The sequence below is a fragment of the Saccharibacter sp. EH611 genome (assembly GCF_009834765.1).
GTDB lineage: Bacteria > Pseudomonadota > Alphaproteobacteria > Acetobacterales > Acetobacteraceae > Saccharibacter.
Genome location: NZ_WVHP01000001.1, coordinates 287,912 through 337,571, shown reverse-complemented (window position 1 = coordinate 337,571; position 49,660 = coordinate 287,912). Strand labels below are relative to the sequence as shown.

Here is a 49,660-nt window from a genome sequence, read left to right as displayed (position 1 = left end):
TACTGTTACGGGGGATGTGTCCAATAGCGGTCATCTCACCTTGGATGGGAATACGGTTGCCGGGACATTGTCTGCACAGAATGGTACCTTCACAGTCACGAATAATAATGTGGCTGTTGGATCCTTAGCGGGGAATGGCCAAGGCGTGCTTAACGGTCAGCTTTCTGTCACGAATGGCCATGATACGTTCGGCGGAGACCTGTCAGGCGCAGGGACTGTGCAGATTGACGGGGGAAAACAAACGTTCTCAGGTGGGAATGATTATACAGGCGCGACCACTGTAGCGCGCGGTACCCTAGCGCTTGCCCAGAATGGGTCAATCCAAAAGTCTGCTGGTGTGCATGTGGCCAGCGATGGGAGCTTTGACATTTCAGGGCTTGGCACAGGTACGACAGCGGTTCAGGCTCTTGATGGAAATGGGAGCGTTGCTCTGGGGTCGAAAACTCTGCAATTGTCCAATGCGAATGCGCCATTTGGGAATGTGTATTCCGGTGTGATATCTGGTGATGGCTCGTTTAACCTGACGGGTGGTCGGGAAATTCTGACAGGTGATAGTACTTATCGCGGAGCAACGCAGATCGCCAAAGGCGCGCAGTTGGTGTTGGGGAACAATACGACCACGGGCTCTCTGCAGAGTAACACGATTAATGTGGATGGTGATCTCACGATCAATAGAAGCAATCGTGCGGTTTTCAATCAAACGATCACAGGCTCTGGGTCGCTTATTCAAGATGGCGATGGCGTCACTCAGCTTAATGGCATGAGCAGCTATAGCGGTCCGACGATAGTTCAGCGCGGTGGATTGGATGTCGAAGGCGCACTGTCTGGTTCTGATGTTCAGGTTAATGCAGGCACTTTGTCTGGGACTGGGATGGCCAAGAGCGTTACGATGGAACGTGGTTCTACCTTTGCGCCCGCTGGTGATGGGCAGATCGGGACATTCTCTATGGGAAATGGCCAGAATAATGCGCTGGTCATGAATGATGGTTCCACTCTTTCAATTGACGTGAAAGGGAGTTCTTCTCTTTCTGCAGCAGAATTGAATGATGGGCTGTCGACACTCACGTTCCAGAAAAGACTGTATCAAGTGCTGCCAAGTGACCAGATCCATGTCACGGGGTCTGCGCAGATTGGCAATAATGTTGAGCTGAGCCTGCCAAGAGGTGGAACGATTAAACCAGGTGAAGCCTTTACTCTGGTTACGTCAACGAATGGGGTTAATGGGTCGTTTAGTGGTATCAGTGGGTTGAATGCTCTTTCGGCCTTCGTGAAGCCAGAATTTATTCATTCAGATGATAATAAAGACCTTACCCTGCTTCTAGAACGCAATAGCCTCGCCTTTGGTGATATTGGAGGGACACGGAACGAGCGTGCTACCGGAACGGCTCTGGATCATGTTTCCGTAGAGAAAAATGTGGTTCAGGCCATGTTGTCGTTGAATGAGCGTGACGCACGGCAGGCGACGAATTCACTATCTGGTGAGCTTCATGCTTCTGCGCGCACAGCCTTAATTCAAGATAGTTATTATATCCGTCAAGCTGCGTTAGACCGTCTCGATAGTGCTGATTGTGATGGAAGCAGTGGGAATGGCATTGGCACGGCTGATTTACGGACAGGCCAAAAAACGCACCAATGCTTGTCTGATCGTCCTGTGCTGTGGGGTGAGTCCTACGGGAGTTTGGGAAGCAATTCTGGAGACGGAAATGCCACCTCTCTTCATCATTCTGCAGCCGGGTTTGTGATGGGGGCGGATGCTCCCGTGGTGGCCCAGTGGCGTGTAGGTGGCATGGTTGGGTATGGCCATTCCATGTTTAACCAGAAAAGCGGGAGTAGTGGTTCTGGTCATAGTGATAATATTACGATTGGGGCATATGCTGGCCGTAATTTGGGGAATATTAGCTTCAAAATGGGGGCAAGCTATACCTGGAACCTCCTAAGCACACGTCGGACGGCTAGTGTTGGATCTTCCTATAGTTCGCGTTTGACAAGTGGTTATACAGGCGGAACGGCTCAAGCTTTTGGTGAGGTAGGATATAAAATTCATCTTAACCGAACCATTATTGAACCTTTTGCTAACGTTGCGTATGTTAATCAGAACACAGATAGTTATCACGAGCACGGGGGAGACGCGGCCTTGCGTGGACGTTCCATGGATACGGGGGTGACGTTCTCGACATTTGGTGTGCGGGCGTCATCGTCATTCATGATTGGCAAGACGCAGCTAACCCCGCATGCTACAGTCGCGTATCGCCGTGCTTATGGCGTTACAACCCCGACTGCACGTGAGCTGTTTGCATCGTCGAGTAGCTCCACCATGAATATTGCTGGTGTTCCTCTGTCAAAGGATTCAGCTGTTGTTGATACGGGCATCACTGCTCGTTTGACCGATCGGATCAACGTCGATGTGTCTTACATTGGGCAATATGGGAACCAGTCGGTCGATAGCGGTGCGCGTGCGAACATTAACGTCCAATTCTGATTGATACTAAGGAGATATGTGATGATCCGGACTTTGAAAGCGGCAATGATTGCAGGAGTGGCTTGCGTCTTGGCGGCGAATGCTCCGACAGCTCTGGCACAGGGTGGCAAAAAGCCTTCAGTTCATAAATTGCCGGGGGGTGCGTCTTCGCTGAACGAGACCTATCAGGATTGGCAGGTCATGTGCCAGCAAGGGTCAGCAGGCGCACGTTGTGCGGCTGTTCAGCAGGCTTTTAATAACCAGAATCATCAGCGTATTCTTAGTGTGCAGCTGATGCCAGAGAATGGTCGGACAACCGGTATTATCGTGGCTCCTTTGGGGGTTGCTCTTGCTAAAGGGGTAACGCTTCAGTCTGACGGGCAGAAAGTTGGAGAGCCGATGGGTTTCACAGCATGTGTGGCTGATGGTTGTCTTGCTCCAGTGTCCTTTAATGAGTCACAGTTTAGTAAGCTTCAAAATGCTAAGAAAGCAACTGTGAAACTGACGGCGCTGACGGGGCAAGATATTGTTTTGCCTTTCTCAACGAAGGGACTGAGTGACGCTGTTGCTCGTGTTAATACGCTTATGCACTAAAAAGTGTGATTGAGGATGTATAAAAAAGGCCCTCCATTTGGAGGGCCTTTTTGTAGGAACTCTCTTAAAAGCCAGCGGCAATAGCGTTAATGGAGATTGTCCCTGAGAAATATTTATTGGGGGGTAACGTCACTTGGCCGTTGCCATTATGAAGAGGAATTGTGCCGCGTGTATGAGGGAGAATACTTGACGTGTGCGAACCAATGGTATGCTCAATCGCAGCGGAAAGAGAATAAGTGAGTGTTCCGTTATCGTTACTCTGATTTTTATTGGGTTTTAGACGGACACGGAGCGTGTAAGCATTGATCTTATAGGTATTATCGCCCTGATCGACACCAATATGGGTCATATTTTTCCGATTATTAGGGGCGACTTGTGTCTGTAGGGAGGTAGCAGATACGGGGGTTTTTGTAACGAGTGGTGTCGGTGTTACCATCGCTTTCACTTGGTACACTCGGTCAAGTCCTTCCGCATGAACAGGGGTGCTCGCCAGAGGAAGGAGGCCACCAAAAGCTGTGCAGGCTACAAGAAAAGCTCGACGAGAGGATGAGCGGAGAGAAGGGGAGGTACGGAAAAACACAATGTGCTCCTGAAGAAACCTATAAAGATGACTTGCACTAAACCGAACAAGCTTTGTCAAAATGTTTCTACGTCACAACAAACTATCGGGCAAGAATAAGGCTATGAGTTAAGAGATGGTCTCCTGTGCAGAGCCGTTGACTGTCCTATGGTTGATCAAACGGACAAGGATTCTTACCTCTAGCGCTACGGAGATAGTAAGATGGAGATGACGATGGCATCCGGTATTTTTGTGATTGGTGCGGCAGGGAAAGTTGGGCGTCGCCTTGTCCCTCGGCTTATTAAGGCGGGGCACCATGTTACGGCACTTTACCGTCGCCCTGAGCAAGAGGAAGATCTGAAGAAGCTCGGGGCAACTCCCGTGTTTGGGTCTTTGACAGAATTGTCCGTTGAAGAGCTCGCTCAGAAAATGAAGGGAAGTGACGAAATTGTCTTCTCAGCAGGTGCGGGGGGAGCAAGTATTGAGCTCACAACAGCCATCGACAAGGATGGACTAGAAAAAGCTGTACAAGCAGCTCAGAAGGTAGATGTAAAACGGTTTATACTGGTTTCAGCCTATCCGAAATCCTGGCGTGAAGAACTGTATGCGCAGGTTTTTGAGCATTATATGCATGTTAAAAAGGAGGCTGATACCTATCTGGCAGAGAGCCCATTAAATTGGGTGATCCTTCGTCCTGTCGCACTAACAGATGAGCCCGGTGTGGGGCGTGTTCGTGCGGGATTGTCTGTCCCTAATGGAAGCATTCGACGTGATGATGTCGCGGACTTTATTGTTGCGGTGGTTGATAAAGCGACGCTTTCTCACCGGATTATTGAGTTAGTCGAAGGTGATACGCCGATTGATGTGGCTCTGAAACACATTCCGTGAGTGTATTGGAAAGGTAGAGCATACGAAGAGCTCTACCTTTCCGCTCCTTATCTATTTGGAAATGAAATATTCCGCTTGAATAACTAATGGGTATAGGCATGCTTTTTGTCTCAAACGTTTTGATCAATCATTTTGCTCTTTCTTTTCAGCCTCATCAATAGCGTGCTGTTGAGCGGTGATTTCACTGACCGTTTCTTGAGCTGATGCTCCATGATGAATTTTGGCTGCACTATCAATGATAATATTTGTCAAATCAGGGCCTAGCTCTTCGGCTTTGCCTTCTTCCTCTTGATGGTGATGTTCGGCGATCAGCGTGCTTAAATCTCCAAGAGTGAATTTATGATCATTTAACGCATCTACAATGGGGTGGATATTGTTAAAAAATTCGGGGTTATCCGTCTCTTTATGATGAGGGTTTGAGACTGTTTGTTCAAAGATATGGTTGAGGGAAGCGGCTGTATGTCCGTCTCTAACACCGATCCCAACCCAGCTTTTCTCATCATTGGAAGGGATTCCCGCATCTGTAAAACTCTGCGTATCTACAACAGGCGGTGCTTGGGGGGATGGCGTATTTTGGCTGCTAGCAGCAGCCGCTGCTGCGGTATGGGAGCCCTGAGCGCTCTCCTCTGAAGAGGAAGAGCTGCTCGCGTGGGCATTTTTGTCTGTGGTAGTGTCTTGTGTGGAGGTGGGGGCCTGTTGCTGAGCTGTTGGCGTTTGAGCCGTGTTTTGCGTGTTTTCTGTATGTGCGTTTTTGTCTGCGGTTAGTGCGCTCTGTGTGGAGGCGGGTGTCTTCTGCTGAGGTGCAGATGCTTGTTCAGCAGTTGGCGTGCTTTCCGTATGCACATTTTTATCTGTGGCAAGGGGAGAATTCTGCGTGGAAACGGAAGATGTAGTCTTTGACATCGCTGCATGTTCTGCATGCGAGGGGGAGGCTGCAGGAGCTGTCTGCTGTGTTGTGGATGCAGAGGTTGGGGGAGTTTGCGGGACCGTTGGGGCTGAGACGTTCGCAGCGTAAACCGGACCAGCTAAACTGGACGTTAAAAGAGCAACCGAAGCAACGCGAGTGAGCGAGGTCATACAGGCAATAGGTCCTTGAGCTGGTGGGAACGTTTCAAAACGGAAAGCGTTTGCCAGAGGGTATACGAATTCATAAAATTTTCTACGATAAAGACACTAACTTTTTGTCATCCTCAGGTAAGGAAAGAGAGGGATGATGATTGTGTTGTGCGCTAAAAAGCGTTTACCTTCCGATAAGCCTAGGATTTATGATTGTGCGCACGGTCATTATATCAGGTTGTTGCCTCCCGCTGTTGGAACGTTGCGAGATTAGGATAACGCTATATGACTAAAAGACATTATTACGCGGCAACAGCTTTGCTTGGGGCGTTATGCTTTACGCCGGCTTGGGCTGAAGCGCCTTTTTCATTTAAAGCGACGCCGGGGCAGCTTTCAAAGAATACGATCCCATCTGCTTATGCGCTCAATGTGAATCTTGATCCAGATTCTCTTATATTAAAAGGGCATGAAGCGATTACCGTTGCGGTCGTTGCGCCAACGCGGAGCGTGACATTAAATCAAGCCGGGTTGCATGTCACGCGTGCCGCCATTGATGATTATGCGGTGCGGGCGATTGTTCATGATGAGAAGAAACAAACAGTTACGCTCTTTATGCGCCGCGTGCTTAAAGCGGGGCAGCACCGTATAATGCTTGATTATGATGGGGCGATTTTAACGACCCCCAACGGACTTTATAGCAATGATTATCGTGGGGAAGATGGCCAAACGCATCGGATGCTGGTCACTCAATTTGAGGTGGCGGATGCGCGGCGGATGTTCCCTGTCTGGGATGAACCTGCTTTTAAAGCGACCTTTAGGCTGAAGGTGACGTTGCCTGCCCATTATGTGGGGGTGAGCAACATGCCTGTTGAGAAGACACGTCGCGTTGGTGCAGGTTGGAAAACACTGACCTTTCAGACAACACCGAAGATGTCGAGTTATCTCCTTGCTTTCATTGCTGGTGACATGGGCTCTTTGCAAGCGCGGTCTGGTGCGACAGATATTGGGGTTTATACCCCTAAGGGCAAACAAGAGCAGGGGCGTTATGCTCTGCAAGCGGCCCAGTCGTTGCTGCCTTACTATAATAGCTATTTTGGGACATCTTATCCGCTTCCCAAGATGGATATGATTGCCGTTCCTGGGAATTATCAGGCAGGTGCAATGGAGAATTGGGGGGCCCTGACCTACATTGATAATGATCTGCTCTTTGACCCCACAAGCAGTACGTTATCGACTAAGGAGCTGATTTACGAAGTTGTTGCCCATGAGATGGCCCATCAATGGTCAGGTGATCTTGTGACGATGGGCTGGTGGAATGATTTGTGGCTCAATGAAGGCTTTGCAAGCTGGATGGAGGTGAAAGCCACGGCGGCCTTTAACACGGATTGGGATTTCTGGACACGGCAGCACCAAACGCGAGAAGCAACGATGGCCCGTGATGCTCTGCCCAGCACACACCCCATTCAACAAGTGATCCATAATGTCGCTGAAGCGGAATCCGTCTTTGATGCGATCAGCTACGGCAAGGGAGAGCTGGTGATTCGTATGTTGGAGGGGTGGCTTGGTGAGGACACATTCCGTGATGGGATGCGTCATTATATGCAGGCCCATGCCTATTCTAACGCGACAAGCCAAGATTTATGGAATGCTCTGTCGCAAGTTTCCGGGCAAGATGTTTCTCGTGTTGCGAAAAGCTTCACAGAGCAAAAAGGTTTTCCTCAACTTAATGTTGCTCTGCGTTGTGTCGGGGGGAAGGCTTCTTATACGCTGTCTCAGCGGCGCTTCGTTGTTCATGATCCAAAAGCGAGCGCCTCTATATGGAGTATTCCCGTCGTTGTGGGCGGGCCGAATCAAGCTGTACAAAAGCTGGTGGTGGGAACGCGCCCTGTAACGGTGATGGGGGCTTCTTGCCAAACGCCTTTGGCTTTTAACTGGGGTGAGAGCGGGTATTACCGCGTTAATTATGATGCTGCCTCCCTCGTCTTGTTGGAAGACCATGCTGCAGCCTTGCCCGCTGTGGAACGTGCTACTTTATTAGGCGATCGTTACGCCTTGTTTGAAGCTGGGAGGGCTCCGCTTTCGCAGTATCTCAATGGAGTGATCCGCCTTGTTGGTGCTCAAGAACGCAATAGTACGGTGGTGGAGGAAGTTCTATCTCGCTTCACGGTGCTGAATGGTTATGAGCAGGGGCAAGCAGATCAAGAGGCTTTTCAACAGCGGGTGCGTCCTGTGTTGCAACCGCAGCTTGCTCGCTTGGGGTGGGACGCTCAGGAAGGTGAAAGCGTTTTAGACAGCTTACTTCGTCCACAGGTGATTGAAGCGTTAGGGTTGCTTAATGATCCGCAGACGCTCAAAGAGGCAAAGCTCCGCTTTACAGCGTGGCTTGCAGACGCGAATGCTCTGCGGCCTGAGCTGGTCGCGCCAGTGACGGCTGTGATGATGCGTCATGCTGACCAAAGCACGTGGAACCGCGTGGCTCAGCGTATCCAGCATGCCGATAGTACAGAGGTGAAGCTACGTCTCTTTAATGCGCTGTCTTATGTCTCTGATCCATCATTGATTGAGCAAACTGTACAGTTTGCCTATAGCGGAGCGATTCCTAATGGGCGTATTAACCGCGTTCTCGTGATGATGGCGCGTCATAGTGCTCATCCTGAGCAGGTCTGGCAGAGCGTTTTGGCGCATAAAGACGAGATCCGTGTGCATTTAACACCTGAATCACAAGATACATTTCTGGCTGATATAGCCTCTTGGCTGCTGGGTGTGCCGACGCGTGAAGCGCTGGAAGCGGATGTTAAAGCTCGTCCGACACATGGGGCAGAATTGGCTTTAAAACGTGCTTTGGAGCAAAGCGCTGCGCAAGAAGATAACCGTCATCGTGCTGTCATGCAGCTACATGATTGGTTGCATGCTCGATAAGTCATGTAGCGAAGAGCTTTCTTCACTCTCTGTTCATGGTGTCTGTGTAGAAAAGGCAGCGACTATAAATGATGCTGTGCATGGCCTCAGGAAAGAGTGTGCCCTTGATATGAGGACGTGATGAACGTTGGGATTGGGCCCCTCTTTCTTGCAGAAAGGAAGGGAGTCTCAATGCCTGATACGTTGAAAGCGCCAGGGCTTCATGTGACTAAAATCGGTGCCCGTTTGGGCGTCGTTGTGCATGGAATTAACGCGAAGGAAGAATTGACAGACACTCAATGTCAGTTCTTGCGAGAAGCACTCCGCCTTTACAAAGTTCTGTTTCTCAAACGTCAATTTCTTGATAGTGACCAACATGAGAAGCTTGCTTCTGTTTTTGGGGAGCCGATTTTGCACCCCACGATCAAGGCGCCTCATGGGCCGCGCTATCGCTTTGATGCGGTGGCGAATTATGAAGCTCCGACCGATACCGGCCATACGGATGTTACTTTTATACCGGCCTATCCGAAAGTGTCTGTGCTCCGTGCATTAGAGATACCTCCGGTAGGTGGGGCAACTGTATGGGGGAATACAGCGACGGCCTATCAGGATCTTCCGACAGCATTAAAGCATTTTGCGGAAGTCGCGTGGGGTATTCATTCCAATAATTGTGGATGTAATGAAAAACGCCTCGATGCTCACGCCCAGATTGAAGAGCAGGCGTTTGAAGGTAAACTGCCGTGTTATATTACCCGGCACCCTGTGGTACAGGTTCACCCTGAAACAAAAGAACGCAATCTCCTGTTAGGGGATTTTATTAGTGGCCTTGATGGGTTTTCAAGACGTGAATCAAATGTTCTTATAGAACTGCTTCAACGTTATGTGACTCGTATTGATAATACGGTGTCGTGGCATTGGGAGGAAGGTGATGTGGCGATTTGGGATACCCGCGCAACCCAGCATTATGCTCCTGCCAATTTTGAGAGCCACCCGCGATTACTGCGACGCATCACGGTAAAGGGTGATGTTTCAATGAGTTGTGATGGTCGTCCCGGTCAGGCGCTTGTTCAGCCTGAGTAAAGTGGGGGTAGAAAAGATTTGCTTTTTTGGTAAAGGCCCGCCATTGTTGTTTTGATAATGATAATCATTATCACACAGTCATCCGCATATAACGCTACACCGTCGGGAGGGGCCAGAGCCTTCCGGCGGTGTGGTGTATTGAGGGCGAGCGTTCTGACAGTGTTGTGTGTGCAAGGGCTGGGCGCCTAAAAAGTAACGCCTGCCTGTGCAAAGACGGATCGTCCCGCAATAAATCCGCTATAAAGAGAAGAGGCCGTGTTAAAGGCTCCGTCTGCGACAAAGGGCGGACGGCGGTTGAAAAGATTATTGATGCCAACATTTGCCTGCCATTGGCGGTTTTGATAGCTCAGGGTGATATCCTGTAAAAAAATACCAGCTGTACGCGTGCGGCCCGCAGTTGCGGCTGTGAGATCATGCGTGCCGTCATTCCAGCGAAGAGAGCCCGTGTAATTGACGAGATAGGTGAGGCTAAAATGGTTATGCCGCCATGTTACTGTTGTGTAGCTACGGTGGCGAGGCATGCCGCTGCCACTAAGATACAGCATCCGTCCGGTGAAATTATGCCATGCACCGCTTTGGCTGTAGCGTTGGCGGTAGCTTAGAAGATACTGAAAATTTTCGCTTAAAGAGAGCACATCTTGCTGGGTAAATGTGAGATGGTAGTTCAGAGTCATATCCACACCATCGGTTTTCATCCCCCCTGTATTTTGAGGAATGGCGGAGATTGCCGTCAGCTGATTACTGGCTGAACGTGGCGCAATAAGTGAGCAAAATTCAGGATTGCTTCCCGTATAGCACCCATCAAGAAGGGTTTGTGTCGCGAGGGTCGTGATCATATGGCGAAGGCTATAATGCCAATAGTCCACAGAGAGATGCAGACCCGGAGCAAAGCGCGGTGTCAGATCCATCCCGAGAGTAAAAGCACGTCCGTTTTCAGGGCGTAGAGCCTCATTCCCACCAGAAAGCGTCGGAAGTTGCCCGACAAAAGCAGAGCTAAAATTATTGGGATCAATCTGCTCTCTTCGACAGCGCGCAGTGACATTATGAGCCGCTGCGCCGTAGCTTGAAGCGCGGGTGCAGGGGTCGGAGGCGGAAGGGTATCCTAGGGTGCGCCCACTATAGAGACTGTAAAGATCAGGCTGCCGGTAAGACGTTCCCCATGTTGTGCGGAACGCAATATCGCGTGTGGGAGCCCAATGCGCACCGATTTTCCAGTTTTTGGTCAGGCCGAAGCGGTTATAGGCTGAGAGGCGTCCTTGTAGATTGAGGCTCAGATCATGCGCGAAGGGGGCCTTTTGCAATAAAGGGAGGCGGGTTTCTGCGTAGCCCTCGCTTACGGTGAAGCCTCCACCCGTATAGGCCCCTGTTGTGCCAGCGGAGTCACCACGGGCAACGACATCATCGGGTGCGTAACTTAGCTGTTCTCCGCGGTGTTCCATCCCCAAAGAAAGGCCAATGGGCCCACCATAACGGGTGGGGAGGCTGACAAGATGAGGGTTGCGGAGGCGAAAATTAACGTCACGCATTTGGTAAAGAGCATGGTCTTTTTGCGTAAAGCGGATGTAATCCGCCGCTTTTCTCTGATAGGGCGCAAAAGGGTTTTGTAAAACGCATCCAGCAGCGTTGGAGCAGAGGTTAGGATTATACTGAACAGCACTGCTGGGTGATGTAGGATCAAGCGCTTGTGTGCCCGTGCTGTCCAGAAGGTGGCGGTAATTGACCATATTGGCGGTGCGCGCGGCGAGGCGGCTTCGTCCATAGGTCATAGAGAGGTCATAGTCCCAATGCGCGCCAAGCGTCCCGTGCAGACCACCTAGAAGCGTGAGTGTGTTGGTTGAAATAGATTGGCGGCGCGGCCCGAGCTCCGCCATGCGTTTGGTGATGCTGGCCTCTTGTCCCCACGGATTATAGGGGCTCCCAGCTGGGAGAACCCACGAAGAGGGCAGCGTTGAGGGAGGCACGCTTCCTTGCACGGGGGCTGGTGACATATCGCGCGAGGCAACGGTGCGGCTAAAGCGTGTTGTTCCATAGAGGGTGATCAAGCGTGAGAATGTTTCGTGCGCATCAAGGGAGAGCGCTGCATTTTGATGCGCGTTGGCAATGGTGGAGTTCCGTCCAAAATTATACGCATCACGCGAGGTATTATAGGCTCTGAATGTACCATCGCTATTAGGGACAAGCCGTTTTCGCGTCCCTGGTTCAAACGCTACCCCTGATGGGATGATGGATGAGCCGAAACTTGGTGCTCTTTGAGCGGGATTATCGTTTTGGGGAAGGGCAGCCCAGTCGCGATTGCGAGAATAGATCGGCCCTGTTGTGTCATATTGCCCAAAGAGCGTGATATTGCCGCGTCCTTGGTCAAGGCTAAAACCTTTATAGGCAGCGATTTGCCCTGCCCGTTGGTCGCCTTCTTGGCTAAGACCGCCCTTGAGGGTGATTCCGCCTGTGGTGAGGTCATGTTTGAGATGAATGTTAATCACCCCTGCTACAGCATCAGCCCCGTAAAGGCTGGATCCGCCATCTTTGAGGAGTTCGACACGCTCAATTTGTTGCAGTGGAATGCTGTTGAGATCCACACATTCTGATCCGGCATTCAGTGTTGTGCGTTTCCCGTCAATCAGAACTAAAACGCGTTGTGAACCAAGATTACGTAGATCTGTGCAGACGGTTCCCTTCCCGCTATTGGTGGTGCTGTTCGTTGTGCCAGAAGAACCAATGGACGGAAGGCGAGAAAGATAATCCCCAAGTGAGGTTGCGGAGGTTTTTTGAATGTCTCGTGCTGTAATAGTTTGCACGGGGTTAGGAGAGCTCCCTTTGCGCCCGCCAAGAGAGGATCCTGTGACGAGTAAACGCTCAGATGAGGAAGCGAGCGCTGTATCCTCTCCATCTGCTGCGTGGGCGGGAGAGATGAAAAACGGGCTTGCAGACAAGCTCAGACTGACAAGAGCAAACTTGTAGACGGACAAGGCAGTGGCTCGCGAAGGGATTAAATAATATTTTATGATATATTATAACATAATCAACTTCTGCAAGCATTTCCGTCATGGCGGTGTAAAAACGGGCCTCATAGAAGAGGTAGAGGCCCGTTTTGTGCGTTATGGCGTAATATTAGGAGAGAGCATGGTGGTGGGATCGGCTACGCTGTCATACTCTTCGGCTGTCATAAAACCGAGGTCTAACGCGCTCTGCTTTGGAGAAAGGCCGTTTTTGACCGCATGATGCGCGACTTGTGACGCGCGATCATAGCCAATGCTGGGTGACAAGGCGGTGACAAGCACAAGCGAATGATCAAGTTTCTGCTTAATATGCTCTTCATTGGCGACAATGCCTTCAATCATAAAGCGACGGAAATTTTCCATTCCATCATGAAGAAGGGTGAGGCTTTGCATGATGTTATGAATCATGAGGGGCTTGTAAGCGTTCATATCCAGCATGCCACCAGCGCCGCCCATGCCAACAGCCACATCATTGCTCATGACTTGCGTGCAGAGCATGGTTAGGGCTTCAGCTTGCGTGGGGTTAATTTTCCCCGGCATAATTGATGAGCCCGGCTCATTGGTCGGGAGGGTGATCTCTCCAATTCCGGCACGTGGGCCACATGCGAGTAAGCGGAGATCATTGGCGATTTTGAAGAGGCTTCCTGCTAAGCCACGCAACGTGCTGGAGAGGTGAACGAGCCCATCATGCGCGCCTTGTAAGGCAAATTTATTGGTCCCGCTGCTGAAATCCAGCTGTGTAAGGCGGGCAATTTCAGCGCAAGCGCGCTCGGCAAAGCCTTGGTCTGTGTTGACGCCTGTGCCCAGTGCGGTTCCGCCTAACGCCAGCGGGAGCAGGCCATCGCGGGCTTGTTCAAGGCGGGTGATATGCTCATCCAACATCCCGACATATCCGCACCATTCTTGTCCAAGAGTGATGGGCACAGCGTCTTGCAGATGGGTGCGGCCAACCTTGACGATGTCTTTCCATTGCCGTGCTTTTTGTTCAATCGCATGGCGCAGACGCGTTAACGCAGGGAGGAGTTGCCGATCCACCGTGAGCGCGCTTGCAATATGCATGGCACTGGGGAAGGTATCATTGGTGGATTGGGCCATGTTGACATGGTCATTGGGATGGAGCGGTTCTTTGCTTCCTAATGCATAACCAGCAATCTGACTGGCACGGTTCGCGATGACCTCATTGACGTTCATGTTAAACTGCGTGCCTGATCCTGTCATCCACACATGGAGAGGGAACATGCGATTATGCATCCCGCTCATGATTTCATCACAAACGGTGAAGATAAGCTTACGCCGTTTGTCAGACAGGCGCCCGCTGGCATTATTGGCCGTGGCACAGGCGCGTTTGAGGATCGCGTAAGCCTCAATCATTTCATGGGGCATGCGCTCCTTACTAATACTGAAATAGCGGAGGGAGCGTTGGGTCTGCGCGCCCCATAACACGTCGTTAGAGACTTCGATCTCTCCAAGACCATCGGTTTCAATACGGGTACTCATGGGGGTCATTCCTTGACTAAAAAGAGAGGGAGTGGGGTTAAGCGGGTTGATAGTCTTGGTATGTCGGGGCCCAGCTAAGACGGTCTAAGGCGTCTTGGAAATCCTGATCGGTAAAGTCTGGGCATAGTTTTTCATCACGGGCATGATAGGCGACGGCACGTGCAACTGTGCGGGCAATCGACGCACTATCGTCTAATGGAGGCAGCAAATTGTTCCCGCCCTGAAGGAGTGGGGAAAGCTCTGCCACAGCTTGCGCTGATGCCATGAGCATCCCGTCACTAATGCGCTGGGCTCCGCAGGCGAGGGCGCCTAACCCAAGACCAGGGAAGATGTAGGAATTATTGGTCTGATCTATGGTAATTGTGCGCCCATTGATCGTGACAGGGGCAAAGGGGCTGCCTGTGCTGACAATCGCCTGACCATTCGTCCATGTCAGAATATCCTGTGGAGTGGCTTCCACATGACTGGTTGGGTTGGAGAGAGGGAAAATCAGTGGGCGCTGACAATGCGTGCTCATGGATGTGATGAGTGATTGCGTAAAGAGCCCCGCTTGCCCTGAAACACCGATCAAAATAGTGGGGTGCTCCGTCGTCACAACGTCTTCTAGCGTGCGGCCAACACCATCGCGTGAGGCTTCAGAACGGGCGAAACGTTGTTGCCCCTCAGTGAGGTTGGGCATATCGCTTGTGAGAAGACCGGGGCGATCCAGCATGAAGAAACGTGCGCGGGCATCGCTTTCGCTTGTGCCTTCTGCCAGCATGGCTTGGAAGAGTTGGTCAGCAATACCGCAGCCAGCCGATCCGCCGCCTACAATCGTGATGGTTTGTTGGGAGAGACGTTCTTTCTTTGCTTTAACGCCCGCTAAAATCGCAGCGGTGGCAATGGCAGCGGTGCCTTGAATATCGTCGTTAAAGCTTAGCAGTTGGTTGCGATAACGTGCAAGGAGTGGGGCGGCATTAAGGCCTGCGAAATCCTCCCAATGGAGGAGGAGATGCGGCCAGCGTGCGGTAATGGCTGTGATGAACTCATCGACAAATGCGCTATAAGCGTCTCCACGTAAGCGCGGGGTACGGCTGCCGATATAGGAGGGGTCGTTGCGCAATGTTTCGTTGTTCGTGCCGACGTCTAAGGTGATCGGCAGCATCATGTCGGGGTTGAGACCAGCACAGGCGGTGTAAAGCGAAAGTTTTCCAATGGGAATACCCATTCCGTTGGCCCCGAGGTCTCCAAGGCCTAAAATCCGCTCACCATCGGTAACAATAATCAGCTTAACTTTATCGTAATCAGACGACGCGATGAGGTCAGCGATATGGCCTTTATGCTCTGCTGCGATAAAGAGCCCACGCGGCCTTTGCCAGATATGGGAAAATTCAAGGCAAGCTTGCCCCACGCCGGGTGTATAAACGAGGGGCATCATCTCTGTTAAATGGCGCTCAAGCAGAGCGTAAAAGAGTGTTTCGTTACTGTCTTGTAGAGAGCGCACATAAATATGACGGCTGAGCGTATCTGGCTTAGCCATCACGGTTTCGTACGCTTGAGTGACTTGCTCATCTAAGCTGTGAACAGCAGCGGGGAGGCGCCCATGAAGGCCAAAGGCGGTACGTTCTTCATGAGAAAAAGCCGTGCCTTTATTGAGCAGTGGCGTATCAAGAAGGGCCTGACCTTTTAAAGAAACAGTGCGAGGTGAAGAAGTCATCAGTCAGTCTCCTTGATGTGGGGGCTCTGTTTAGAACAGATCCAGCGGTCTGTATTGAAGCGATATTGAGCGAAGGCAAAGCCTAAAAAGAGGCCCCCAGCAGCGATAAGCACAAACCAGAAGGAGAGTGGGATGAGTAAAAACGCAACGCTGGGCGCAAGTAAAAAGCCGATGAGAGAAGATAGGATGATTTCACGTGAAACAGGGCCAAAATGTTTCTCAGCATGGCAGTTAGGGCAGGTGGTTGCTGTGCCGCCAATGGTGTGGTGGCAGCAGGGGCAGCTCATGACACCTTGAGAGGAGGGAGTCATCATGGATGATCTTGGTCCTTATCATGTTCGCCCGAAGCAATACGTGCTTCGACGGCCATCCGCCACGGAGCTTCAGGTGGGGACGCATCAAGGGCGCGATGATACAGTGCTAGAGCCTCTTTTGTCACATGGCCGGCATTGCGGGTTTCAAGCTCGGCAATTTGGAGGGCAAGCTCTGGGGTAAAATGACTGTTAAGAGCGATCGTCCAATCGGCCACAGTTTGTGTCGGCATGCCCATTTGGGCTTCTAACTCGCCACGGCGAATATGCAGATTGGCCATAGCGGGATCCGTTGCAGGACGTGTAGCCAGTTGTGCATTGACCATATTGAGCTGCGTTTGAGCCGATTGTTCTGGCACAGGGAGGGGTTTGCGTTCATCAGCTGATTGCGCTGATAGCAATGGAAAGCCGTTAATACTGTAGAGAAAGAGTGCCAAAATAGGGATGAGAAAGACGGTTGCTACGCCGATAAGGATATGGAGCCGTCCGAGCGAAGCTGTGGCCTCTGGTGGGCTAGTGATAAGGTCATCAAGCTTGCGCTGCATCGCGAAACGGGCGGCTTCATAATCGCTATCGTCCAGCCGATGGGCATTATGGTCTTTATGAAGACGGTCTAGCTCTGTGCGATACTGGTCTTCTACGGGATTATAGGTTTCACGCTTTACTAAGGTTGAACGCCAGAGGCTGAGACCGATGGGGATGAAGATAAACAGCGTAAAGATCAGAAAGCCAAAGAGAAACATAATGTCAGTCCTTCTTTAACGCTGTGTCTTGGAGGGAGCGGGCTTGCATGGGGCGTTTGAACCAGAGGCGATAGCTCAATGCACACGCGCTGCCCAGAGCCAGAAAAGGCATGAGCCATAATAAAGCGGTCTCGCTATTGAAAACAGGTTTAAGCTGGATAAAATTCCCGTAACGGTGAGACATCCACGCAAGAATGTCGCTTTTCTGGCGTCCTTGCGTCAGTTGTTGACGCACAATTTTGCGGAGATCACGCGCTAAAGGCGCGCTGCTTTCCTCAATGCTTTCATTTTGACACACAAGACAGCGGAGTTGTTGGCCAATCTGTTCGGCTTCTTGCTCTTGCTGTGGGTTAGGTAGAAGTTCTTTAGGGTCATCCACCGCATATGAGGCGGCAGGGCTCAACAAGAGGACAGTGAGAAAAAAAGAGTGGAAGAATCTCATAAAAATGGCCGAAGGAGCGGAAGGAGGTCATGGGTAATGACCTCATGAGTGAGGGCCGCTCGATGATGCCAGACAACATGGCCCCCGGGAAGAATGAGAATGCTTTCTGGCACACCCGTAACACCCCATTCAATGGCCGCAGTCCCGTCCTTATCCTGTCCAACGCGTTCAAATGGTTGGCCATTACGGGTGAGGAAAGCGCTCGCGCGTTCGGGGCGGTCTTTATACGCGATGCCCCAAAGGGTGAGAGAGGGAGCTAACGCGCTCAGAAGCGGAAGTTCTGTGACGCAGGGAATGCACCAAGAAGCCCAGAAGTTGAGTAAAATCGGTTTGTTCTGCTGAGTAAGGCTGGTGCACTCAATGCCCTCTATCGTTCCTTTAAGGCCCGGTAAAGGCGAAAGGGGCGGAAACTGCGGCACTGCTTCCCCGGAGGTGCGGATAGCGCGTGGGTCAAACTGCCCCGTCTTCATAGATGAGAGGATATGCTGGAAGCCCAGCCCGAGGGCTGCGGCCCCTGTGAGCGGTAAGGCAGCAAGGATATGGCGGCGGGTGAGCGTCATGAGGGTGTCCCTTGGGTATGTTTCCTGCCGAACGGACAGGCCATGAGCCCGCCACCTGCCATGATGAGCCCACCGAGCCAGATCCATGGTGCAAGGGGGTTGTGATGAAGGCGTAGGATATAGCGCGTTTCCTGTCCTTCATGTTCTGTTGAGCCTAGAACAGCGTAGAGGTCTCCTGTCAAAAAGCTTCGGATAGCCACTTGAGAAATCGTCTGGTGAGGATGGGAGAAGACGCGTAGGGCTGGATGGAGCTGTGCAATAGGATGGCCATGACGGCTGACGCGTAGTTCAGCAACCCGGGCATCATAATTAGGGCCGGGATGGTCGGTGACGGAGACAAGCTGCCAGTCAAGGCCATCAAGGGATTGGTGCTCCCCAAGGCGAGGCGCAACGATGGTATGGTGGGCCGCACTCATTCCGCATAGACCGAGGATCGTTACCCCAACGCCAATATGAGCCAGCGTCATGCCCCAGATTTTGCGTGAGAGGCGGAAGGGATGTGTAGCGACACGAAGCTGATGGAATAGGGCGAGCACACTAGAGGATATAACCCAAAGAGCGAGCACAGCGCAGAGGGCAGCCATGCGGTCAGGTAGAAAGACAAAAGCCGGGATACAGGCGGCACAGGTGCAGAGAAAGGCTGGATAAAGACGCTTACATATTGTGCGAAGAGAGCCGTGGAGCCAAGGCAGGGCGGGGCCAATCCCCATTGCGATGAGAAGCGGGATGGTGAGCGGAATGGTGGTGCTGTCGAAAAATGGCTTCCCAACAGAAAGCGTATGGCCGAGGAGAAGCTGGATAAAGGGTGGGTAAAGTGTGCCGGTGAGCACAACGGCGCACAGGGAGCAGAGGAAAAGAGTGTTGAGCACCAAGGCGCTCTCACGTGAGAGAGGCGTAAAAGAGCTCTCATCATGGAGGGAAGGCGCACGCCATGCAAAGAGCGTGAGGGCTCCGCCAACCACGAGGGCTAACAGGGTGAGAATAAAAACGCCCCGCGTGGGGTCATTGGCGAAGCTATGGACGGAGTTGAGAATGCCTGAGCGCACCAAGAAGGTGCCAGAGAGGGAGAATGAAAAAGTGGCAAGAGCGAGCAGAGCTGTCCAGATACGCAGGCTCTGACGTTTTTCGACAACAAGGATGCTGTGGAGAAGGGCAGTGCCGCTGAGCCATGGAATGAGTGAGGCATTCTCCACAGGGTCCCAAAACCAATACCCCCCCCAGCCCAGCACGTAATATGACCACCAAGATCCAAGAGCGATTCCGCAGGTGAGGAGTGCCCATGCCGCAAGCACCCAAGGGCGGACGAGTGTTGCCCAAAGGCGCGTCAGCTGCCCGTCTATGAGGGCAGCAATGGCAAATGCAAACGGGACGACAAACCCCACATAGCCAGCGTAGAGGAGAGGCGGATGAACCGCTAAACCTGGGTCTTGGAGGAGGGGGTTCATGCCCATTCCATCAGCGGGCATCGGGAAGAGGCGGGCAAAGGGGTTGGAGGTGAGGAGGCAAAACAGGTCAAAACCGGCGGAGATCAGCCCGAGAACCCCCAAAGCGTGGCGTTTTAGGCGGGAGAGGGGGTTTTGATGCCGTGTGTGAATAAACGACACACAGGCGCTGCATAAGCTCAGCAGAACAATCCAGAGCAGGATAGACCCTTCATGATTGCCCCAAATGCCCGTTATTTTATAGAAAAGCGGTTTAGCGAGTGCGGAGTTTTCTGCGATATTTTGCACAGAAAAATCATCACGCAGTGCGGCAAGCATGAGGCACATAAACGCGAGGAGAAGTGCGAGAGCATGTGCCCAAGCGAAGCCCGGCGTTAGTGGGCTGAAAAAGGAAGGGCGACCTTGCCGTTTAAGAAAAGGAGCGATGCCTTGGCAGAAGGCAAGAACACACGCTAAAGCCAGAGCGTAATGGCCTTCTTCCGGCCCGAAAAAATCCATCATGGGTGGGTCTCTTTAGGGGTGGCGGTCATCGCGTTCCAGCTGGCTGCGTTGGGTGGCGGGCCAAAGCGCGGATCCCATTTCCCGCTGCGCTGGAGGGCATCGGCTACGTCTTTTGGCATATAGGTTTCGTCATGTTTGGCCAGTACATCATCGGCGAGGAAAACACCGTCAGTCTGAGGATGCCCGATTGCCACGATGCTTTGCCCTTCACGAAATAAATCCGGCACAATTCCGTAATAATGCACGGTGATGGCTGCTTGGCCGTCTGTGACATCAAAGCGAATTTCGGGTTGTGCGGAGGAGAGGTTTTTATGCACAGACCCGGCCACGACCATCCCACCGAGGCGAATGGTGCGATCGGGAGGGGGAGGGTGGTTGAGGAGCTGCGACGGAGCCATGAAAAAAACAAGGCTGTTTGATAGCCCGTAGAGGGTGAGAGCTGTTGCACCGCTTAAGCAAAGCAAACAGACCGTAACGATCCAGAGCCGGCCTATGGAACGTGACGAGGACAGGCGACGTGAACGTGTCATACGGAGCGGTCAGTCTGTTGGTTAGAGGTGAATTGCCGGACAGCGCGCCGATAGCGATAGATAGCGCCGATGGTGAGCGAGCCGAGGCAAAGACAGGCGATCCCATAACTGGCGAGTACAAAAGTCCACGCAGCGTTCATGGCTGCCCCTGTCGATGAGGGAGGGACGCTAAGCGGCGCTCTAAAATGGCCGTGCAGATACGGGTGCCGATAAGAGCAATGGCCCCTAATGAGTAGCCAATGGCGCATAGTAGGAGTGGCCAGAGCATAGAGAGCGACATGGCTGGAGCGTCGCTTAAAGAAAGCGTGTTGGGCTGGTGAAGCGTGTTCCACCATTGTACGCTGAATGTGATGATGGGAAGGTCAATCACCCCAGCGAGGGCGAGAAGAGCGGCGGCTTTTTGCCCGCGGGCGGGGCGGTCAAACGCGCGGATGACAGCTATATGACCGCAATAGAGAAAAAAGAGAACCAGCATTGAGGTTAAGCGTGCGTCCCAGACCCACCATGTGCCCCATGTGGGTTTCCCCCAAAAAGACCCGCTGATGAGACAGAGCAAAGCAGCACAGGCACCGATAGGGCCCATTTCGAGAGCGGCAAGGTCAGCAAGGGGATGACGCCATATGAGAGAACAGGCGCCACATAACGCTAACCCCACGTAGCAAGCAGAGGCAAGCCACGCCATCGGTACATGAAGATACATGATGCGTACGGTCTCGCCCTGCTGCCAATCAGCTGGAGAGAAGAAGAGCCCCCAGACGAGTCCGACAAGTAAGATCACAGCCCCTAGCCCTCCAATGATAGGGAGGCATGGACGCGTAAAACGTAGGAAAACGCCCGGATTGGCAAGGCGGTGAAACCAAAGAGACACGGTAAGGGACGGGCTCCTTTTGGGAGGACATTGTTCTCCATAATCTGAACCTTCTATACTCGCCAAGAGATAACGCGTTTGCAACGTCAAAGTCGGAAAAGGAAGTCCAAGCATGGCCTATTGGCTGATCAAGTCAGAACCAGCCTCTTTCTCGTGGGAAGAGCAGGTTCGTAATGATGTTGAGCCGTGGAATGGGGTGCGTAACTATCAGGCGCGCAATAATCTTTCAGCCATGCGGTGCGGTGACCGGGCGCTCTTCTATCATTCTGTGACTGAAAAGCGTATCGTGGGGGTCGTTGAGGTGGTGAAAGAGGCCTATCCAGACCCGACGACCGAGGATACGCGCTGGGTCTGTGTTGATGTGAAAGCAGATGGGGCTTTTAAGAAGCCGATTAGCTTGGCAGACATTAAAGCAGACCCCAATTTAACGGAGATGGCGTTGCTCAAACAGTCTCGGCTGTCTGTTGCCCCTGTGACAGAGGATGAATTTGCCTATTTGACTCGCCGTGGCGAGTGGGAACAAGGTTAAATGATGGTGTCGCCGTTTCTGGCGTAGACAAAACGGAGAAAAACCCCATGAACGCAGATCATGATACACAGTTACCCAGCACATCTTTTATGTCGCGCGATATGGATGGTGAATCCCTCGCACAGCTTCATCAGGTCTTAGAGCAAGTTGAACAAGGGCGCGGCACGTTGGTTCGTTTGGCGGATTTGATGGGGGGTGCTGTTGGCCGGGCAACTCAGCTGGGTCTGCAAGGCTTGTCTATGGCGCCTGGCCTCAAAGCGATGATGCAGCGTGTGACAGAAACCGCGATTGAGCAGGCTTTTCGGGTCGCGATCTTAGGTGTGGAGCGTGAGGGGCCAGTCGTTTCGCGTAAAATACGAGAAAATATGATGCAGGCTGCCGTGGCTGTGTCCGGAGCAGCGGGTGGCTTTGGCGGGTTTGCGGGTATGGCGCCTGATATCGGCTTTACGACGCTTGCGATCATGCGTGAAATCGCGACGATTGCACGTGAAAATGGCGAAGACCTGAACGACGAAGAGACGCGCCGTGCCTGTTTGGAAGTTTTTGCTCTGCGTTCTGTCGCGACGGGGCGTCGCGAGGGTGACGATGAAAACGAGCTTGGCTTTTTTGCAGCACGTGGTTTGATGCGCGGTCAGCCTCTTGTGATGTTGATGGCTGAAGTCGCTGGGCATTATGGGATTGCGCTGTCACGCAAGCTTGCTGCTCAGATGGTACCTGTTGCTGGCGCTTTATGCGGTGCTGCGCTTAATTCTGCTTTTCTAGCGCATTATCGTGCGGTAGCGCGGGCCCATTTTACGATCCGGCGGTTAGAGCGTACGCATGGTACGGCTGTGCAAGAGGCTGCTCAAGCCTATCAGGGGCGTGCGACGGGCGATGAATCTTTGTGATGTTTGGCTGAAAACTCTGCTTTAGCGCGGCGGGCTTTCTGGATGTCTTGATACGTTTCGAGCACCCCAAAGCCCACAATACCGAGCAGGCAAACGCATTCAAGCACATGCAGAATACGCGTCGCTTCTGGATAGAAGAGTTGGGCAAGCGCGCACATGACAAAAGCGATGACGTAAATAAAGGTTTGGGGCATGGTCTCTTCTTCCAACGTGAGGCTCATGTCGTAGCACGATGATGACAGATATGACAGCAGAGCAGCTTTTACGTGCCTATAGCCTTGGTCTTTTCCCGATGGCGCCAGACCGCGAGAGTGATGAACTGGAATGGTTTAGCCCTCAGGAGCGTGGGATTATTCCTCTTGAGGGCTTTCATGTACCGCGTCGGTTGATGCGTACCGTTCTTTCGGGGCGGTATCAGGTTTGTGCAGATCATGACTTTGCGGGGATGATGAGTGCGTGCGCTGCTCCCGCGCCAGGACGGGAGGAAACATGGATCAGCCCCCGTATTTGCACATTATATGAAGAGCTTTATCAGCGTGGTTTTGCGCATTCTATTGAGGTGCGCCGTACAGATGGCAGTCTTGCTGGTGGACTCTATGGAGTAGCCCTTGGGGGAGCTTTCTTTGGAGAGAGCATGGTCTCTCATGAACGCGACGTGTCCAAAATTGCCTTAGTTCACCTCGTTGCAGCCTTGCGTAAGGGGGGCTATCGTTTACTGGATACACAGTATGTCACCCCTCATTTGAGTCGCTTGGGGGGAAGAGCTGTACCATTGTCTGATTATCAAGGGCGACTCAGTGAAGCGTTGGCTGTACAGGCTGTTTGGTCTGGGGACGTTGATTTGTCTGCATTGCATAGTGAGATTATTGCGCTGCGGTCGTCTAAAGGGGGAGGAGATTATCATGTCTCATTATCGTAAACTCGGCTTAGTGGGTGGTGCTTTTGCTGCTATATTGGCTGCTGCACCAGCACATGCGGAGGCCCCGGCTGATCATCCAGCATTAGCACCAACGCGCGATGTTGTGGTGACTTATCGTTTCTGGGCAGGAGGGAATGCAGCGGCACCTGAGAAGAAGGTGATGGTGTCTTTTGCGGCAGATGGCAATCAGCTGCGCATTGATCCGATTGGGGTGCAGGGTATTACGATTTTGGATCGCTTAAAGCAACGTGTGACCTTAATCAGCACGGAGAAGAAGAGCTACATCCAGTTCCTCCCGGTTAATGGCCTCAGCAACCCCTTCATGCTGAGCTTGAATATGACCTATCACGCAGAGGGAATGGGGACTGTTGCCGGTCATGAATGCCGTCGTTGGTCGATTGAAAGCCCTAAAGGGAAGGCGCAGGCTTGCGTCACTGATGATGGGGTTATCTTGGCAGAAGCAGGCGTTGATTCAGACGGTGTAAGCGGGAAGATGGAAGCAGAGAACGTCACCTATCGTGATTTGCCTGCCAGCACGTTTGAGCCACCAGAAGGCTACCAAAAGATTCAACGCAACACACCTTCTCAAAAAGTACGCCAAGGTGAGCCTGTTCCGGGTGCTAATGTGGTGCACCATCATGCCGAGACAGGCCACCAGATTGATACGACCCAGCCTGCTGCGTCTAATGATTCAGCGGGTGATGGCAGTGTGTATCATTCAGACCAGCCGTCCCACGGGGCGGGCCAGTAATCGTAACGAATGTATCAATAAGGATCGGCAAGCGTGACAGACAAAGTGATTGAGGTTGGTGACCAAGGGCCGGCATTTTCGTTGCCTGCCCTTACCCCTGAAGGGGAGAGTACGGTGAGTAGTGAGGCGCTTAAAGGGGCTCCTTACTTGCTGTATTTTTATCCAAGAGCTTCGACGCCGGGCTGTACGACACAGGCTTGTGCGTTGCGTGATGCTTTGTCTGATTTGCGTTTGCCCAATGGGGAGACGCTCAAGGTTTTGGGTGTGAGCCCTGATCCGCTTAAAAAACTTGAGCGATTTTCACAGAAACAAGGGCTGAATTTTCCACTCCTGTCTGATGAAGAGCACATATTGGCGGAGGCCTACGGTGTGTGGGTGCCAAAGAAGCTATATGGGCGGCAATTTATGGGGATTGAACGCAGCTCGTTCCTCCTTGATGGCCAAGGCCGTGTCTGTGCGATGAAACGTCGCGTTCGTCCTGCTGAACATGTGAGCTGGGTGCAGGGGGCTCTTGCTCATTTACCTGAATAATTGCGTAAGACGGACTACCCTGCCATGAGTGATACGGATAGGCCAGCCCAACAACGTTCTGGTGCGTGGCGGTGGTTGCGTTGGTGCGTTATCGGTCTCTTTCTTCCGCTGGCTGTTATCGCTGTCCTGATTTGTTTCGTACTATGGCGTTTAGCGCAAAGCCCGTTGGATGTTACGGCGTTGTCCCAACGATGGGAGCCCGTGGCGGTGCAGCTGACGGCTGGGCAGCCGCCTGTTGGGTATGTCCATTGGGGGAAGATTCTTCTCGGCTGGAGCCCGCATAAGCAGCATGTTCCTGCAGGTTTATTGCTCCGGGTGGAGCATGTGAATCTCGTGCAGGGTGATGGCCGTGTGCTGAACCAGCTTGAGCATGTGGCTGCTGTGCTTAATTTGGCGGCTCTTTTGCGGGGGCATATTGCGTTTCGGGCTGTGCGTGTGTCGGGTGCCCAATTCGCGTTAAAACATTATGAAGATGGAACAATTGCTCCTGATATCATCGGTTTCCCGCGTAAGTCTTTGTCCTCTCGCAAAAAAGAGAACTCTTTAGCTTTTCTGGATGCTGATGCACTCCGTGATGTTGAGGTCAGTAATCTTTCTGTCACGATGCGTGATGCGCAGCGTGCTGATGCGGTCATGCATTTTCATATGCCTGCATTAGCTGTGCATTACCGGCGTCACTTTGGCTGGCAAGGGCATATTGAAGGGGCATTCCATTGGGGGCAGGAGGATGTGCCATTCCAGCTCACCGCCCAATCAGTTCGGGAAGGGCTTACTCATCTTCGCTTGGATGTTCATCCTCTTGTGCCTGCGCGTCTAGCGGGGTGGCTCCCTCAAGTTGATGCACATGATGTGAAACGGTGGCAGCTGCCTATACAGCTTCATGCCGAAGGTGATGTGCAACCTAAAGGAATGGGCGGGCGGCCCTTAAATTTGCAAGCAGAGTTTTCTTTAGGAGCGGGAGATATTTTACAAACAGGTCATGATCCTCTTCATGTGCAAGAGGGGCATGGGCGTTTTGATGTTAGATGGCAGGGCAACCAGCCTTTGCAGCATGTTGTGCTGGATCAAGGTCGTATTCGCTTAGTGATGCGTGATAGCCATCATCAGATGGTGCCCGTCATGCTGTCATCACACGTGCAGATTGATGATATGCTGCATCCTTCTGCTGTTGATATTGCTGTGCAAGCCCGTATTCCAGCCTTCGATTTTGCGACTTTGGGTTCTATTTGGCCTTATGGCATGGCTAAAGGGGCGCGGCGTTGGATTACAACCAACATGACAGAAGGGCGGGGTGATGGGTTAGCCATTGATACGCAGCTTCATAGTGCGACAGGGCTGAAGGGCTTGAGCGTTCAGCGCCTAGAGGGACAGTTGAGAGGGCATGCGCTCTCTGTCTCATGGTTACGTCCTGTTCAACCCGTGACGAATGTAGAGGCATCAGCACGTTTTCTTGACCCCAATACGCTGCAGATTGATGTTGCTCATGGCCAGCTTTCAGATGGGCAGCATGCGACGATTGCGGTGCCACGAGGGCGGATTACCCTAACGGGTATTTTGCGACGGCATAGCCAATTTGCTCATATTCAACTGGGTTTAGATGGTGCTTTTCCGTCATTTTTAAATGTGCTCTCTCATCCAAGGCTTCATCTGTTATCGAATCATCCGCTGTCGTTACGTCAACCGGCAGGAAAGGTTGCGGGTGAACTGTCAGTAAGCTTGCCGCTCGATAAATCAGTGAAGATGGGCGATATTCATTTTGATGCTCAGGCGGAGTGTCAAAATATTACTTTTGACTCACCTGCTCTTGGTGCTGTGAAGCGGGGGCAAGGGCAGCTTCAGGTGACGTCACAGGCAATTCGTTTCCAAGGCAAGGCAGATATTCGCCATATTCCTGCTGATGTGGTTGCAGAAGAACGTTTTCAAGCCAACGAGCCAGGGCGTGTGTTGCGGTCTGTCAGGGCACAGACAGCGCTTGATGCGGTGCTCTTGCGCAAGATAGGGCTGTCTCTTCCTTCTGGGATGATGAGCGGTGCTGCGCCGGTCACGGCTGTTTATGTGCAAAAAGGTCTTGGCCATAAGCACCGTCAGGGAGAGGTGCAGATCAATGCAGACTTTACCCCCGTGGCGTTGCGTATGCCGTCTTGGGTTAAGCCGGCGGGTGTGCCGACATCGTTGAGCGCGCATATTCGCACTCTTGATTCTCGTATTCAAGCAGTCACGAATTTGCGTGCACGGGGGCCTGCGCTCTTTCTCGTTGGCGGTGCTATGGTGAAAAAGGGCCGCGTCTTTGGGGTGCGTGTGGATCATATGACCCTCGGGCGCAATGTGGGGCGTCTGCAGGCGTCTTGGCCTATAGGGGCAAAAGACAACACACCCTACCATATTGACGTGATAGCAGAGAGTTTGGATGTGAGCCCGTGGTTTCAAGCTCATCAATCTTCCACAGGGGCGCTGCGTTCTTCACATCCCCCGCATCGGGATTATGCCAAGCCTCTTCTTCCTTCAGGGGAATGGGCTGTTTCTCTTCAGTCTGGGCGTGTGTTCTACCGGCAGGATAAAACGCTGACGGATATGTCTGCGACTGTCGCATGGAAAGGACGCCGGTTGGAGCAGGCTGTTTTTCATGCAAAAGGGCCGCAAGCTCTTTCTGTGCAGCTAGAGCCTGAGCCTCAAGAGAGACAAAGCCATGTGTTCAAGGTTGATATCAGCAGTTTAAGCTCTCTTGTCAAAGAGCTTGAGGGTTATCAACAGCTTGATGGCGGCCATGTTTATCTGGAAGGGCGGTTTACAGCTTCTTCTCCATCATCAGACAATGATTATGGCATGTGGGGATTGGGATTAGGCCCGTTTACAGGTCACGTGAGTGTGCGTGATCTCGCGTTGGCTCATCCTCCGGCGGCCTTAACGGCGGCAACGGTGTTTGCGCCGCTTCATTGGGGACAAATTGAGCGTGACCGGTTTGAGAATCTGACAGGCTCTGCCACGGTTAAAATGAGTCATACCGTTATGACGGTTGAAGATGGGCAGTTGAGCAACGCAATCGTTGGGGCCACCCTTGAGGGGAATATTGACATTGTTGCTCAGCATCTCTTGCTTAAAGGAACGGTTTCACCGCTTTTTGGATTAAACCATGCAGCGGGGGGATTGTTTGGGATGCGGTCGTTTTTTGCCCCAGAAAAGGGTAGTGGTGTGATGGCGCTGACCTACACGTTGGACGGCACTTTTGATAAGCCGACCTTTCAGACTTATCCGCTTTCCGTCTTCCTCCCTGGAATGCTACGTCATATCTTGCATTGATTGGCGGTAACGATGGAATGCTCATTAGGTTATGGTGGTGAGAGGAATATGGATATGACAGCCGATACGTCTGATCTTTTTGGGTCTTCCTCTCCTTCGTCAGACATGGCGCCTCGTCAGACTTCCTCGGGTCAGGGGCATCGTTCTGCCCCGAGGACGCAACCGTTGGCTGATCGTCTCCGTCCGACACGGCTGGAAGATGTGCGGGGGCAAGAGCATCTTCTCGCAGAAGATGGCACGCTGACGCGTATGCTTGCGCGTGGTACGTTGCCGAGCTTGATTTTATGGGGCGGCCCGGGCTGTGGTAAAACCACGATAGCCCATCTTTTAGCTTCACAAGCCGGGTTGTTTTACGCGCAGCTTTCCGCTGTTTTTTCTGGCGTTGCGGATTTGCGGAAGGCGTTTGAAGAAGCTGATAAACGCCTTGATAGCACCGGTAAGGGTACGCTGCTTTTTGTTGATGAAATCCATCGTTTTAACCGCACGCAGCAAGATAGTTTTCTCCCTTACGTGGAGCGTGGCACGGTCGTACTGGTTGGTGCCACAACGGAAAATCCTTCTTTTGCGCTAAATTCCGCTTTGTTGTCACGCTGTCAGGTGCTTGTTCTCAATCGCCTTGATGATGCAGCTCTTGAAGGCCTCCTGACCCATGCAGAACAGCTTACGGAACGTACCCTCCCCTTAACGCGTGAAGGGCGAGCATCTTTACGGGCGATGGCTGATGGGGATGGGCGTTATTTGCTCAACATGGTGGAGCAGCTCCTCACATTCACCACGCAAGAGGATGCGCCTCACTTGGGGCCGCAAGAGCTGGCTAAAGTGCTTGCGCGGCGCCCTGTCCTTTATGACCGAGATCGCGAAGAGCATTATAATCTGATCTCTGCCCTCCATAAATCGCTCCGTGGGAGTGACCCAGACGCGGCCCTGTATTGGTTTGCGCGTATGTTAGAAGGTGGGGAAGACCCGCGTTATATTGCGCGCCGCTTGGTGCGTTTTGCAGCAGAAGATATTGGAGAGGCTGACCCGTCGTCTTTGCCTCTCGCGCAAGCAGCAGCGCAGGCTTATGAGCGTTTGGGTTCGCCAGAAGGAGAGGTTCCCCTTGCACAAGCGGTGGTGCATATGGCCGTCGCCTCAAAATCGAATGGGGTGTATGCGGGCTATAAGGCGGCGCGGGCTTTGGCTAAAAAGACGGGAAGTCTTATACCACCAGCCCATATTCGTAATGCGCCGACGGGGTTGATGAAAGACCTCGGTTATGGGGAAGGGTACGAATACGATCATAATTATGAAGACGGCGTTTCGGGGCAAAATTACTTCCCTGATGGGATGGAACGCGTCCAACTTTACCACCCCGTTAAGCGTGGATTTGAAGAAAGGATCATAAAACGTCTGGACATGTTGGCTCAGAAACGGGCATCTCGCCAATCATGAGTGTTGAAAACCGTATCATAAGCGAAGATGAGGCTGACCTACGCCTTGATCGTTGGTTCCGTCGTCATTACCCGAATTTGACGCAGGGAGCGTTGCAGAAGCTGTGCCGTAAAGGGCAAGTGCGTGTTGATGGGAAGCGTGTTCAGGCGAATCATCGTCTTTTCCCGGGGCAGACTGTGCGTGTTCCGCCATTGCCTGACCAAAGCCGTCCGGCTCCACCGCCACCGCCCGATCCAAATTTAACGCGGCGAATCGAGTCGATGATCTTGTATCAAGATGATCAACTTATTGTGCTCAATAAACCTTCTGGTCTGGCGACACAGGGTGGGCCGGGTATTCATGAACATATTGATATGATGCTGGAGGGGCTGCGTCCGCCGGGCGGGGATCGTCCACGTTTGGTGCATCGGATCGACCGTGACACGTCGGGCTTGCTGCTTTTAGCACGCACACCGGGGATTGCTGCAAAGCTGGCTGCTGCATTTCGTAGCCGTTCGGTAGAGAAGACGTACTGGGCTGTTGTAGTTGGGCGTCCGATGCCCGGTGATGGGGTGATTGATCAGCCTCTTGCTAAGGTGGGTGCAGGTGGCGCGGCACTCGTTGTGCCAGCAGGTCGTCGTGATGAAGACGCGCAATCGGCCAAAAGTGCGTATGAGACGCTTGATGCCGCTGGGAAGCGCTTTAGTTGGCTGGCTTTGTCTCCGCTGACAGGGCGCACGCATCAGCTTCGCGTGCATTGTGAAAGCCTCGGGACGCCTATTTTAGGAGACCCTCGCTATGGCGCGAAGACGCCACACCCCACTGGTTTTGCAAAGCGGCTGCATCTTCATGCCCGCACGTTAACATTCCCGCATCCAGCGGGGGGAACACTGAGTGTGACAGCGCCGTTACCAAAGCATATGGTGGATACATTCCGGATGCTTGGCTTTGTGGTGCAGGCGGCTCCTAAACCCAAACGCATTTCCTAATTTTTAAGACGCGAAAGGTCGCAGCTGATGAAAAAGCTGGTCGGAATTTTGATCATGTTGGTCGTGATGCTTTTGGGCATCAGTGTCGGAACTTATATGCTGATTGACCAAAAGGCTGTGCGTGACCATGTCACGCAGGCTTTTCATGAACAAACCGGCCTTGACCTCAAGATGGAAACGGCTTCGTTCCAGGTGTTCCCGTGGCCGTCCTTCCATGCAGGTCAGGTGGTCTTAACGCGTTCTGGTTGCACGCCTTTTGTGCAAGCTCGATCTGTTCATGCGGATATTTCTCTTCTGGCGTTGCTCCATCGGGAAGTGTCGTTTCAAGATTTCACCGTTGAAAATGCCCAGATTACCCTGCATCGCACGCATGATGGTGTTTGTTCTTCTTGGCTCCCTTTCGCGGCGGATGACAAACCTGCAGCACGGAAAATGGGTGATGCTCCCTCAGCAGCCACCTCACATGCGCACTGGAAAGTCTCTTTTGACGCGCTCCATGTGACGAGCGCCCAGCTGTCTTGGCGTGATGATCATTCAAGAAAAGGGGAGGAACGCAGCGGCGGTTTCGCGATTGCGTCGTTGGATTTACAGGGCATGCATAGTGTGAGCCCGTGGATTGACCTTCATGCGTATCATGGAGAAACGCCTTTCAATTTTAAGGGGCGTATGGGCTCTTTTCATCGCGTTCTTTCGGCGTCTACGCCTCAAGGTGAGCCATGGGGCTTTAGTCTTGGGCTGACTTTCGGAAAAGAAGGCCAGCAGGATCAGATGGTGATGGATGGTTCTTTTACAGACCCTCATCGTTTGAAAGGTTTACGCCTCAGCATGCAAGGTCATTGGGCAGATTTGCGCGACATAGAACAATTATTCCCTCATATTGGGGTGCCAGCGGTGCAGTCTGTCGGTGGTATGGTGGATGTGCGTGAGCGTGATGAATCAGAGTTACCAGCGGGCGGTTTCCTTGAACGGCTAGCGGCTCTACCGGGGAAGCTCTACCCAGTCCAGATGCATGTCCAGCTTGGCAGTGTTGATTTCCCACAAGGCACGCTCGGCATTGAAGCTCCGTTGCATTTACGGCAATTACAAATGGATGCTGACGCGTCTCTTGCGCCACTTACCATTCATGGAGACGCGGATTGGGGGCGCTTTTCGTGGGAGGTTCAAGCTCAGCTCGGTACGTTGGAAAAAAGCGTGGCGGCGTGGAAACAGCCGGATCAGCCCACCGTTCCCCTGGAAGCGACCTTACAAGGGCGTGATCGTAACCTCATGACGTTATTAAGCCATCGTGAGCATAAAACAGTGGCCGAACAAGATGGTGTGCAGTTTCACGCCCAAGGGACATTGGGACGTCAAGCCAGTCAGCTGAGTTTTGATGGACAAGCCGATATGTTGCAGGCACCGGAGCTTCCGGGGATTGAACAAGGGCTTTCTGGCACTATTGTACATGGCTTATCGCTAAACGGGCAGCTATCCGCAGGGGCATTTTCACCTCAGGGGCTCAAACAGCTTGATGTGCATGATTTGCATTTTGATAGCCGTGAAGTTGGAGGAGATGGGCGCTTTTCTATTACACGTCCTGTTGCCACCCAACCGGCTTCTATTGATGCTCATCTTCATTTAACGCATGCAGACGGAGATGCTCTCCTTCCTGCTGCTGTGCAAGGAGAGGGAGAGGAGGCTTCTTCCCCTTCGGCACAAAGATCGCAAGACCATTCTGATCGCCTTCAGGCCGTGCGTGCCTTTCTTGATACGCATCATATTTTGCTGGATCTAACGGCTGATCAATTAGCGTTTTATGGCATGGATTACCGCGACGCTCATATAACCTTAGCTCTTGGAGATCGCCGCCTGTTGGTTGACCCATTAAAGGCCAATGTTGGTGGGGTGGCGCTCTCAGCAAAAGTCGAGGTTGATAACACCACGCATCCGATGACGGTGCGTGTGCAAGCAACCCCATGGATGATGCCGTCAACACAGTTTTTCCATTTTATTGGGCAGTCTCCTGTTTTTGAAGGGCCTGTGCAGCTTGATGGTGCGCTTGAGGCCCGAGGGGACACGCAAGAGGCTCTTCTCTCATCCTTAGAAGGTGCGATGGGCCTTTCTGTGGTGAAGGGGCAGATTCATACCTCTGTTCTTGCTCCTCTGGCAGGCCCTGCCGCAGCGTTCTTAAAGCTGGGGAATGGAACGATGGGCCTGCGTTGTGCGGCTGTTCGGGTTAATCTCCATCAAGGGCAGGGCGTGTTGGAAGCGCTCGGTGCACAGACAAAGCATTTCCTCGTGAAGGGGCATGGGCAGGTGAAGCTTGATGATGGTGCTTTGTCATTGCAGCTTCTGCCACATGTCAGCTTGGCTGGGAATGAGATGAGCATGCCGGTGCGTGTTGCTGGGACGATCACAGCGCCGCAAATAACGTCGCTCCGCACAGAAGGTGGGCAAAACCAGCTTGATATTGGCCAAGACACAGAAACGGCGGATCTCTGCCAAGAGGTGATTAGTAAAGCGCGTGATGGTCATGATGGTTTGCCTATTCCGGCTTTGTCAGGGGAGCATTCTCGCACCAGTGATATTCTCAAAGCCCTTGGGATTGGAGGAAAGCCATGAGCCAGCCACGTAAACGTTTTTGGAAAGAGGTGACCTTAGACACGCAGAAAAGCGGGTTATATGCGCCAGCCTTGGATGGCCGTCCTGTCAAGCTTCCTAAAGGCACGACACTGGCGGTAGCCTCTAAGGCTTTAGGGCAGGCTTTAGTAAAGGAGTGGCAGGCGATCGAGCCTAAAGCGCCCTTTACGCCAGAGGAACTGCCTCTCACGCGTATGAGTGGCACACGGATTGAGCGTGTGGCACCATATATGGATGAGATGCGGGAGCAGCTCTTGGCCTATGGATTGGATGACGCGTTATGTTACCGCTCTGCTGCGCAGGATGAACAGCTTGTTGGACGTGTGCTAGCATGGGCGAAGCATCACCACGCTTTGTCCCCCGATGCCACAACAGGGATTATGCCGCTCTCTCATCCCCAGGCGTATCAAGAAGGGCTGACCCGTTTATTAGGCACCCTCGATGCAGATACGTTGGCAACATTAGGTGTTATCGCTCCTGTTTTTGGGAGCTTGTTGCTCGCACTTGCGGTTATATATGACGTGTTGAGCTTGGAAGAGGCTGTAGCACTTGGACAAGCTGATGAGCGCTATCAGCTCAAGAAATGGGGGCATGACGCGGAAATGGCCCAAACGCTTGAGCGCAAAGAGCAAGATATTCGTGAGGCGATGCAGTTTCTCTCGCTCGTGCGGCAAGGCTGAACAGCCCCAAAAGCAAAAGCCCCCTTTTGGGAAAAGGGGGCTGGCGTGAGAGGGATTATTCTCCGCTGTCAGGCACCATAAGGCTGACAGCAGCTGTTGCGGCAATGCCTTCTTCCCGTCCTGTAAAGCCCAGACGTTCTGAGGTTGTGGCCTTGACAGAAATACGGCTTACATTGACCTTGAGAAGCTCAGCAAGGCGTTCGCGCATAGCTTGGGCATGAGGGCCGATCTTGGGGCGTTCGCAAATGATGGTGATGTCAGCATTGACTAACATGCCACCCTTGGAGCGGATAAGGTCTCCGGCATGGACAAGGAAACGTGCGGAATCCATGTCGCGCCATTTGTCGTCACTGGGGGGGAAATGCTGCCCAATGTCCCCTTCAGCAAGGGCACCATAGATAGCGTCACAAAGTGTGTGAATGCCCACATCAGCGTCAGAATGCCCTGCGAGGCCGCGCTCATGGGGGATATCAATCCCACAAAGAATAAGCTTACGATTTTCGGCAAAAGCGTGGACATCGTAGCCCAGCCCAACGCGGGGCAGCATAGGGAGTTGGTTTTGGTCCATGACACGGTCGAGACGCATCAAATCCTCCGAAACAGTCAATTTAATAATATCTTCTGAGCCCATAACAATGGCGACAGGATGTCCGGCATGTTCCAGTAGCCCTGCATCGTCTGTCAGCGCGGTGCGGTGGCGATGATGGAGCTCACGTAGAAGAGGGAAGGAAAAACCCTGTGGGGTTTGTGCGCGCCAGAGCCCTGCACGGGAAACGGTGCCTGTGATGAGGTCGTTCTCGACCTTCTTGAGTGTGTCGCTCACTGGAAGGGCAGGGATCACACCCTTATGCTTCTCTAAAGCCGCGATTGTATCGGTTATGACGCGGGCTGGGACATAGGGGCGTGCCCCATCATGGACAAGAACGAGGTCTGGTGGCTGGGGCAATTGAGCGAGCGCGTCCAGACCAGCCCTAACGCTATCATGACGTTCTGCACCACCGTTGACGGGAGGAAGAACGTCTAACCCTTGAAGCGCTTCAGCAAGCAGAGGATCATTCCCCACGGGTTGAACTATGTCAACATGAGGCAGCAGGCTTAGGGCTGCATGGCGAATAACAGGAAGGCCACGAAGCGTATGGAACTGTTTGCTGATTGGCTGTGATGCACCTTTTTCGTGCGTAGTCGCCGGGGCGCTCGCAGCAAAACGGCGCCCACGACCAGCGGCCAAGAGGAGGGCTGCAACACGTTTACGACGACAGGATGCAGGAGAGGCGTTCAAGGCAGCAAAGTCCTTTTCTTAATGGATGAGGCCGCCATGATGGGGGCTATCAAGACTGACAGTGGGGATGGTGATGTCAAAATGTTGCCGACTATCGGGGGCGATCATATGAAAGAGCCCTTTCATAAACCCGGTTGGGGTTTTGAGCTCGGCACCTGACGTATATTGGTACTGTCCTTTGGCGGCAATAAAGGGCTGTTCTCCGACCACACCGAGCCCCTGCGTGTCTTCCCGTTGGCCGTTTGCGTCAAGTGTGGTCCAGCTGCGTGACAAGAGTTGCAGATTTTCAGAACTGCCATTGTCAATGACGACATGGTACAGCCACGCATACTGGCTTTCTTCTGGCGTGGAATGCTCTTCCAGCCAAAAGGTGCGTACGCTAACGACAACGTCGTGCGTTGTTGCGGTGTAGCAAGGAGGGGCCTTCAACTCTTCAGCTGTGTCTAGGTCAAGGCGCGTTGTGGTGGCTGTATGGGATGAATCGTCAGACATGATGCCTTTCTAGAATCATCCCAGCCATTTGTCAGGTTCTTCTTTGGGGCTCTTAGCCGGCTTTTGTTGCTAAAGCGGCCTGAGCACCCCGTGTTAGATCGTCAATCAGGTCTGCTGGGTCTTCTAATCCGACGGAGAAGCGGATGGAACCGTCGGTAATACGAAGCTGTGCGCGCTCTTCTTCTGTCAGTTTTTTATGCGTTGTGGTGGCTGGATGAGTGACCAAGCTGCGTGCATCACCAAGATTGTTTGAAATGGCGATAATGGAGAAGGCATTCATGCAGGCAAAAGCGCCCTCTTTGCCATTGGCGACTTCAAAGGCAATCATAGAACCGCCATCGCGCATTTGACGTTGGGCAATGGATGCCTGGGGATGATCTTTTCGGCCTGGGTAAAAGACTTTTGTCACACCGGGGAGCTCAGCGAGCGCATCAGCAACACGGGCTGCATTGCTGGCCATTTTTTGAGCGCGAAGATCCAGTGTTTCCATTCCCTTGAGGAGAACCCACGCATTAAAGGGGGAAAGCGTATTACCGGTATTGCGGGCAAAGGGCTGTAATTTTTCAGTGACCCATTCTTTGCTTCCCAAGACAGCTCCACCCATCACACGCCCTTGGCCGTCTAGGTGTTTGGTACAGGAGTAGATGACAACGTCTGCTCCCAGCTCTAGCGGGCGTTGACCAACAGGGGTGGCAAAGACGTTATCGACCATAAACACGGCCCCCGCCTTATGGGCACGCTCAGCAATACGCTGAATATCAAGTACATCCAGCATAGGGTTGGAGGGTGTTTCAATCAGCACAACAGATGTCGGTTGAGAGAGGGCTTCTTCCCATGCCTGATCATCGCGTCCATCAAGCAAGACAGTATCAATGCCATAGCTCGGGAGTAAATGGCTGAGCAGCCAGTGGGTGGAGCCAAACAATGCGGAGGAGGCAACGACGCGGTCACCAGCTTTGAGCCCGGCAAGCAGAGCGCAGGAAACGGCCCCCATGCCGGTGGAGGTCATTAAGCAGGCTTCCGCCCCTTCGAGCAGAGCGAGGCGTTCTTGTAACGTATCTACCGTTGGGTTGCCGTATCGGGAATATTGCAGGTGATCGATCGTGCCTTCAAACGTGGCCGCCGCTTGCTCGGCATTGTCGTACACAAACCCAGAGGTCAGGAAGAGCCCGTCGGATGTTTCACCATGAGGCGTGCGGTTGCGGGCATCATGGAGTAGGTGGGTCGCTGTGCGCCATGAAGAGGAGTGCGTGTGAGATGACATAGAGGATCCCTCCATCAATATCTGCGCGCGGAGAGGCGCAAACGCTGTGGTGGGCCGTGGAAGTCCTGCTCTTTTAAGGGGAGAAACAGGGCCTCTTTAGCGCAATTTTTTAACCTCGCCGCAAGCCGGCCGCTCAAATCACGAGGTTCCCTCCAAAAAGTTTAGAGGAAATATAGACCTTCACTATGAAGCTCCATGGGAGAGCCGTCAAGAAAAGCAGTATGGTTTTTCTCCCAAGGAAGGGCTTGCATGACGTGGGAAGGGAGGGTAAGAAAAGAGGCACATAAGAGATGCGGGTGTAGTTCAATGGTAGAACGGCAGCTTCCCAAGCTGCATACGGGGGTTCGATTCCCCTCATCCGCTCCAATGTTTCCCAAAAATAACATGGTGTTCGTGGTGCGTGTGGCACCGAGTCTCAGCTTCGTAAGACTGAAACCCGGTGAGCGTGTGTTTACTCGTAGCGTAAGGTGACGACTAAGACATCACGATGGGCAGGTTTGGTGGGGTCTTCAGGCTCCACAGCCGTAACGCCGTGATACACGCGGTGATCATTGACAATGGCGGCATCCATCGGTTGAGCCAGGGTGAATGATCCTAGTGTGGTTTTTTGGTCAAGTGCATGAATGCTGGTGACCCCTTCGCGGATATTGTCGCGATCTACCATGAAGACAAAAACCCAATCGACACCATCACGGTGCATTCCTTCAGGCGTGGGTTTTGCTTGTGTATGAGGGTCTGCTTCAATACGGAATTGATGCACTTCTGCATGCCATTTATGAGGCTGTTGTGGTGCAGGCGTGAGTGATGACGCCATGTCTGCGCTCATAGCGAGGATAGCGCGTAAGGTCGGATGTTCGACAATCTCGTCTTTGATGGGGCTAAACCAGCGCTCAATTCCGCCATTGAGCAGATTATAGTCGCGGCTTTGATAATGCGGCTGGTGTTGCTTAGGGGTGATATGGCCATCGGCGAGTGAGAAGGTCGCATAGCGCCGTCGCCGATAGCGCCCCCCATCCGCCATGTAGCGATCTACGCCGAGATCATTCCAACTATCCGCAAAGCTCTCCCAATCAGCGGCATGTTGCTGCTGAAGGAGGGCTCGCGTCTGTTGGGCAGGGAGGAACATGAAGCCCTCTGCCTGGAGCCGGTTCTTAATAGCATCCAGCGAGATAAGGCCGGATGACGAGGTGGAGGAAGAGGTCATGGTCATCATGAGACTCATATGAAAAAGAAACGGCCCTTTCTGCAAGAGGAAAGCGTCGTTCTTTATAGGCCATTCATGATGAGGAGAGCCTATGGAGCGCTTATGAGGCGCTCCATAGAGATATATTAAGAATTCTTTTTAGAGGATTTATCGGCCAAGTCTGGGCGATTTGGGGACAGGTGCTCGCGTAGAGTGACAAAAGCCGTTTTGAACATACCGCTTAGGCAAAGCTGGTGTTGTCGAAACAATCCTTCATGAACGAAGCGTGCAAAACATGCGCCGATTCCATGCCCGCCGAAAGCCTTCTTTGATGGCCACATGCCCCATGCATTATAGTTTGCCAGAGCCACAACAGCGCCGCGATCGTGATAGGCAAAAGGTGGTGGGGTCTGCCCCTTGAGAAGGCGGGGTAGGGCGATCCGTCCTATATATTGTCCCTCTTGACGGGCTGCTTGTGCTGTTGGGGCGACGGCATTTGTGTTAATGCGTGAGCAATCACCCAGAGCGATAATATTCTCATCATCGACTGATTGGAGCGTTGGTGTCACGATAAGTTGACCGCTTCGACTCCGCTCTAGCCCATCGAATAGATCGGTTGCTTGCCCAGCTTTAACGCCTGCTGCCCAGATGCGCATAGAAGCGGGAATCGAGCGTCCGTCTTTGAGGGTAACAGTCTGAGCATCAATGGAGCTGACCATTCCTTCAGTGATGACATCGAAGCCGATTTTCTCGAGCTCTTTTTTCGCTTCTTCAGACACGCTTTCGGGGAAAGCGGGCAGAAGGCGCGGCATTGCTTCAATCAATGTTGGTTTGAGCAAACGACGGCGTGCATTTTCCCCGAGTTCGGGCGTGCTATCAATGGCGCGGCATAGTTCAGCGGCAAGTTGAACGCCTGTTGCTCCACCACCAACAATGCTTAACGTGAGAGGTTCCCCCGTTTTTTGAGCCGTGATGAGGGCGTTGCGGAAGTGCTCATGAAGAGCGTTGGCATCGTTGAGGTTGTTCAGGAACAGGCAATGCTCCTGTGCCCCCGGTGTGCCGAAGTCATTTGCGCGGGCCCCAATAGCCACTACGAGGCGGTCATAGGGTAGGTGCTGGCCATTATTGAGGTGCACAATTTTCTTATCGCGCTCAACTTTTTCCGGTGAACTTTGAATGAAATCAAAGCCAAAGCGTTTGGAGAGTTCTATAAAAGAAAAGAGGTTCCCGCCATGCTCAATGGTGCCAGAGGCGAATTCATGAAGTGAGGGCTTCCAGATGTGAACTGGGTTTGGGTCGACTAGGGTGACAGACGCTGTGTTTTGGCGGCAAAGAGTAATAGCGGCTTCTAGGCCGCCAATACCTCCGCCGAGAATGATGACATGCTTGTCAGCAGACATGGACCGCTCCTCAGTTCTTTTGAGTGTAACAGATTACGAAAAAAGAATATCTCTGCTACCGGGGAGCGCTGCTACATACAAGCCCTATTAGAGTAATAGGGCCCATCTGCTGGGTTTTCTTCACGTCAATTGAGGAAAAACAGGCTGTTAGTTGTTGCTCTTTTGTAAAGAAACGGCAGGGGAAAAGAATCTCTTCCCCCGCTTATGGGCTAAATGCAAGCGGTATCAGCTCCGATAAGACCCATTAATGTCAATATAGCCGTGGGTAAGATCGCAGGTCCATACATGGGAGCGACCTTCGCCAATCCCGAGGTCTGCTGTGAGCGTAATTTCCTGTTCACGCATGTAGCGAGAAAGTGCTTCTTCATCGCACTCTTCTGCGATCGCGCCGTTACGGGCAACCCAATAATCACCAACAGCGATAGAGAGTTTGTCGCGGTCGGCGGGTTCACCACTTTTCCCCACAGCCATGACAATTCGGCCCCAATTCGCATCTTCCCCAGCAATAGCGGTCTTTACTAATGGTGAATTGGCGATAGAAAGCGCGACCTTGCGGGCCGATTCGTTGCTTTCTGCACCTTGCACTTCCACCTGGATAAGCTTTGTTGCGCCTTCACCATCACGAATGACAAGCTGGGCAAGCTCCTTCATCAGGTCATGGAACGCATCGCGGAAGTCATCGAGAGCATTATCATCGGCTTCTGTAATCTCAGCATGCTCAGCTTGTCCTGTCGCAAAAGCCATAACCATGTCAGAGGTCGAAGTGTCCGAATCGACCGTGATCGCATTGAAGCTGGAACCGATGCCCTCTTGAAGAAGGGACTGTAAAACAGGTTGAGGTAATTTTGCATCGGTTGCGATATAGGCCAGCATCGTCGCCATATCAGGCGCGATCATGCCGGAGCCTTTAGCGATACCCTGAATTTTGACGGTCGTCTCACCAATGGAGACTTCACGACAGGCTGCCTTGGGGAAGGTGTCTGTCGTCATGATGGCGGCGAGCGCATCTTCCCACCCATCTTCAGATAAAGCCTCAATGGCTTCTGGTAGGGCTTTTAAGATGCGCTGATAAGGAAGGATCTCACCGATAACGCCGGTTGAGCCGAGGAAAATATCCTCGACAGGGCATTCTAGTTGGTCTGCTAATTCAGTGGCACAGGCCACCACAGCTTCATCGCCAGCGCGGCCTGTAAACACGTTGGCATTGCCAGAGTTTACCAGTAGGGCGCGCGCTTCAGTGGTGTTGGCCAGAGCCTGACGACACCAGGGGATAGGTGCCCCTGGGCAGGCATTCTTCGTAAAAACGCCGGCTGCTGTCGTTCCGGGCGCAAATTCGAACAAAGCGAGGTCTTTGCGCCCTTCATAACGGATATGCGCCGCCACACCGCTGAGGCGCACTCCAGCGACCTGCATCAGGTTTGGTAAAGACCGTGCTAGAGGGGAACGAGGATGTGACGTCGCCATGAGTTAGTGAGCTCCGTGTTGCATAGGGGCTGCCGTATTGGAGATTGGCTTCCCGTTGTTATCGTAATGCGTGACCTTGACCTGCTTCTCAGCAGCTTCAACGACCTTGCGAACTTCTTCGCGCACCATATCACGGCGGATGGTATTCTGCACTTCTTCAAGGGTTGGAACAGGTGCCATACGTGTGCCGAGCACCTGAATGACGTGCCAACCATATTCTGTATGAATGGGTTTTTGTGCGACAGGGCCTGGTTTCAGTGAGAAGGCTGCGTTGGAAAAAGCAGGGTTCATATCACCGCGTTTGAACCAGCCAAGATCGCCACCGGCAGAGGCAGACGCTTTATCTGTCGAGGACAGGGACGAAAGCTTTGCGAAATCTTCACCCTTGTCGAGCTTCTTGATCAGATCTTGGGCCTGCGCTTCTGTGCTGACGAGGATATGGCGTGCATGCACTTCCTCTTCAGGTTTTTGGTTGGCGTAGTGAGACTGATAGTAGCTCTTAACAGACGCATCGGTAATTCTAGGAGCAACTTGCTGCTCAAGATATGCATTTTGAAGCACATTGCCTGCAGCTGAATCCATCGCAGACTTTACGTCTGGCTTGGCACTCAGCCCCTCTTTTTCTGCCAGAATCTGGATCGCTTTTTGGTCAATCAACTGGTTAATGAGGAGAGGAATAAGGACTTTAGGTTGGATCTGACGTGCTTGCTGTGGCAGGGCACTGGCTGCGCGTTGAATGTCAGAGATGGTAATTTTTTGGTTATCAACCGTTGCAATAACTGAATCGGGGCTTGGTGCTTTTGCTACGGGTGCTGCTGGCATTGGAGCTGCGAAGGATGCTGTACCAAACGCCAAGCCGCTCAGAAGAGTAGTGCAGGCGAATAAGGAGCGGGGGAGCCGCATAGAATTACCTCAAACATTTAGATCAATGAGAATTATCTTAGTACCATGACAAAGCCTGACTAGACCTGCAAGGGGTGAGAGGCGCTCGTTTGTGAGTATTTTCCTACAATTTTGTCATAAAACTCCGTGAAGAGAGGTTGGAAGCGATAAATAAGGGTTTTACAGGCTCTACCCTTTGATATTTAGCCATAATTTTGGCATATTTACTCTCCGCCGCGAGGGAAGAAATATGGGTTTTCCATTGACCCCTTGTGGAGGGATGCTTATTTCCAGCATTTACATGAAAAATCGTGACTACCTGCGGTAGCAATGCCGGGTCCTCGATGATGGGGGTTTTGGATGATGTTACAGTGGGGTCAGCATTTCAGGGTTCATCATGATTGCACGCCTTGCTCGCGCCCTCTTCGGCTTCGCTAATGATCGCTCTCTTAAGCGCTATCAAAAACGCGTACCAGAGATTAACGCTCTTGAGCCTGACGTTCAGGCTCTGAGTGATGAGCAGTTGCGCCAGAAGACGCAAGAGTTTCGTCAGCGTATTGCTGACGGTGCGAGCCTTGATAGCCTACTGCCTGAAGCCTTTGCTGTCTGTCGGGAGGCGTCACGTCGTGTTCTAGGAATGCGCCATTTTGATGTACAGCTTATCGGCGGGATGGTGCTTCATGACGGGCGTATTTCTGAAATGCGAACCGGTGAGGGGAAAACGCTCGTTGCAACGTTAGCCGTGTATCTCAATGCCCTAGCGGGTAAGGGTGTGCATGTTGTGACCGTTAATGATTATCTGGCAAGCCGTGATGCGGCGGAGATGTCCGTTTTATACGGATTTTTGGGGTTGAGCACCGGTGTCATTGTCCCCAACCTCTCTGATGATCAGCGTCGGGAAGCGTACCAGTCTGACATTACCTACGGCACAAATAACGAATTTGGCTTCGATTATCTGCGCGATAATATGAAATATACGCTGGAGGAAATGGTTCAGCGTCCTTTCAATTTCGCCATTGTCGATGAGGTTGATAGCATCCTCATTGATGAAGCGCGCACCCCATTGATCATCTCTGGGCCTGCGGATGATAGCTCAGATCTGTATCGTCATGTTGATGCCGTTATCGCACGTTTGGTGAACGAGCCGGACATGTATGACAAAGACGAGAAAATGCGCACGGTCACCCTGACAGAAGAGGGGTCTGATCGTGTGGAAGAGCTGTTGCGTGAAGCAGATGTGCTGAAAGAAGGTGGGCTGTACGACATCAACAATGTCGCGGTGGTTCATCACGTCCAACAATCCTTGCGTGCCCACACGCTCTTTGCGCGCGATGTGGACTATATGGTGCGCGACGGTAAGCTTATTCTCGTTGATGAATTCACCGGTCGTATGATGGATGGGCGTCGCTATTCCGACGGGCTTCATCAGGCGTTGGAAGCGAAGGAAGGGGTCGAGATCCAGCAAGAAAACCAGACGCTGGCCTCTATCACTTTCCAGAATTATTTCCGCCTCTATCCAAAGCTGTCTGGTATGACCGGCACGGCTATGACCGAGGCTGATGAGTTTGCGGAAATTTATAAGCTGGATGTTGTCGAGATCCCCACCAATCTCCCTGTAAGGCGGGTTGATACGGATGATGAGGTCTATCTGACCGCCGCTGAAAAATACAAAGCCGTTGCTGATCTGATTGAGCAAGTGCGTGCAACGCAGCAGCCTATTTTGGTTGGGACAGCGTCGATTGAGAAAAGTGAGTATCTCTCAAACTTGCTGACACAGCGCCGTATCCCTCACAATGTGCTTAATGCACGCCAGCATGAGCGTGAGGCGAGTATTATTGCCCAAGCGGGGGCGCCGGGAGCGATTACCATTGCGACCAATATGGCTGGCCGTGGGACGGATATTAAGCTTGGTGGTAATGTCGATATGCTTATCGACGAACGTCTTGCTCAATTGCCAGAGGATGATGAGGCAGGGCGTGAGAAGGCGGCTGCTGAGGTGCGCGCTCAAGTCGAACGTGATCACGATATCGTCTATAAGGCTGGTGGTTTGTATGTGATCGGCACAGAACGCCATGAAAGCCGCCGTGTGGATAATCAGCTTCGTGGGCGTGCCGGTCGTCAGGGTGACCCCGGTAATTCACGCTTCTTCCTATCGCTAGAAGATGATCTGATCCGTATTTTCGGCACGAACCGCATGGGCGGGATGATGCAGAAAATGGGGCTAAAGGAAGGGGAGGCCATTGTTCATCCATGGCTGAACCGTGCTCTTGAAAAGGCCCAAAAGAAGGTCGAAGCGCGCAACTTCGACATGCGTAAAAACACGCTGAAATATGATGATGTCATGAATGACCAGCGTCGCGAAGTGTATTCCCAACGTCGGGAATATATGGCGGCAACGGATGTGTCTTCTGTCGTGAATGACCTTCGTCTGAACGTCATTGATGAGGTGGTTCAGGCTCACATTCCTGAGAAGTCCTTTGTGGAAGCATGGGATGTGGATGGCTTGCAGCGTGAGATGAAGGATAATTTGGCGCTTGATCTGCCTATCGCTCAATGGGCGGAGGAAGATGGTGTGGATGAAGAAACCATCATTGAGCGTATTGATAGCGAAGCGGTCAAAGCTCATGCTGCGAAGGCGGCAACGATGGGGCCGGATATGATGCGGATGGTCGAGAAGCATATCCTGCTGACTTCACTTGATGCGTCATGGAAGGAGCATCTGCACGCTTTGGATCAGATGCGTCAGGGGATTGGTCTGCGTGCTTATGGGCAGCGTGATCCGCTCAACGAATATAAACATGAAGCATTCCAGATGTTCGGTGCGATGTTGGCGGATATGCGCTTGCGTGTGGTGCAAACTTTATCGCATCTACAAACAACAGCTGAGCCACCGCCAGCCTCAGAAGAGCCTGCTGTTACCCCTCGTGAAGAAGAGCGCTTCGTTGAAGCGTCTCAGCAGTCATCACAACAAGAGGGGGTTATTGATGCAGAGACATTGGCGCGCTGGCGGGCAGAAGTGCCCCGTAATGCGCCATGCCCCTGTGGATCGGTTCACAAATTCAAACATTGTCATGGTAAGCTGCTCTAAACGTAGCAAGCCGTAAACGAACGAAGGAGAAGGGGAGTCCATGGCAGGACATTCACAATTTAAAAACATTATGCATCGCAAAGGCGCGCAGGATGCGCGTCGTGCTAAGCAATTTGCTAAAGTTATTCGTGAAATTACGGTGGCAACGCGTTCTGGTTTGCCTGACCCAGCCATGAATCCGCGGTTACGTGCGGCTATTCTCGCTGCTCGTGAAGTGAATATGCCAAAGGATACGGTTGAGCGCGCGATCCGAAAAGCGTCAGGAGCTGCTGGCGGTGAAGATTATGTGGAAGTGCGTTACGAAGGGTATGGCCCAGCAGGGGTTGCCATCATTATTGAAGGGTTGACCGACAACCGTAACCGCACGGCTGCTGAAGTGCGCTCCTCCTTCTCTAAGCATGGCGGTTCGCTTGGGGAAACAAACTCCGTTTCTTTTGGTTTCGACCATATTGGTGTGATCATGTATCCCGCTGACGCTGCGTCAGAAGAGGACATGATGGACGTGGCGATTGAGGCCGGAGCGGATGATGTACAGATGACCGACGATGGTCATGAGATTGTGACATCTATGCAGGATCTCATGAGCGTGCGTGATGCGCTTGAAGCGCGCTTCGGTGAGCCACGCTCTGCGAAGCTAGATTGGCGCCCTCAAACGACCGTGTCATTGGATGAGGAAAAAGCACGTTCTGTGTTGAAGCTCATTGATGTTCTGGAAGAAAATGACGACGTTCAAGCTGTTTATGCGAACTTTGACCTCTCTGATGAGGTTGCGCAGGCACTGAGCGCTTGATTCGTCTGCTTGGCCTTGACCCCGGCCTGCGTTTTATGGGCTGGGGCGTCATTGATGTGGATGGCAACCGGTTGCGCCATGTTGCTGATGGCGTGTTGGCGACAGATGCAAAAGATGATGTGCCTCGTCGCCTTTGCGCTCTTCATGACGGGCTACAAGAGCTGATAACGCGTTACGGCCCTGCTGAAGCGGCTGTGGAAGAGACTTACGTCAACCGCAATGGCTCTTCCACATTGAAGCTTGGTTATGCGCGTGGTGTCGCATTGCTCGTGCCTGCCTTGGCGGGGGTTGCGGTGCATGAATATGGGGCACGTGCTGTTAAGCGGGCCGTGGTAGGCACGGGTGCTGCGACAAAAGACCAAATCACCATGATGGTGCGCCGGCTTCTGCCAGGGGCAGATTTGCGTCGTGCTGATGCCGCTGATGCCTTAGCAATGGCTATTTGTCATGCTCATCATCGTGCGAGTGCTCAGCACATAGCCAGAGGGGTATCGATGGCATGATCGGACAGCTGACAGGTTTGGTGGGAGATATAGAGCCAGATCGTTGCCTCGTGGATGTCAACGGTGTGGGCTATGTCGTGTTTGCCTCAACGCGCACGTTAGAGCAGTTGCCTCATCCACCAGAGGTTGCGCGTGTGTTGATTGAAACCATTGTGCGTGAAGATGCCATCCAGCTTTTCGGTTTTGCAGACGCTGAAGAACGGTCATGGTTCCGTTTGCTGACAACGGTGCAAGGGGTTGGATCACGCGTGGCGTTGGGGATTTTGTCCGTCAACACACCGTCATCGCTTTGGCAGGCCGTAACGGCTGAGGATAAGCTTCCATTCACGCAAGCAAGTGGGGTGGGCCCACGCTTGGCAACGCGACTTCTGACAGAGCTTAAAAGTAAGGTCGCAAAAATGCCTGTTCCTGTTGGCACTGTGGCCTCGGCTACGCAGGGTGTTGGCAAGAAGGGTGGTTCCGCTGTAGCTGGGGTGGAAAGTGATGCCTTGCTGGCCCTCGAAGGGCTGGGCTTTAAGCGAGCTGAAAGTTGGCCCATTGTGAGCCGCCTTCTCGCTGAGAATGAGGGTGCGGCGTTGGATCTTATTTTGCGTCTCGCTCTTAAGGAGCTTGCGTGATGATGGATAAAGCACAGGAAACGGACGCAAGCCGTTATCCTGAAGATGCAGCGGATGTGGGGCTGCGCCCTCAGAGTTTGGCCGATTTTACAGGTCAGAAAGCAAGTCGCGAAAATCTCTCTGTTTTTATTGAAGCGGCTAAAGCGCGTTCGGAAGCCTTAGATCATGTCCTGCTGCATGGGCCGCCCGGGCTTGGGAAGACGACGTTAGCGCAGATTGTCTCAAAAGAGCTTGGGGTTGGCTTCCGGGCAACATCAGGCCCTGTTATCCAACGCTCTGGTGACTTAGCGGCCATCCTTACCAATCTTCAGCCACGTGATGTGTTGTTTATTGATGAGATTCACCGTCTTCAACCAGCGATTGAGGAAGTACTCTATCCTGCGATGGAAGACTTCCAGCTTGATCTCGTCATTGGTGAAGGGCCCGCTGCGCGCTCTGTGCGGATTGATTTGGCTCCCTTCACGCTCGTGGCTGCGACGACTCGTTCTGGCTTGTTGGCCACCCCCTTGCGGGATCGTTTTGGGATTCCGCTACGGTTAGTCTTTTATACACCCGATGAGCTGCGTCAGATTGTTACACGTGGAGCAAAGAAGCTGGGCGTTCAGCTGACAGAAGATGGCGCGCAGGAAATTGCGCAACGTTCACGCGGTACGCCGCGTATTGCCGGGCGCCTTTTGCGTCGCGTGCGTGACTTTGCCCTTGTGGCGAAGAAGGAGAAGATTGACCAGCGTTTGGCTGATGCGGCCTTATCACGATTGGAAGTCGATTCGCATGGTTTAGATGCCATGGATCGTCGCTATCTTCGTCGCATCGCAGACCATCATCGCGGCGGGCCTGTTGGTGTGGAGACATTGGCTGCCGCTTTAGCGGAGGCACGTGATACCCTCGAAGATGTCATTGAGCCTTATTTGATCCAAGAAGGGCTGATTTTACGAACATCACGAGGCCGTATGCTGGGTGATCCGGGCTGGCGTTATTTAGGGCTAACCCCTCCCTCGCATACGCAGTCTCCAACATTGTTCTAGGGGGGGCATTATGGCGGCACATACATCGCAGTTTCGTGTGTATTATGAAGATACGGATGCGGGTGGGATTGTCTATCACGCGCGGTATCTTGGTTTTGCTGAACGCGGACGGGCAGAGGCTTTGCGATCTTTAGGGATGGAAGTCGGTGCGCTCGCTCAACAAGAAGGGATTGGCTTTGTTGTGCGGCGTTTAGAAGCGCACTATCATGCCCCTTTGCGCCTTGATGACGTACTCTCTGTCGAGACTATTTTATTGAAAAATACGGGTGTGCGGCTGGTGTTAGCGCAGAAGATTTACAATCTCTCGCGCGATCATCAGCATGCTGTGTCTTTGACTGTGGAACTCGGTTGTCTGGACATGGAACGGATGAGTCCTGTCCGTATTCCGCCACATTATTATGATTGTCTTTCCGCATTGCAGGAAAACGTCTCTCCCTGACTAAACCGTTAGAAAAAACAGGCTTTCGTCATTGGCTCTAGGATGTCATGAAGGAGGGTACGAAACGCGACACTCTATGACGTTGTTGAGTGATGCTTGCAAAGAAACAAAGCTGTAACGGAAGCAGGAGAGAGCAGAGTGGATCAAGGTGTGACATCAAGTGCTCTGGGCGCTGTTGGTGCAACGGGATTATCGCCGGTGCATCTGTTTTTGCACGCATCCTTTGTCGTGCAACTCGTCATGATAGGTTTGGTTCTGTGTAGCGTGTTGGTTTGGGCCATTATTATCGAAAAAATTCTGCTGCTGCATCGCATCAAAAAAGAAGCGAATGCGTTTGAGGATCGTTTTTGGTCAGGTGGTTCACTTGATGAGCTGTACGATCGCGAAGGAGCGCGTCCTGTCCATCCATTAGCGGCTGTTTTTGGGGCGGCTATGGGAGAATGGCGCCGTTCATCCCGTATTACAGGGATTGATATCCTCCGTGGTGGCACGCAAGAGCGTATTGATCGGGCTATTGGGATTACCATCGGGCGTGAGAGCGACCGTTTAAGTCGTTTTGTGGTGTTGTTGGCGACGATTGGGCCGGTCGCTCCTTTCGTAGGATTGTTTGGTACGGTGTGGGGCATTATGCATGCCTTCGCATCTATTGCTGCGATGCATAATACGAATCTCTCTGTTGTCGCACCGGGTATTTCTGAGGCTCTCTTTGCAACGGCGATTGGTTTGATTACCGCTATTCCTGCTTATATTGCCTATAACTTGATTAGCCGTGCGTTAGATAATTTCTCTGACCGCATGGAAGCTTTCGGGACAGAGTTTGCGGCAATTTTGTCTCGTCAATCTGAAGAGCGACATACCGAGAAAGGCTGAAACCATGGTCATTTCTTCAGGAAGAAGAGGCTTGAGGCGGACAGCTCGCCATCGCCCAGCATCTGATATTAACGTAACACCGCTGGTGGATGTCATGTTGGTGCTGCTTATCATCTTTATGGTGACAGCTCCGATGATGAGCAGCGGTGTGAATGTTGATTTGCCTAAAACGACGGCATCGCCAGTTAATAGCGATAATCGCCCGATTACCGTATCACTCAAAAGTGATGGCGGGCTGTATCTGGGTGATGATGCTGTCAGCCGTGATGCATTACTGGGTCGTTTGCGTCAGCTGGCGGGCAATGAAACGGGACGGCGTGTGTTTGTCCGTGCTGATTCCAAAATTGATTATGGGCAGGTCATGCAGCTGATGGGGCAAATTACGGCAGGTGGCTTTAATCATGTCGCGCTTTTAGCCCAACAACCCCAGAGCAGTCCGTAAGGAGGTCTCCCTCGTGGCGTCTTCTCCTCTGTCAGCAAAGACATCTTCGGTTCGGCTTCCTCGTGACGAGGGCAGCGCGGTCTGGGGCTGTGTCATCCTTTCTTCTCTCATTCATGGGGGTGGGTTGTTTCTGCTTCTTTGGCACTGGAACTCTCCTCCGTTGCCTGAGCCAAAGCCAGAACAGCCGGTTG

45 protein-coding genes, 1 tRNA gene and 1 riboswitch (1 of these 47 only partly in view) are annotated in these 49,660 nt (G+C 52.5%); of the genes, 25 read left to right on the top strand and 21 right to left on the bottom strand.

The window, feature by feature from the left end:
* On the top strand, positions 1-2,479 hold a 2,479-nt coding region (locus tag GS535_RS01550; protein WP_160799097.1), incomplete at its 5' end, for an autotransporter domain-containing protein.
* Positions 2,480-2,500: 21 nt separating this feature from the next.
* The gene (locus tag GS535_RS01545) at positions 2,501-3,052 is read left to right on the top strand and encodes an invasion associated locus B family protein (protein WP_160791463.1); all 552 of its coding nucleotides are present in this window, start codon (positions 2,501-2,503) and stop codon (positions 3,050-3,052) included.
* Between the two features lie 64 nt (positions 3,053-3,116).
* On the opposite strand, the gene GS535_RS01540 is transcribed toward GS535_RS01545, so the two are convergent.
* Complete coding sequence (locus tag GS535_RS01540) at positions 3,117-3,632, bottom strand: hypothetical protein (RefSeq protein WP_160791464.1); 516 nt, start codon at positions 3,630-3,632, stop codon at positions 3,117-3,119.
* A gap of 213 nt (positions 3,633-3,845) precedes the next feature.
* Here GS535_RS01540 and GS535_RS01535 point away from each other — a divergent pair, with 213 nt between their 5' ends.
* Positions 3,846-4,499, top strand: a complete 654-nt coding sequence (locus GS535_RS01535) for an SDR family oxidoreductase (RefSeq protein ID WP_160791465.1) — start codon at positions 3,846-3,848, stop codon at positions 4,497-4,499.
* A 123-nt stretch (positions 4,500-4,622) separates the two neighbouring features.
* Here the strand turns inward: GS535_RS01535 and GS535_RS01530 are convergent, their stop codons facing one another.
* Complete coding sequence (locus GS535_RS01530) at positions 4,623-5,576, bottom strand: hypothetical protein (RefSeq protein ID WP_160791466.1); 954 nt, start codon at positions 5,574-5,576, stop codon at positions 4,623-4,625.
* A 264-nt stretch (positions 5,577-5,840) separates the two neighbouring features.
* Here GS535_RS01530 and GS535_RS01525 point away from each other — a divergent pair, with 264 nt between their 5' ends.
* Positions 5,841-8,474 (top strand): M1 family metallopeptidase, encoded by a 2,634-nt coding sequence (locus tag GS535_RS01525; protein ID WP_160791467.1) that lies wholly within the window; start codon positions 5,841-5,843, stop codon positions 8,472-8,474.
* A gap of 171 nt (positions 8,475-8,645) precedes the next feature.
* Positions 8,646-9,533 (top strand): TauD/TfdA family dioxygenase, encoded by an 888-nt coding sequence (locus GS535_RS01520; protein ID WP_160791468.1) that lies wholly within the window; start codon positions 8,646-8,648, stop codon positions 9,531-9,533.
* A 185-nt stretch (positions 9,534-9,718) separates the two neighbouring features.
* On the opposite strand, the gene GS535_RS01515 is transcribed toward GS535_RS01520, so the two are convergent.
* From GS535_RS01515 to ccmC, 11 genes are all read right to left on the bottom strand, one after another.
* A complete protein-coding gene (locus tag GS535_RS01515) occupies positions 9,719-12,499 on the bottom strand; it encodes a TonB-dependent receptor domain-containing protein (protein WP_160791469.1) in 2,781 nt (926 codons plus the stop codon).
* Between the two features lie 129 nt (positions 12,500-12,628).
* Positions 12,629-14,026 (bottom strand): lyase family protein, encoded by a 1,398-nt coding sequence (locus tag GS535_RS01510; RefSeq protein WP_160791470.1) that lies wholly within the window; start codon positions 14,024-14,026, stop codon positions 12,629-12,631.
* 37 nt (positions 14,027-14,063) lie between these two features.
* Positions 14,064-15,722, bottom strand: coding sequence for an NAD-dependent malic enzyme (locus GS535_RS01505; protein ID WP_160791471.1), 1,659 nt, complete (start codon positions 15,720-15,722; stop codon positions 14,064-14,066).
* Positions 15,722-16,036, bottom strand: a complete 315-nt coding sequence (locus GS535_RS01500; protein WP_018980835.1) for a hypothetical protein — start codon at positions 16,034-16,036, stop codon at positions 15,722-15,724. Before GS535_RS01500 ends, GS535_RS01505 begins: the two co-directional genes overlap by 1 nt.
* Positions 16,033-16,776 (bottom strand): c-type cytochrome biogenesis protein CcmI, encoded by a 744-nt coding sequence (ccmI, locus tag GS535_RS01495; protein ID WP_160791472.1) that lies wholly within the window; start codon positions 16,774-16,776, stop codon positions 16,033-16,035. The genes GS535_RS01500 and ccmI overlap by 4 nt, the downstream gene beginning before the upstream one ends.
* A 4-nt stretch (positions 16,777-16,780) precedes the next feature.
* Entirely contained in the window at positions 16,781-17,218 is a 438-nt protein-coding gene (locus GS535_RS01490; RefSeq protein ID WP_160791473.1) for a cytochrome c-type biogenesis protein, read from the bottom strand.
* The gene (locus GS535_RS01485) at positions 17,215-17,778 is read right to left on the bottom strand and encodes a redoxin domain-containing protein (RefSeq protein WP_160791474.1); all 564 of its coding nucleotides are present in this window, start codon (positions 17,776-17,778) and stop codon (positions 17,215-17,217) included. The genes GS535_RS01490 and GS535_RS01485 overlap by 4 nt, the downstream gene beginning before the upstream one ends.
* The gene (locus tag GS535_RS01480; RefSeq protein ID WP_160791475.1) at positions 17,775-19,721 is read right to left on the bottom strand and encodes a heme lyase CcmF/NrfE family subunit; all 1,947 of its coding nucleotides are present in this window, start codon (positions 19,719-19,721) and stop codon (positions 17,775-17,777) included. The genes GS535_RS01485 and GS535_RS01480 overlap by 4 nt, the downstream gene beginning before the upstream one ends.
* Positions 19,718-20,251 (bottom strand): cytochrome c maturation protein CcmE, encoded by a 534-nt coding sequence (ccmE, locus tag GS535_RS01475; RefSeq protein WP_160791476.1) that lies wholly within the window; start codon positions 20,249-20,251, stop codon positions 19,718-19,720. The genes GS535_RS01480 and ccmE overlap by 4 nt, the downstream gene beginning before the upstream one ends.
* The gene (locus GS535_RS01470) at positions 20,248-20,391 is read right to left on the bottom strand and encodes a heme exporter protein CcmD (RefSeq protein WP_160791477.1); all 144 of its coding nucleotides are present in this window, start codon (positions 20,389-20,391) and stop codon (positions 20,248-20,250) included. Before GS535_RS01470 ends, ccmE begins: the two co-directional genes overlap by 4 nt.
* A complete protein-coding gene (ccmC, locus tag GS535_RS01465) occupies positions 20,388-21,233 on the bottom strand; it encodes a heme ABC transporter permease CcmC (RefSeq protein WP_160791478.1) in 846 nt (281 codons plus the stop codon). The genes GS535_RS01470 and ccmC overlap by 4 nt, the downstream gene beginning before the upstream one ends.
* On the opposite strand from ccmC, the gene GS535_RS01460 reads away from it, so the two are divergent.
* On the top strand, positions 21,232-21,648 hold the full coding sequence (locus GS535_RS01460; RefSeq protein ID WP_160791479.1) for an EVE domain-containing protein: 417 nt from the start codon (positions 21,232-21,234) through the stop codon (positions 21,646-21,648). The two genes, ccmC and GS535_RS01460, sit on opposite strands and share 2 nt — an antisense overlap.
* Positions 21,649-21,695: 47 nt before the next feature.
* Positions 21,696-22,535 (top strand): EcsC family protein, encoded by an 840-nt coding sequence (locus tag GS535_RS01455; protein ID WP_160791480.1) that lies wholly within the window; start codon positions 21,696-21,698, stop codon positions 22,533-22,535.
* Here GS535_RS01455 and GS535_RS01450 read toward each other — a convergent pair.
* The gene (locus GS535_RS01450; protein WP_160791481.1) at positions 22,502-22,729 is read right to left on the bottom strand and encodes a hypothetical protein; all 228 of its coding nucleotides are present in this window, start codon (positions 22,727-22,729) and stop codon (positions 22,502-22,504) included. The two genes, GS535_RS01455 and GS535_RS01450, sit on opposite strands and share 34 nt — an antisense overlap.
* Positions 22,730-22,770: 41 nt before the next feature.
* Between GS535_RS01450 and aat the strand changes: the two genes are divergently transcribed.
* The 8 genes from aat to GS535_RS01410 are packed head-to-tail and all read left to right on the top strand — an operon-like array spanning position 22,771 to position 33,731.
* Complete coding sequence (aat, locus tag GS535_RS01445) at positions 22,771-23,454, top strand: leucyl/phenylalanyl-tRNA--protein transferase (RefSeq protein WP_160791711.1); 684 nt, start codon at positions 22,771-22,773, stop codon at positions 23,452-23,454.
* On the top strand, positions 23,438-24,205 hold the full coding sequence (locus tag GS535_RS01440) for a hypothetical protein (protein ID WP_160791482.1): 768 nt from the start codon (positions 23,438-23,440) through the stop codon (positions 24,203-24,205). Before aat ends, GS535_RS01440 begins: the two co-directional genes overlap by 17 nt.
* Positions 24,206-24,238: 33 nt before the next feature.
* The gene (gene bcp, locus GS535_RS01435) at positions 24,239-24,736 is read left to right on the top strand and encodes a thioredoxin-dependent thiol peroxidase (RefSeq protein WP_160791483.1); all 498 of its coding nucleotides are present in this window, start codon (positions 24,239-24,241) and stop codon (positions 24,734-24,736) included.
* Positions 24,737-24,760: 24 nt separating this feature from the next.
* Positions 24,761-28,033 carry an AsmA-like C-terminal region-containing protein gene (locus tag GS535_RS01430; RefSeq protein WP_160791484.1) on the top strand — a complete coding sequence of 1,091 codons (3,273 nt, stop codon included), beginning with the start codon at positions 24,761-24,763 and terminating at the stop codon, positions 28,031-28,033.
* A gap of 48 nt (positions 28,034-28,081) precedes the next feature.
* Positions 28,082-29,464, top strand: coding sequence for a replication-associated recombination protein A (locus tag GS535_RS01425; protein WP_160791485.1), 1,383 nt, complete (start codon positions 28,082-28,084; stop codon positions 29,462-29,464).
* The gene (locus tag GS535_RS01420; protein ID WP_160791486.1) at positions 29,461-30,432 is read left to right on the top strand and encodes an RluA family pseudouridine synthase; all 972 of its coding nucleotides are present in this window, start codon (positions 29,461-29,463) and stop codon (positions 30,430-30,432) included. The genes GS535_RS01425 and GS535_RS01420 overlap by 4 nt, the downstream gene beginning before the upstream one ends.
* A gap of 27 nt (positions 30,433-30,459) precedes the next feature.
* A complete protein-coding gene (locus GS535_RS01415; RefSeq protein ID WP_160791487.1) occupies positions 30,460-33,033 on the top strand; it encodes an AsmA family protein in 2,574 nt (857 codons plus the stop codon).
* Complete coding sequence (locus GS535_RS01410) at positions 33,030-33,731, top strand: ATP12 family protein (RefSeq protein ID WP_160791488.1); 702 nt, start codon at positions 33,030-33,032, stop codon at positions 33,729-33,731. The genes GS535_RS01415 and GS535_RS01410 overlap by 4 nt, the downstream gene beginning before the upstream one ends.
* Positions 33,732-33,786: 55 nt before the next feature.
* Here the strand turns inward: GS535_RS01410 and ispF are convergent, their stop codons facing one another.
* Genes ispF through GS535_RS01395 form a run of 3 tightly spaced genes read right to left on the bottom strand, consistent with a single transcriptional unit; the run spans position 33,787 to position 36,766 of the window.
* Complete coding sequence (gene ispF / locus GS535_RS01405; RefSeq protein WP_160791489.1) at positions 33,787-35,010, bottom strand: 2-C-methyl-D-erythritol 2,4-cyclodiphosphate synthase; 1,224 nt, start codon at positions 35,008-35,010, stop codon at positions 33,787-33,789.
* 18 nt (positions 35,011-35,028) lie between these two features.
* Positions 35,029-35,502 (bottom strand): Co2+/Mg2+ efflux protein ApaG, encoded by a 474-nt coding sequence (apaG, locus tag GS535_RS01400; protein WP_202401547.1) that lies wholly within the window; start codon positions 35,500-35,502, stop codon positions 35,029-35,031.
* Positions 35,503-35,554: 52 nt separating this feature from the next.
* The gene (locus tag GS535_RS01395; RefSeq protein WP_237442148.1) at positions 35,555-36,766 is read right to left on the bottom strand and encodes a PLP-dependent aspartate aminotransferase family protein; all 1,212 of its coding nucleotides are present in this window, start codon (positions 36,764-36,766) and stop codon (positions 35,555-35,557) included.
* 75 nt (positions 36,767-36,841) lie between these two features.
* A riboswitch (SAM riboswitch) is annotated at positions 36,842-36,921 on the bottom strand.
* 137 nt (positions 36,922-37,058) lie between these two features.
* Between GS535_RS01395 and GS535_RS01390 the strand changes: the two genes are divergently transcribed.
* Positions 37,059-37,132, top strand: a tRNA-Gly gene (locus GS535_RS01390).
* Positions 37,133-37,217: 85 nt separating this feature from the next.
* On the opposite strand, the gene GS535_RS01385 is transcribed toward GS535_RS01390, so the two are convergent.
* From GS535_RS01385 to GS535_RS01370, 4 genes are all read right to left on the bottom strand, one after another.
* Entirely contained in the window at positions 37,218-37,970 is a 753-nt protein-coding gene (locus tag GS535_RS01385; protein ID WP_160791713.1) for a 2OG-Fe dioxygenase family protein, read from the bottom strand.
* Between the two features lie 125 nt (positions 37,971-38,095).
* Positions 38,096-39,349 carry an NAD(P)/FAD-dependent oxidoreductase gene (locus GS535_RS01380; protein WP_160791491.1) on the bottom strand — a complete coding sequence of 418 codons (1,254 nt, stop codon included), beginning with the start codon at positions 39,347-39,349 and terminating at the stop codon, positions 38,096-38,098.
* 225 nt (positions 39,350-39,574) lie between these two features.
* On the bottom strand, positions 39,575-40,813 hold the full coding sequence (gene argJ / locus GS535_RS01375; RefSeq protein WP_160791492.1) for a bifunctional glutamate N-acetyltransferase/amino-acid acetyltransferase ArgJ: 1,239 nt from the start codon (positions 40,811-40,813) through the stop codon (positions 39,575-39,577).
* A 3-nt stretch (positions 40,814-40,816) separates the two neighbouring features.
* Entirely contained in the window at positions 40,817-41,716 is a 900-nt protein-coding gene (locus tag GS535_RS01370; RefSeq protein WP_160791493.1) for a peptidylprolyl isomerase, read from the bottom strand.
* 376 nt (positions 41,717-42,092) lie between these two features.
* On the opposite strand from GS535_RS01370, the gene secA reads away from it, so the two are divergent.
* The 9 genes from secA to GS535_RS01325 all read left to right on the top strand — a co-directional run.
* The gene (secA, locus tag GS535_RS01365; protein WP_160791494.1) at positions 42,093-44,783 is read left to right on the top strand and encodes a preprotein translocase subunit SecA; all 2,691 of its coding nucleotides are present in this window, start codon (positions 42,093-42,095) and stop codon (positions 44,781-44,783) included.
* A gap of 40 nt (positions 44,784-44,823) precedes the next feature.
* Entirely contained in the window at positions 44,824-45,573 is a 750-nt protein-coding gene (locus GS535_RS01360) for a YebC/PmpR family DNA-binding transcriptional regulator (RefSeq protein WP_160791495.1), read from the top strand.
* A complete protein-coding gene (ruvC, locus tag GS535_RS01355) occupies positions 45,570-46,076 on the top strand; it encodes a crossover junction endodeoxyribonuclease RuvC (protein WP_160791496.1) in 507 nt (168 codons plus the stop codon). Before GS535_RS01360 ends, ruvC begins: the two co-directional genes overlap by 4 nt.
* The gene (gene ruvA, locus GS535_RS01350; protein ID WP_160791497.1) at positions 46,073-46,693 is read left to right on the top strand and encodes a Holliday junction branch migration protein RuvA; all 621 of its coding nucleotides are present in this window, start codon (positions 46,073-46,075) and stop codon (positions 46,691-46,693) included. The genes ruvC and ruvA overlap by 4 nt, the downstream gene beginning before the upstream one ends.
* A gap of 2 nt (positions 46,694-46,695) precedes the next feature.
* A complete protein-coding gene (gene ruvB, locus GS535_RS01345) occupies positions 46,696-47,718 on the top strand; it encodes a Holliday junction branch migration DNA helicase RuvB (protein ID WP_160791714.1) in 1,023 nt (340 codons plus the stop codon).
* A 10-nt stretch (positions 47,719-47,728) separates the two neighbouring features.
* Entirely contained in the window at positions 47,729-48,157 is a 429-nt protein-coding gene (locus tag GS535_RS01340; protein WP_160791498.1) for a YbgC/FadM family acyl-CoA thioesterase, read from the top strand.
* A 138-nt stretch (positions 48,158-48,295) separates the two neighbouring features.
* A complete protein-coding gene (tolQ, locus tag GS535_RS01335) occupies positions 48,296-49,027 on the top strand; it encodes a protein TolQ (protein WP_018980868.1) in 732 nt (243 codons plus the stop codon).
* Positions 49,028-49,031: 4 nt separating this feature from the next.
* Positions 49,032-49,469 (top strand): protein TolR, encoded by a 438-nt coding sequence (tolR, locus tag GS535_RS01330; RefSeq protein WP_160791499.1) that lies wholly within the window; start codon positions 49,032-49,034, stop codon positions 49,467-49,469.
* 94 nt (positions 49,470-49,563) lie between these two features.
* Positions 49,564-49,660: the start of an energy transducer TonB gene (locus GS535_RS01325; protein ID WP_408906233.1), read on the top strand. It continues 836 nt past the right edge of the window; only the first 97 of its 933 coding nucleotides appear in the window; the start codon lies at positions 49,564-49,566; its stop codon lies off the right edge, out of view.

Bases quoted from the DNA above. Each gene is read 5' to 3' on its own strand.
- GS535_RS01545 (WP_160791463.1), top strand. From the start codon at position 2,501: ATGATCCGGACTTTGAAAGCGGCAATGATTGCAGGAGTGGCTTGCGTC.
- GS535_RS01535 (WP_160791465.1), top strand. From the start codon at position 3,846: ATGGCATCCGGTATTTTTGTGATTGGTGCGGCAGGGAAAGTTGGGCGT.
- GS535_RS01530 (WP_160791466.1), bottom strand. From the start codon at position 5,576: ATGACCTCGCTCACTCGCGTTGCTTCGGTTGCTCTTTTAACGTCCAGT.
- GS535_RS01525 (WP_160791467.1), top strand. From the start codon at position 5,841: ATGACTAAAAGACATTATTACGCGGCAACAGCTTTGCTTGGGGCGTTA.
- GS535_RS01520 (WP_160791468.1), top strand. From the start codon at position 8,646: ATGCCTGATACGTTGAAAGCGCCAGGGCTTCATGTGACTAAAATCGGT.
- GS535_RS01510 (WP_160791470.1), bottom strand. From the start codon at position 14,026: ATGAGTACCCGTATTGAAACCGATGGTCTTGGAGAGATCGAAGTCTCT.
- GS535_RS01505 (WP_160791471.1), bottom strand. From the start codon at position 15,722: ATGACTTCTTCACCTCGCACTGTTTCTTTAAAAGGTCAGGCCCTTCTT.
- GS535_RS01500 (WP_018980835.1), bottom strand. From the start codon at position 16,036: ATGATGACTCCCTCCTCTCAAGGTGTCATGAGCTGCCCCTGCTGCCAC.
- ccmI (WP_160791472.1), bottom strand. From the start codon at position 16,776: ATGTTTCTCTTTGGCTTTCTGATCTTTACGCTGTTTATCTTCATCCCC.
- GS535_RS01490 (WP_160791473.1), bottom strand. From the start codon at position 17,218: ATGAGATTCTTCCACTCTTTTTTTCTCACTGTCCTCTTGTTGAGCCCT.
- GS535_RS01485 (WP_160791474.1), bottom strand. From the start codon at position 17,778: ATGACGCTCACCCGCCGCCATATCCTTGCTGCCTTACCGCTCACAGGG.
- GS535_RS01480 (WP_160791475.1), bottom strand. From the start codon at position 19,721: ATGATGGATTTTTTCGGGCCGGAAGAAGGCCATTACGCTCTGGCTTTA.
- ccmE (WP_160791476.1), bottom strand. From the start codon at position 20,251: ATGACACGTTCACGTCGCCTGTCCTCGTCACGTTCCATAGGCCGGCTC.
- GS535_RS01470 (WP_160791477.1), bottom strand. From the start codon at position 20,391: ATGAACGCTGCGTGGACTTTTGTACTCGCCAGTTATGGGATCGCCTGT.
- GS535_RS01460 (WP_160791479.1), top strand. From the start codon at position 21,232: ATGGCCTATTGGCTGATCAAGTCAGAACCAGCCTCTTTCTCGTGGGAA.
- ccmC (WP_160791478.1), bottom strand. From the start codon at position 21,233: ATGCTTGGACTTCCTTTTCCGACTTTGACGTTGCAAACGCGTTATCTC.
- GS535_RS01455 (WP_160791480.1), top strand. From the start codon at position 21,696: ATGAACGCAGATCATGATACACAGTTACCCAGCACATCTTTTATGTCG.
- GS535_RS01450 (WP_160791481.1), bottom strand. From the start codon at position 22,729: ATGCCCCAAACCTTTATTTACGTCATCGCTTTTGTCATGTGCGCGCTT.
- aat (WP_160791711.1), top strand. From the start codon at position 22,771: ATGACAGATATGACAGCAGAGCAGCTTTTACGTGCCTATAGCCTTGGT.
- GS535_RS01440 (WP_160791482.1), top strand. From the start codon at position 23,438: ATGTCTCATTATCGTAAACTCGGCTTAGTGGGTGGTGCTTTTGCTGCT.
- GS535_RS01430 (WP_160791484.1), top strand. From the start codon at position 24,761: ATGAGTGATACGGATAGGCCAGCCCAACAACGTTCTGGTGCGTGGCGG.
- GS535_RS01425 (WP_160791485.1), top strand. From the start codon at position 28,082: ATGGATATGACAGCCGATACGTCTGATCTTTTTGGGTCTTCCTCTCCT.
- GS535_RS01420 (WP_160791486.1), top strand. From the start codon at position 29,461: ATGAGTGTTGAAAACCGTATCATAAGCGAAGATGAGGCTGACCTACGC.
- GS535_RS01415 (WP_160791487.1), top strand. From the start codon at position 30,460: ATGAAAAAGCTGGTCGGAATTTTGATCATGTTGGTCGTGATGCTTTTG.
- GS535_RS01410 (WP_160791488.1), top strand. From the start codon at position 33,030: ATGAGCCAGCCACGTAAACGTTTTTGGAAAGAGGTGACCTTAGACACG.
- apaG (WP_202401547.1), bottom strand. From the start codon at position 35,502: ATGTCTGACGATTCATCCCATACAGCCACCACAACGCGCCTTGACCTA.
- GS535_RS01395 (WP_237442148.1), bottom strand. From the start codon at position 36,766: ATGTCATCTCACACGCACTCCTCTTCATGGCGCACAGCGACCCACCTA.
- GS535_RS01385 (WP_160791713.1), bottom strand. From the start codon at position 37,970: ATGACCTCTTCCTCCACCTCGTCATCCGGCCTTATCTCGCTGGATGCT.
- GS535_RS01380 (WP_160791491.1), bottom strand. From the start codon at position 39,349: ATGTCTGCTGACAAGCATGTCATCATTCTCGGCGGAGGTATTGGCGGC.
- argJ (WP_160791492.1), bottom strand. From the start codon at position 40,813: ATGGCGACGTCACATCCTCGTTCCCCTCTAGCACGGTCTTTACCAAAC.
- GS535_RS01370 (WP_160791493.1), bottom strand. From the start codon at position 41,716: ATGCGGCTCCCCCGCTCCTTATTCGCCTGCACTACTCTTCTGAGCGGC.
- secA (WP_160791494.1), top strand. From the start codon at position 42,093: ATGATTGCACGCCTTGCTCGCGCCCTCTTCGGCTTCGCTAATGATCGC.
- GS535_RS01360 (WP_160791495.1), top strand. From the start codon at position 44,824: ATGGCAGGACATTCACAATTTAAAAACATTATGCATCGCAAAGGCGCG.
- ruvA (WP_160791497.1), top strand. From the start codon at position 46,073: ATGATCGGACAGCTGACAGGTTTGGTGGGAGATATAGAGCCAGATCGT.
- ruvB (WP_160791714.1), top strand. From the start codon at position 46,696: ATGGATAAAGCACAGGAAACGGACGCAAGCCGTTATCCTGAAGATGCA.
- GS535_RS01340 (WP_160791498.1), top strand. From the start codon at position 47,729: ATGGCGGCACATACATCGCAGTTTCGTGTGTATTATGAAGATACGGAT.
- tolR (WP_160791499.1), top strand. From the start codon at position 49,032: ATGGTCATTTCTTCAGGAAGAAGAGGCTTGAGGCGGACAGCTCGCCAT.